This window comes from Paenibacillus sp. J14 (assembly GCF_000518465.1).
Lineage (GTDB): Bacteria > Bacillota > Bacilli > Paenibacillales > Paenibacillaceae > Fontibacillus > Fontibacillus barengoltzii.
Genome location: NZ_JADQ01000040.1, coordinates 1 through 44217 on the forward strand (window position 1 = coordinate 1; position 44217 = coordinate 44217).

Here is a 44217-nt window from a genome sequence, read left to right on the forward strand (position 1 = left end):
GGAATAACGCATTTGCAGGCGTATTTGAATGAGTACACCGTCCGCCGTTACCTGCGCATGACTTGTTCCGAGGAAGAGATGCGCCAAAACCTGCTGCAGATGTGCTCGTCCATTCCTGCGATCTCTTACGACCAGTTAGTTACACATCGACAAAAACACCCGTCCATTGCAACAGCGGCTTAATTCACTGCGCCTGCGCTCTCTTACCGTCAGTTAATCTCAAGTCGTGGGATCTCACCAGTTGCGGATGCGGCTTAATCGAGAGGGATTTCGAGCACTCCATATTTAGTGAGTTGTCCTTATGTATTTATTTAGACACCCGTATTTATCGAGTCAGCCATATTTTTGCAAAACCACTTAATTGCCTTTTTGAAACGTACTGATCAGCTCCTTGCAACTATTTTCATGACTTTATCGCTTTCTTAACTTCTGAGCATTTTCGATCCCCAGTTTTCACTTACTCCAACACCTGACGTAACGGGATAATGGTGTAAAAGGAGTGGGAGACTACAATAATTCTGCCCGTCACCACACCCTATCCCCTCACACCCCTACACAAGCGTAGACGTGAGTAACGTCAGGGAACGAAAGAGGGCGTATTCAAGTTGCAGAAAAATCAGTGAAATCGGATTTGACACAACAGGCTAAAATGTCAAAAGAAGCAGACCGGTTAACGGCTGCTTCTTTCCAGATCGTTCTTTGTTTTCGCTTTCATCTTCATTTTCGTTTTCAGCCTTGTTTTTGTCTGTCCTATTCCCGCAGCTCTTAGCGGCGCTTGCGACTGTTCTTCATCAGCGTCATTCGCCGGGAATGGCGAAGCCAGGAATAATAAGATTTTAGATCACGTAATTCAATGGTTTCCGACATCCGTCCAAGAAAGGTAACGATGATCATGCGGTGCATCGGGCGTCCGGCAAGGTCGAACTCGCCGGGAATTTCCGCAAATTCGGCCACCATCACAAGATCGTCATCAACTAAATAGACGTCCTCTTCTTTGCGATAATATGGCGTAATGCGTCCCTGCTTTAAACATTCCCAAGCCCATCCGGCAATCTGTTCAAACCCGACATTATCCCGATCAATTCTGTCCTGGTATCGGAGCTTGGCATGGTTCGTTACTACGATATCGGCAACTCTCTTGTCCCCTAGTTGAATATAGAAGGATTCATAGGTTCTCCAGCGTTCCGTTGCCTTGTCTCTCATGCCGCACCTCGCATTTTATAGGTCTTTATGGATAGAAAAGTAGGTCATTTGCCAATAATTAGGACTTTTTAACTATGCTCTTTTACCTATTATATTACAACAATCCCTAATTTTCTACAAGATTTAAGTATTTTTTGCCAAGAAAAAACGGGTCGATAGAACTATATTTAGCGCAAAAAAATCTGCAAGAGTTCAAACGCAAAAAAGCCGCGCAACGGTTGCTCGCTGCGCGGCTTTTTGCATTCGGAATCGCTTGATCTACTTCAATTAGAGTCCGTAGAAGCGGGTTTTGTCCGGGACGTCCTTGCTGTATTCGGTTTTGATTTCCCCACGGTAAGACCGCTCGATTTTGCGAACATAAGATAACTTACGGATATTGCGCATCGTCTCTTCCGCTCGATCTGCATTCACATACATCACCACGTAATGCATGCGGCGGGATAGATAATGCACGCTTCCGTATTTTTCTAAGTTCCTAGCCGCTTTCAAGTCACTCACCCATATGATATATCCTGTACGCTCCGGAAACATGACTTTCCCCTCCCGTGGCTTAACTACCTGGAAATTCCGGTAACAATGATCCGGAATGATCGGCTGCTTACTCGCTTAGCCGCAACCGCAGCTTCCACCAGCGCCGCATCCGCCTTTTGGATTCGGATCATTGCTCGGCACCTTGATCGTATCGGAAACGGCATGTGCTATCATTTCCGACATCTGGTGAAGGATATCGTCGAGCTCGTTCTCAGCAGCTTTAAACTTCCGAACTGCCTCGAAACGCTCTAACTCTCGCTCCACCTCGGCCACTTTCTCCTTGGCTTCGTGATAATTTGGATGGTAATGTCCGAAGCGTTCGGTTTCCCGGAACAGCTCCTTCTGAGCTTCCAGCTTCTTGACCCATGCCTGAATTTCGCTATCTTCTTCCACGCGCTTTTTCCAATACAAATATTCGGATACAGCGGCGGATTGGTTTATCATATCGCCCAATTCATAGGCGTTGATCAGCACTTCGGCCATGTCGACCGTATTCTTCGCGACTACGCTCATGAATTTTCATCTCGCTTTTGCGGTTAATGTTCCACCCAATAGGTAGACGTCACTATCATACCACAATCCTTTAGCGAGCAGAAGAGGTTCATCCTTCCTTGACTCTCATTTGCGTATGCCTGCTGGGAGAATTAGGCGAATCGCTTGCCAATCTCGGGGAGACAGCTGCACTTCCTTGTCTGAGGTGTCCTTCTCCTGAGCCGCTGATGACGGAACCTGCCGCACTCTGACAAGCCAATCCGATTCGCCCTCCACGATGGCCAGCGGCACGCAAACCACGGTATCTCCGCCGATCTGCAGCATGAGCTTGGCAGACCAGGCCAAAGCTCGTTCGACCAGTTCACGGGCGGTCGAAGCGTGATAACGCCGTAATTCCTTCCACCACATGACAGGGATCTCCGATAAACCCGGGAACAGCTCGTCTACATCTGGCGGGCGGGTTTCCTGCTCATAAAAGTGCAGATCTGCTCCTTTATAAATCCAACCTTGCCCCTTCTGCACGATCTGCTCCTTGTCATTTGACCGGGTGACCTCTATTTCCGTAAGCTTCGGAAGCACCGGATCATCAGGGACAGAAGTGCCCCGTTGAGCCGGGGCCAATCGCTCACTATCCAGAATCTTAATCACTTCTGCTTCGCTCTCCGACGTTACAAGAAAATGAAGGGGACCAATTCGCTCCAGCTTGCCGGCCAGCGATGCCAAGTCGGCAATACGATCCGCAGCTTCCGAATCTGCACAGCTGAGCAGCTTCACTTCGGTAAGCGTCGTGCGGCCGATTTCCCGCCCCCATTGGAGCAAGCTGTCTCGAACAGGCGCCGGCACTCCGGCGGAATGCTCCTCCAGCAACTGCAAGATCTCCTGCGGCGTACGCCCCAACCGACCGGCCTGCTCCAGACCTGCACGCGTCAGACGATATACGCTCATCATGCCGGACGAAGCCAGTTCCGCGCAAAACTCCAGCTCAAACCGGACCGTAAACGGCACGTCCGGCGGAACCAACAGCTCAAAATCCGGCTGCACGATAAGCTTCTCCTTCACCGAGGGGGAGGACTGAGGTGAAGGGAGAACCTCAGGCGAAGAAGTCTCCCGGTCAATCAGCCAACGGAACATCAGGCCATCCTCTGGATGGCGGCCAAGCTCCATCCAGCCGAAGCCGCATAAAGCTTCAAGCCAACCCTCGGTCCAAGCAGCGCGCTCCGGCGACAGGTCGCCTCCCCCAGCTCCCAGCAACCCCTGATCTTGGAGCGAACCAAGCAGTTCCTCCACCGAATACCAGACGCCGCGTTTCAAATCCGGTGCCGTGAGTCGTAATGCGACATGCTGCAGTCCGACGTCCGCCGGAACATAGCGCTGTAGTATCTCGCGCAATAGGACGAAGTTCATTGCGGGGACGTCCAAGGACAGCCAGGCAGCCATTCCCGGTACATCCGTCCGCCAAACGGCCCTCTCCTTGGCGATCAATCCTAGCGCCAGCAGCAGATCCATAACGACCGCTAACGCCGGAGAATAAACGTCGGGGTGTGGATAGTTAAGCTGCAGACCTGCGATATCTTCGGCTTTCAGTACAATTCGATCTTCCAGCTTACTGCGTTCCTTCTGATGGATAGTCCCTTTCGCCGTCATCCGCAATCCATTGCCCGCAATCCAAGTCAAAGCGCGGAATAAATCTAAAGCCAATCCAGATTTGGCCTCTCGTTCAAGTTCCACACGCGCCGGGTTCTGCTCCCGCAGTTCCGTATAACCCCATGTCTTCCACAGGTCTAGCTGACGGTCCAGCGGAATGTAATACAGCTTCTCTCCCCAAGCTTTGCGAACCGCCGCGATCTCCCCGGAGCGCAGGAGTACCGGCAATGCAGCACGAACGTCAGCCCCACTCATGCTGCCAGCCGCGGCGACGTTCGCCTGCTCCAGCCGAAACGGCTGTCCTGCGTAACGCCAAAACAGAAGTCGGAGCGCCTCGATCTCCACTTCGTTTAAATGACCTCGAACCGGCTCATCTACCAAAGAACCTTCGTACGCCGGCATTTCTGACCGACCGCTCATGCTTCGATCCCCTCCTGCTCACGCCGCACGGCATACTCATACCCTTGCTCCAACAAAAACAACTGCCTCCGGAGCGCAAATTCTTGTTCACGAGTATTCTCCGACACGAGAGTATAAAAGTAAGCTCTACCCCCGTCTCGCTTCGGCCGCAGAATTCGACCGAGGCGCTGCGCCTCCTCTTGACGCGAACCAAAGCTGCCGGAGATTTGAATCGCCACCGACGCATCCGGCAAATCCACCGCAAAATTAGCTACTTTAGATACGGCCAGGACCGGAATTTCCCCTTCGCGGAATGCCTGAAACAATCGGCTTCGTTCCGCCTGAGGCGTACTTCCGGTTATGAGCGGAACATGGAGTTCTGCGGCGATGCTTTGCAGCTGATCTAAATATTGACCGATAATAAGCACCTGACGATCTCGATGCCGGTCCAGCAAGCGCCGCACGATCTCGTTCTTATACGGGTTCTCCGCGGCGATTCGAAACTTCTCCCGCCCTTCTGCGCGGGCGTATTGATTCTGTTGCGGTTCGGGCATCGTTACCCGGATCTCTTGACAATCGACCTGGGCGATAAAACCGCTCTCTTCCAGCGCTCTCCACGGGACATCATACCGTTTGGGTCCGATCAAGGAGAAGACGTCCCGCTCGCAACCGTCCTCACGAACTAGGGTGGCGGTCAGCCCCAACCGACGGGTCGCCTGAATATCAGCGGTTGCACGGAAAATCGGTGCCGGAAGGAGATGAACTTCATCGTAAATAATCAGTCCCCAATCCCGTTCTTGGAACAAGGACATATGCTTGAAGTCGTCTTCTTTTCGAGCTCGATGAGTCAAGATTTGATAGGTTGAAACCGTCACCGGCTTGACTTGCTTTTTCTCTCCCGAATACTCTCCAACCGCTTCCGGCGGTAAAGTCGTTTTCGAAGTAATTTCGGCGATCCATTGACGTACCGAGGTTACATTGGAGGTTAAAATCAGTGTCTCACACTGGAACCGTTCCATGGCAGCTAGGCCTACTACGGTCTTCCCTGCCCCACAAGGAAGTACGACGACCCCGCTACCGCCTTCGCCTGCTTTACCGGCAAATGCAGCGACTGCTTCCTGTTGGTACGGTCTAAGTCGAAACGGCCTTCCTCCTTCCAGTTCCTCTCGAAGCGCAAACTTCAGATTGCGGCCTTGGTGATAGCCCGCTTCATCCACGACAGGATAACCCAGCCGGGCAAGCTCCCGTTTTAAACTGCCGCGCGAAGCCGCCGAAAGAAGCAGATGATGCTTGTCCACCAAATTCCAGGTCCCTGCAGGTAAATCCAGTTGTCGGGATAAACGCTCCAGAAACTCTTCTTCCGCTCCAACATACTCCAGTTCCAATCGCTCCGCTTCATCTGGAACCGGGCGCAGCTTCAACTGTCCGAACCTTCCCATCCAGTTACGAATGTCCCCGGCTGCGCCGCTCGGCAGTCCATATCGGGCCATGGCCCTAAGCTCTTGCAGCACTCGGTCTGCGTCGATCCCGCAGGAAGCCGCATGCCACAAAGTGAGCGGAGTGATTCGATATGTATGATAATAAGCCGGGCTCTTCACCAACTCGGCATAATGGGACAACTGTTCCCGCGCCGTTTCGAAGCCGGGATGCTCCTTCTCCAGCAGCACCGTCAAATCTCGCTGAACGATACATGCTCCCGTTTCTATCATCGGTTATGCCCTCCTTTAGATCAGCCTCTTGCAACCAGCAAAAAGAGAAGTCCGCCGCCAAGGCTGCGAACCTCTCCCGCTTGCTACCTCTTTCGTCATTAATGGACCTGCTCCGAGATTTCAGACAGAGCCTCCCCGGCGTTGTCGGCAAAAATATTACGCACCGCCAAATCGCCAAGCGATACGATCCCGATCAAACGGTCCCCTTCGCATACCGGGAGCCGGCGGATTTGCTGCTCGGCCATCAGTTCTGCGGCCTCGTCTACCGACATCTCTTGGGTAGCGGTCTTGATCCCTTTGGTCATCACTTCGGTAACCGCCGTCGAGCCGGGACGCTTCTCGGCGATTCCACGGATCACCAAATCCCGGTCTGTGATGACGCCAATCAGCTTATCTCCGCCTTCCACTACCGGAATGAAGCCCGTGTCGTTCTCTTTCATTTTCACCGCTACTTCATATACATTATCCTGCGGCGACACAGTAACGACGTTCTTCGTCATAATCTCGCTGACTTTTCTCAACATAAATCCCTCCTTTGGACATAGGGTTCCAAAGTGGGAAGCCGATTATGCGCGGTCGTTCTGATAGGATTCCGCCATCGCCGCCAGCAGCCCCGCCGCATGCAGCATCGCATCTTCGTCAATATCGAATTTGGGATGATGATGCGGATACATCGCGCCTTTGCCGGGATTGCCCGCCCCAACAAACATGAAGCAGCCTGGGACTTGCTGCAAATAATAGGCAAAATCCTCCGCCGGCATGATCTTCGGCGACAACTCAGCCCGCAGTCCGAACACCTCCGGAGCTACTTTCCGAAAACGTTCGTATTCCCCTTCATCGTTCACTAAACTTGGGTACCCCATCATATAGTTGATCTGCGCCTTTGCGCCGTAAGCTTCCGCCGTGTTCTGGGCTAACGCATGAATCCGTTCGCGGATGAGCTCCCGCGTCTCCTCACGGAAGCAGCGGACCGTGCCGGACAGTCTGCAGCGGTCGGCGATGATGTTCTGCGCCGTCCCGCCTTGGATCGAGCCGATCGTCACCACGGCCGGGTCCAGCGGATCCACCGAGCGGCTCACCACGCTTTGCAGCTGCAGCACAAGGGCCGAAGCGGCCACCACGCTGTCCACCGTTTTATGCGGCATGCCGCCATGCCCGCCGCGCCCCTGCACATCGATGAAGAACTCGTCGGTCGAAGCCATCAGCGGCCCCGGCGCACTCGCTACCGTGCCGACTGGAATCGGTGTCCACAGGTGTACCCCGTAAATGACGTCTACCCCGTCCAGCGCACCTTCCTCGATCATCGACTTGGCCCCTCCCGGGCATACCTCTTCGGCCGGCTGGAAGATTAGGCGGATCTCCCCGCGCAGCTTCGCTTTTGTGCAGCTGTAATATTCCGCGAGTGCCAGTAGTGTAGCGGTGTGGCCGTCATGACCGCAGGCGTGCATCACGCCGGGGTGCTGAGAAGCGTACTCGCATGTTTTTTCGTCCTGGATCGGCAGTGCGTCCATATCCGCCCGAAGCGCCACCGTTTTGCCAGGAAGCTCTCCCCGGATGCGGGCTACAAGGCCAAACCCGCCGACATTAGTGGTCGTTTCGATCCCCAGCTCCCGTAACTTATCGGCAATCAGCGCCGAGGTCTCCTTTTCCATGAAGGAAAGCTCTGGATAGCGGTGAAAATAACGCCGCCGCTCCACCATGGATGGAAACAAATCGCTTAACAGCTTCTCCTCCATCGTCCCACTCCTCTTTCCACGATCTCGTTTAGCTTATTGTAGCAGAAAATGGGTGACTCGTTCAGATTTACATTAAGGAAAGGCGCCGATTTGCGAGGTTTTCCCATGCTTGCACAACCGATGGAAACATAATATCATGGGGATAAGTGTGATAACTTTGATGAAAAAAGTTCACATTTAAATCGAACCGTGAACTTTGGATCAATATTTTGAAGGGGGCACTCTTTACAATGATCGTAGAAAATACCGGATTGGACGGACTGCAAAGCGATTTGGCATACTTAGACGAAGCTGCGGAGAAGGTAGGCTTCATCCGTTGGCAATGGGAATATTACCGCGCTACATACGATTATAAAATCGAATATAATAACAGCGACTATTACCTCCGCATCAATACGCGGGTAGTCGAAGGCAAACTGGAACGTCCAGACACGGTACTGGCCATCGAAGCGGTCTATATGGGGCGGGCCACTTTTCCGCACGGCTTGGAGTATGAATCGGAGATTCCTGCGATGGTCATGAAGACCGCCAATCATAAGTTGACGGAATTAAAGGAACTTCTTGAGGCCTAATCGGTAACGCGATGAAAGAAGGCACAGAGAAACCAAGACGCGGAGCCCCCGATTTCCAATTGCTCATCTTAACCTTGCTGATGGCCGGTTTCGGAATCGTCATGGTGTTCAGCTCCAGCTCCAGCATCACGCTGGTTGATGCCAAATTTGGTTATGACCCGATGTATTTTACGAAACGGCAGATTATATTCGCCATAATCGGGTTAGTCGGCATGTTCGTGACGATGAATATCCCCTACGAGAAATATAAGAAGCTGTTTATCCCTGTGTTCATCCTGGCCATCATTATGCTGCTGCTCGTCCCGTTTATCGGCGGACGCATCAATGGCGCGACGAGTTGGTTCACGATCGGCACGCTCGGGATTCAACCAACGGAGCTGGCTAAAATCACGACGATTTTGTACCTATCGGCCCTCATTTCCAAGAAAGGCGAGCGGTTCCGGGATCTAAGAACCGGGTATATCCCGGTCATGGTCATCGTTGGCTTTGTCGCCGGCTTGATCATGCTCCAGCCTGACCTTGGCTCTTGTCTCATTCTTGTGGCTACCGCCGGGCTGATTATTTTCGCCGGCGGCGCGAATTTGAAGCACATTCTCGGTTCCATCGGGTTGCTCATCTTAGGTGCCAGCATTGTGCTGGGTGTCGAAGCATTGTGGGACAAGATCAATCCACCCGATCCCACCGTTGCTGCAAGCAGCGATTACCGGATGGGCCGGATCGAAGCCTTCCTCGACCCATGGCATGATACGCAAGGAACCGGCTACAACCTGATACAATCGCTCACTGCGATTGGCCATGGAGGACTAACCGGTACGGGATTTGGACAAGGCATTCAGAAGCTGCATTATTTGCCGAATGCGTATAACGATTTTATTTTCTCCGTCATTGGCGAAGAATTTGGATTTATCGGTACGTTGATCTTTTTACTGTTTTATATTTATTTCATATGGCGAGGACTGCTCGTGTCGCTGCGCTGCCAAAGCACCTTTGGCACGTTAGTTGGGGTTGGGATCATGGGCTTGATCGCCATCCAGGCGTTCGTGAATATCGGCGGCGTCACCAATACGATTCCGGTGACTGGTGTTACCTTGCCCTTCATCAGCTACGGCGGCTCTTCGTTGCTTGTGATGATGGTCTCGATGGGCATCGTGCTTAGCATTTCGCGGGAATCTTCTCTGCCGATGAAGCAGGAGCGCACGAAATCGGTGATCATTCGCGAACCAACGCCGTTCGAACTGCGCAGAGAAGCCCGGCGCGGCTTATAATTTAAAGCTAATAAAAGAAGACTACGGAGGGATTCTCCGTAGTCTTCTTTATGCTTAAGCATATGCCAGCAATCCGGTCATTCGAGGCCGAAAGCGAAACTCAGGTATGCTGCAGAAGGTCAAGGAAGGGGCGATCAGATTTCATCGTCCTTAAACGCCACGCCCTCGACTTTTACATTCACTTCTACAATTTTAAGTCCTGTCATGCTCTCTACCGCTTCTCGAACATTTTGCTGAAGCATCCGGCAAACTTCGTGGATGGGGGTCTCATATAACACGATAATTCGCAGGTCGATTGCTGCCTCCAATTGACCTACTTCGACCGTGACGCCCTTTTGCACATTTTTGCCGCTTAACCGTTTAGCCCAACCTTCGGACAACCCACCGGACATCGCGGCGATCCCCGGTGTCTCTAGCGCAGCCATTCCGGCGATTTTGGCGACAACATCATCAGAAATCCGAATTAGCCCGTTATCCAACTGCAGTTGTTCGGTCATGGTCATTCCTCCTTCAACCTCATTAATTTCATTGTAAATCGGAAGTCGGATTAAAGCAAATGTAGACCTTTCGTCTAATTTTGAGTAAAATTGTTACGTTCAGTTTTTTGCCAAAAAATGACTAACTCGAGGTGTACCATGAAAAAGTTGATCTCACCTGCTTTGCTGCTGATTTTCTTTGCACTCAGCGCCATTGGTCATTACGCGCATTGGTCAGCAACGCTTGAATTTATCATCTCCGCGATCGCCGTCATCCTTGTGGCGGGCTTTCTCGGCCGGGCAACGGAGAGCGTCGCGCATTACGCGGGTCAACGGCTGGGCGGCTTCCTGAACGCTACCTTCGGGAATGCGGCCGAATTAATTATCGCCATCATGCTGGTCCGCGAAGGGTTGTTCGACATGGTGAAGGCCAGCATTACCGGGTCGATCATCGGCAACCTGCTGCTCGTGCTTGGACTTAGCTTGTTTGCCGGAGGTTTAAAGCACAAGGTGCAAAAATATAACGTCACGTTAGCCGGCATGAACGGCTCGCTGATGATTGTAGCGATCATCGCCTTGTTCGTCCCAGCGATCTTCCTGCAAACCCATGTGCTGCATGAGGAGGATCGTTCCACGCTCAGTTTGGTTGTCGCTGGCGTACTTATTGTCGCCTATATCCTCTGGCTGATCTTCTCCATGATTACGCACAAGAATCATCTGGCAGATATCAGCGAGAAGGACGCAGAAGAGCTTCCGCATGAACATGCCCCCACCTGGTCCAAAGGGAAGTCGATTATATACCTGGTGATTGCTACTGTGATGGTTGCGTTCGTCAGCGAATGGTTGGTACATACGCTGGACACCCTGACCGCCGATTTCGGTCTGAGCGAGTTGTTCGTCGGGGCCTTCGTCGTTGCGATTGTCGGGAATGCCGCCGAGCACAGCGCGGCCATCATGCTGGCGATGAAGAACAAAATCGGGGCAGCTGTAGAAATCGCCGTAGGTTCCAGCTTGCAGATCGCTTTGTTCGTGGCTCCGGTGCTGATCTTCGTCAGCCATCTGTTTGGCAACCCGATGGATATCGTATTTACCGTCATCGAGCTAGCCGCGATTGGCGTCTCGGTGTTTATCGCCAAGTCCATCACGCAGGACGGCCAAACCAACTGGTTTGAAGGGGTGCTGCTGCTGGCAGTGTATATCATTCTCGGCGTCTCGTTTTATCTTGTATAACCTCCAACAACAAAAACAAGCGTATGTCTTCGGCAACTTCCGAAGCATACGCTTGTATTATTTCGCAGCAACAGCAAACGCCTTACTGTTGTCTATTGTTCATGGCTTCATACAGCGAGGCCAAGTTACGTTCCAATCTGCTGAGGATTTGTTTCCCTACCGTTTCTTGAATAAGTCCGACGCGAATCGCGTAATCTACTTGTCTGGAGAATCCATACATCTGGGTATCCAGCACTTCCTCATAGAGAGGGCAATAACGTGTGGCCAAGTTCTCCATCTGTACTTCGATCAGCTTCTCAATTTTATCTGCATCTTCTTTCAGAAGATTAAGTGCCTTCAGGTTTAGTTGCTCCTGCAACTCAGATGAAGTCATGCTTCTTCCCCCCTATGTCCAAAATCGCCTACCATTCATCTCTATTCTTAATATTAGACGAAATCGAGGGTCAATACAAGAACCTGCTTAAATTAACCTATCTATGAAAAACCGCTGAACACCGCTGTTCGCAGGCATTAAAAAACACCCCCAACCTAAGTTGGGAGTGTTTCTCATTGACATTAATCAGCAACAACTTTGACGTCCAACCCGTGTTTGGCAAACACTTCGGTTACGGCTTTCTTCGCTTCTTCCGCATCCGGTCCGTGAACGTGGAGCTCATAGCTCTTCGTATTTACGAGTGTGGTGAAGAGGCCGAGGATACTTTTTACATCAATGTACTTATTGTCCGCTTGGAGCACAATGGAAGACGTGAACTTGCCTGCTGTTTGGGCAATTTCGACTACCGCTTCATTGTTCGTGGCCATAGGATCCCTCCGTCTTTAACATTGGAAATAACATACTTCAATCATACATTGAATCCGCTTTCCTAGCAAGGAGGATTTCGGATTACTTCAGGTTTTCCGGGTTTAACCCCTCCAGCTCAGGCAGCACAAAAATGCCGTCCTTGCGGATCAACACATCGTCAAAATAAATTTCTCCGCCGCCGTAGTCCGGACGCTGGATCAACACAAGATCCCAGTGAATCGAGGAACGGTTGCCGTTGTCGGCCTCCTCATAAGCTTGACCTGGGGTAAAGTGAAGGCTGCCCGCAATTTTCTCGTCGAACAAGATATCCTTCATCGGATGCAAAATATAAGGGTTAAATCCGATCGCAAACTCCCCGATATATCTTGCCCCTTCGTCCGAATCCAGAATCTCGTTCATCCGTTTCGTGTCGTTGCTTGTAGCTTCAACGATCTTACCGTTCTCGAACCGGAATTTAATATTCTCAAACGTAATTCCGTTATACAGCGTTGCTGTATTGTAGCTGATCGTGCCGTTTACGGAATCGCGAACCGGAGCTGTATATACTTCCCCGTCCGGAATATTTTTCTGACCGGAGCATTTAACCGACGGAATATCTTTAATCGAGAAGGTCAGATCGGTGCCTGGGGCAACAATCCGGACTTTGTCCGTTCGGTTCATCAGATCGGCCAAGGCGTCTTGCGCCCGATCCATTTTGGCATAATCCAGGTTACATACGTCAAAATAGAAATCCTCGAACGCTTCCGTGCTCGTATTGGCCAATTGAGCCATGCTGGCATTCGGATAACGGAGAACCACCCATTTCGTACGTTTTACCCGTTGTTCGCTATGTACTGGGTGGGAATAAAGCGAATTGTACAGCTTCATTTTATCTTCGGGTACGTCGGACAGATCGTTGACGTTAGAACCCGCACGAATGCCGATGTAACAGTCCATCATTTCCATCCGTTTCAAATCGTATTCTGCCCACGTTTTGATGCCGTCTTCCGTAGCGTATTTTAACTGTGCACGTTGCACAGCGCGGTCCGTAATCTCGACGAAAGCGTTCCCGCCCTTCTTACCAACCTCTTCCACGACCGCTTTCAGCAAATCGCGTTCATCGCCAATCATTTCAACCAGGACGTTCTCTCCCGGTTGTACATTAACGGAATAACCAACTAGGTTTTCCGCCAGCTTCTGAATTCTAGGATCTCGCATCTGGCTTCACACTCTCCTCAATATTCGTTGTGGGATTTGGCATTTACAACCCGTGCCGGCCGTCCAAACACCCCGTTGGTTTAACCATTGGTTAATTCTTCTGCTTTATTGTAGCACGATAGGGTCGGAAAGTCAGCCTGACCTAGGAAGTCATTCCCCCTACTGATAACCCCCAAACCGGTTATCGGTTCGCAGCACCTCCCGCTGCGGCACACCTTTTGGGGACAAGTAATTTAGTGTGGTCTCTGAGGTCAGCCTGGAAGGGAATCCCGATTTGCGATCAATCGTCAAATGGTAGACGACGGTCGCTTTCATCTGCTCAAGCATGACAGATAACTGCTTGCTGCCCGTCGTCCAGATCTGCGATAACTCATCCCGCAGCTGCTCTTGCTGTGAAGCCGACACCTGTTCTAACTTCGCCAATCCTGCTTCACGCGTAAGCTCCATTTCCGACAGCAAGCGATCCTTTAGCCGAATGGTGGCCTCGGCCGGATCCATCTCGATTCGAAGGACCTTGGTCCCTCGTGCTGCGCCGCTTTCGGAAGTGATCTTTTTCTTAGCGGCCATTCGGATTTCCTCTAGTTGTTCCAGCGGGTTTAGACGAACCACCCCTTGCAGCAGCGCATTGTGGTCATCGGATTGCACCTGCCAGTTCCCGTGCTCTAACCGGAGCTTGGCTTCCCAGCCGTTCGGCTGTGCGAGCCCCGCCGTTTGCAGATGACCTGCTAGGTGACCTCCCCGTTGACTCACAGGTTCGCCTCGGATACTTAATTCTTTATGCTCTTGAAGACGTCCCGTATAACTGAAGCTCTCCTCCAGCCCTTGCCCATTTCCACGCTGCAGGGCGGCTAAGCCGCGAAAGGTCAACGTATCACAGCCCGCCAGTCCGGACCAGGTGAAGTCAAACCACTGCTCCGGCGTTCTCGCTTCGTTGATCCCGCATGACGCCAGGATTACCGTAACTAGCAGGCCGCCGATGACCTTCCCTAACCGATATTTATACGTAGGCCATCTCCGTGATATCCCCTTCATACGCAAGCCCCCGCCTGAAAAAAATAAACCGGTTCTCCACCGGAGCATTCCTTATGCTAGTTCTAGCAGTATCCTGCCACGGGGACGGTCGCTCTATTCGCAGGTTCGTCCGATGATCCAAAAAAGAACGCTCCCGCCGTCCATAAATCCGGCGTAGAGCGTTCTCTACCAATTACACCATTTACAAGGAAGGGGCGTCTTCTCTGGAGCCGATTTGCGTCTGGTTCCGCCCATTGTTCTTCGCTTTATACAGTGCCATATCCGCCACATAGAACAGTGACTCCACACTAAGCTTCTCATCGTCTTTTCCCCACTCAGCGATCCCGCATGAGACGGTCACCGGCGGATCGGTATCCATCGCGACACGCAACCGGATCGTTTCTGCGATTTCGTAGCTGTTCTCTGCGCTCGCACCGGGCAGGTACACGGCCAACTCTTCGCCCCCCCAACGGGCGGCGATATCGGTCTTGCGGATCGAGTTCTTGACGATGGAGCACACCTGCTTCAGGATTTTGTCCCCAGTTTGGTGCCCAAACGTGTCATTGACCTGCTTAAACTGATCGATATCTACGATGATTAAGGAACCGTTCGCGTCTCTTTTCTGAAATTCCTTAATCGCATCATCAACATAATGGCGGGCATAAAGCCCCGTCAGCATATCCCGATTCGCCATCCGGCGTACCTCCGCATGCAACGACGCGTTGGCAATGGCCAGCCCGATATGGGAGGATAGGACCTGCAGCAGCTTATAATTATCATAGGAGAAGAAGCGTGGCTTGCGGTGAGCCAGCATAATGACCCCGATCACTTCACCCCGGACGAATAAAGGTGCAGTGATCAGCGAGCGGGAGTTCGTCTCCTCCATAAATCTTGAGGTTACCTTCCCGTAGGCTTGGAAGTCCGACAAGATGATCGGTTCCTGCGTGGAATAGACCAGCCCGCTGAATCCATAGGTCATCGAAAAATGCTCTTTCGACAGCCCCGGCACGTTGCAAGACATAATCTCAAACGTTTCTGTATGTTTGTTGACTTGAGAAATGCAGCAATATTCCGCTTGGAAGATCGATAGAAGCTCTTCGGTTGCAAATTGGAATACTTCCTTGAGCCGCAAACTTTGATTCAGTCGTTTCGTTAGTTCGTTAATCAACCTCAGCTCGTTAATTAGCAAGTTTGACTGTTCATACAGCTTCGCATTCTCAAATGCAGTGCCGGCCGTATCGGCCAACATGCTGATCAGCTGTAAATCCACATCATCGATCTCTTCCCGTTCGATTTGCAAATGGAAAACCCCGTACACCCCTTGTTTTCCGCTGAGAGGTACGGCGATTTCCAAACTGCTCTCGCCATCTCCCGTTGAGTCTATGATGTTCCTAGTTTGCATGCGCCCCTCCATGAATGCCCTCACGAGCAGTTCATCGCCTTGTCCAAGCAATTGAAATGATTTAACTCGCGGATCGAAGCTTACATGGTCCTGGGACATCAGCAACTCCAGACGGGCATTCGGATACATGTTGGACACCCGCTCGAACACCTCGGTCAGCACCGAATCTACGTCGATCTTATCATGAAGCTTCTGCACCATTTGAAACAGCTTGGAACGGCGCTGCTCCTCCCGTTTGGCTTGCTGTTGGATGCGCACCAAATCCGTAATGAACATGCCCTCAAAGCAACGATAAAAACAAGTTTGATACAGCCGAGCTGTCATCTTGGCAAACAAGAGCGCCTCTGATGTACAGCTCTCACGCATGAGACAGCCAATCATCGCAAACAACTCGCCATGAATGCGCGTATGCACCGGTACTGCCGCATAAACGCCGTCGGCTTTCTGGACTGCGATGGCTTTGCGTTCACACAGGCTCTCCTTGATGACCTCTTCCATTCCGCTAGGCCAGGAACGTTCCAGCAGCTGCCGCGGGTTTAGTGAATCGATTAGCAGCTTCTCGCCGCAGCTATCGGCAAGGAAGACATCGACCTCGCCGAGTTCCGGCATATCGGAAATCTGCTTGCGCCATTCTGCGAAGGCCTGTTTTAATATAGAATCAATATAAGGAAAATCGTGGACGGTAATATCGAGCTGCCGCAACCAATCTGTATGTTCGTTAAGATCATCAAGCCGCGGCAGGCCGGAAACGTTGTTCAGGTTCAGCATCGGCTGACCCAAGGATTGATCGGCCATAAAAATGCTCCTTTATATGTTACGTTGGAATTGTACCTCTCGACTGCAATAAATATTAAACGGACAAGCTCTTGCCCTCTGGAGTTCAAGCTTGTCCATCTCCGCCGTATCCGATCTGATATCTCTATTTTACTACCTTATTTAGGGTTTTGCATTATAAATCCTGCGGTTCAAGGCATTTTTTTGGGACTAAAGCCCTATCGACAAAAATCAGCCCATCTCAACAAACTCACTTATTGACTTTATAACCCCAATTCATATAATATATATTGTTGATGAAGACTGGATAGAGTCTTACTTAGGGCGTAACGCATGCGAGCACCCTCTCGGTTTTTGTTGCTGACGGGACAGCGGCTGAACTTTCCTGTCAGGGAGCGTATCATTATCTATCCTTCGCTCAACCAAACAAAACCCGCGCAAGTAGAACCCTAGACGAAATTTAACTAACAAAGGAGTCTACCTATACAATGGCACGTTACACTGGTCCTAAATTTAAACTCAGCCGCCGTCTTGGCATTTCCTTGAGCGGCACTGGCAAAGATTTGAAGCGTCCGTTCCCTCCGGGGCAACACGGTCCTAACCAACGCAGAAAAGTAAGTAACTACGGAGCACAATTGCTCGAGAAGCAAAAACTGCGCCACATGTACGGTTTGGGTGAGAAGCAATTCCGCACCCTGTTCGAGAAAGCGCAGCACATGCCTGGTATCGCGGGCGAAACGTTCATGATCTTGCTTGAAAGCCGTTTGGACAACCTGGTTTACCGTCTGGGCTTCGCGAACTCTCGTGCAGGTGCACGTCAGCTCGTATCCCACGGTCACGTAACGGTTAACGGCAAGAAAGTAGACATCGCTTCTTACCGCGTTAACGTTGGCGACGTTATCGGCCTGCGTGAAAGAAGCCGCGGTCTCTCTTCCGTGAAGGAAGCTCTGGAGAACCGCACACATCTTCCAGCTTACCTGGAATTCAACGACACGACGCTGGAAGGCAAATACATCCGTTTGCCAGAACGTTCCGAGCTGTCGCAAGACATCGACGAGAAGCAAATCGTCGAATTCTACAACCGTTAAGATTCGTATAAGCAAACCGACCCAAGTCGATAACGACTTGGGTCGGTTTTATTTATTTCTGTATGTTTCCAAGTTTGATAATCGAGCAAATCGCTTGCAAGGTTTCCCGATCCGCTCGTTCGGTATGTTCATTAAGAGCGATCACGATTCCATCATCTTCATACCGTGGAATGACGTGAAAATGAACATGTCGGATATCTTGGTCAGCTAGCGGACCATTACTTTGAACTATGTTGTAAGCCATACAAAAATGACTCTCCTCAAGCCACCTACATACCGTAACTAACATATCAAACAAATCGTTTTGAAGATTAACATCGTCGATCAGATGAAGCTGCTCAATATGTTGCTTTGGTAAAATCAACAAATGTCCCTTCGTGGCCGGATACAGATCGAATATGCATAGAGAATACTTGGACTCGTGTAAAACAACGGCATCCCGCGAATTTATAACTTCGCAAAGTATACAATCGGTCATAGCAGATCCTTTCCAAAGAGGAACAGGAAAAGTTCCGTTCCTCTTTTAACTGTGATTATTGATGTTTGTACGCAAATATCGGAGAAGGATCTTTATATAAAGTCAGATCCTCAATTCCATTCCGGCTTTGTGAATATCCGATTATATTATTTGAAGCTTCGCGAATTTACGCTTGCCAACCTGGATGATCTCGCCGCCCGTCAACTCGACTTCGGCATTCGGGTCGCTGATCTTCGCTTCGTTCAGCTTCACCGCGCCCTGCTGGATGCTGCGTCTTGCTTCCCCATTGGAGGCAGCGAATCCGATCAGTGTCAGCAGCTTGATCAAACGGATTTTACCATTGTCCAGTTCAGCAGCAGGAATTTCTTTCTCTTCAATATCTTCCGGCAGCGCCCGTTGCTGGAACACAGTGACGAAATGCTCTTGCGCCGCATCGGCGGCTTCCTGACCATGGTACATCCGAACAAGCGTATGAGCCAGTTTCATCTTGGCATCGCGTGGATGCACGGCCCCCGATTTAAGACCTTCCGTAAGCTCTGCCAGCTCTTCGAGAGACAGGTCAGTCACCAACTCAAAGTACTTCGTCATCAGCTCGTCCGGCACGGACATCGCTTTACCGTAGATTTCGTTTGGCGCTTCATCAATACCGATGTAGTTGCCAAGGCTCTTACTCATCTTCTGCACGCCGTCCAAGCCTTCGATGATTGGAGTCATGATGGCCACTTGCGTGTCTTTGCCATATTCCTTCTGCAGCGTCCGGCCCATGAGCAGGTTAAACTTCTGGTCCGTTCCCCCCAGCTCGATATCGCTCTCCAGCGCCACCGAATCCATGCCTTGCATCAGCGGGTAGAAAAACTCATGGATGCTGATCGGCTGACCGCTTGTATACCGTTTCGTAAAATCGTCGCGTTCCAGCATACGTGCCACGGTTACCTTTGCGGACAGCTTCACGACGTCGGCAAACGTCATCGGTGCAAGCCACTCCGAGTTAAAGTTGACTTGCGTTTTTTCCGGGTCCAGAATTTTAAAAATTTGCTTCCGGTACGTTTCCGCATTCCGTTGCACGTCTTCTTCGGATAATTGCTTGCGAGTTTCCGATTTACCGGTCGGGTCGCCGATCCGTCCCGTAAAATCGCCGATGATCAACTGCACCTGATGGCCCAGCTCCTGAAACTGCCGCAGCTTCTGCATCACCACCGTGTGACCGATATGAATATCCGGTGCGGACGGGTCCAACCCCAGCTTTACTTTGAGCGGCTTGCCGGTTACAACTGACTTGATGACTTTTTGCTTCAATTCATCCTCCGGCACGATCTCCACGACACCGCGGGAAATTACCTGAAGCTGGCGTTCCACCTCGGCCTGCTGGGCCGCGCTTAATTCTTCCCATTTCATTGCTCTTCTTACCTCCATATTCATTAGACCTGCTTAAGAAATCTAAACGCAAAAAAGCTCCTTCTCATCCCAAGGGACGAGAAGGAGCACTCGCGTTACCACCCTAATTAAAACCGCTTGCGGTTCCTGCAGCAAATTGCCAGACGTACCGATGACGGTTTTCACTTCATTCACATAACGGGATATCCCGGTACCGGACTACTAGCGCATCTTGACGCGCGTTCCCCCGGACGGCTCCAGACGGTAATTCAAAAGCGATCCGCTCATCGGTTCGCAGCAACCACCGATTCTCTGAGCAGCGGGAATCCGCCTTCTACTGAGTCTTTCTAAGCCTTTGTCGATTTGCAATTTAAAATATTATATAACATAGATGCATTCCCTAAGTCAAATCTACGAAAGCTAGGTCATAAGCAGGAAGTCGGCTTCGTCACACGCCAAAATACGCTGAAAAAACATCCAAATCCCCTTTTTTATGCTATAATGTTGCTGTTTATAAAGGAGGATCATGCATGGATCATGAGAACGACAAAAACTCCGGCAAGCTGCGGCGCAATAACCGGAGCGAAAAAACCGCAAAACCCGCCCGGAAGCGCAAAAAAGGCAGATTAGCCTGGGCGATTGTGGGTTGGCTCGTTCTGTTTGGATTTGCCGGCGCTCTGTTTGCCGGTGGAGCCGTATTCGGATACGTATCCTCCATCGTTAAGGACGATCCGGTGCGGTCGCGTGCCGACATTGAAGCAAAAATCAATCATAATGAAATGACCGGCTTCGCCTATTTCCGTGACGGCCAGCCGATCGGCCAGCTGCGATCGGAAGAGGATCGCCGTCCTGTCACCTATAAAGAAATCCCGCAAATCGTGATCGATGCTGTAATCGCTATCGAGGACAATCACTTTGAAGAACATATTGGGATCGACTTTAAGGGGACGTTGCGGGCGGTGAAGCAGCGGGTGCTCAAAGAGGACGTGCAGACCGGCGGCAGTACGCTGACTCAGCAGCTGGCGCGGCGCGTGTTCCTGAACCTGGATAAGACCGAAGACCGGAAGATTAAGGAAATGCTGCTCGCACTTCGGTTGGAGCGTTTTTTATCCAAGGAAGAAATCATTACAGCTTATTTGAATAAGGTTCCCTTCGGCAACGGTTCGAACGGGTATCAGGTTTACGGCATTAAAGCCGCGGCCAAAGGGCTCTTCAACGTCAGCAATCTGTCGGACTTGAATATCGCCCAAGCGGCCTATTTGGCGGGTCTGCCTCAGCTTCCCTCTACCTATTCCGCTTTTAACGGCAAAGGGGAGTTTAACGAGGAGGCGTTCGGGCGGGCGGTCAAACGCCAGCAGCTGGTGCTGCAACGTATGCTTGAGGAGAACAAAATCACGCAAGCGCAATACGATGAAGCGATGGCCTTCGATATCAAAGGATCGCTGGCCAAGCCAACGAAGAAGGCGTATGACACGTTCCCGTATCTGATGCTGGAGACGGAACGTCAAGGCGCCATTGTCCTGGCGATGCTCAACAATCCGGAGATGACCAAAGAAGAGATTGCCGCCAACTCCGCCATCCTCGAGGAAGCTCGGCAGGAGTTGCTGACCGGAGGCTACCGGGTGTACACGACCATCGACAAGAAGGTCTACAACGCTATGCACAAGGTATCGGAGAACGCGGACAATTTCTCTCCGTACAGTGAGAAGAAGGGGCTGGAGCAGGTCGCCTCGATGATGATCGATAACAAGACCGGCGCAATCCTTGGCATGATCGAAGGCCGCGACTTCTATACGGAGCAAATGAACTATGCAACGCAAATGAAACGGCAACCCGGCTCTACGATGAAGCCGATCGCCGCTTATTTACCGGCGCTTGAAGAAGGGTTAGTTCAGCCCGCATCGATCATTGATGATTCGCCGATTATTTTGAAGGACTACCAAAAAGGCTTCCACATCCCGGTGAACTCCAGCGGCGGCTATAAAGGGCTGGTGACCGCGCGGACCGCTTTGAATGAATCGCGGAATATCCCAGCGCTTAAAGTTTTCAACAATATCGTGGGCATCGACAAAGCTTGGGACTTTGCCAAGAAGCTGGGCATCACCACATTGGAAGAAGAGGATTACCATGCGCAAACCGGTGTACTTGGCGGCTTGAAGTATGGCGTCACCGTTGAAGAACTGACCAATGCGTACAGTTCTATCGCTAACGGGGGGCAGTTTACCGACGCATATATGATAGAGAAGATTACCGATGCGAAAGGCAACATCGTCTACAAACATGAGGTGAAGCCGGAGCGAGTCTTCTCCGAGCAAACGGCTTACCTGATGACCGATATGCTTCGCACCGTTATCACGGACGGCACCGGCAAATCGATCAAGAGTGACTTCAAGAAATATGGCAAAATCCCGGTTGTCGGCAAAACCGGAACCACACAAAACTATGCCGACGTCTGGTTCATGGGTTACTCGCCGGACGTCACGCTGGGCGTATGGATCGGGTATCGCGAACCGGTGAACACGCTGTCGGAGGCCGGCAAATCCCGGGCGCGCAAAATTTGGGCGCTCGTGATGAACGAGGTTACCGATAGCAGACCGGAATTGTTTACGACCGAAGCGTTCACGAAGCCGGACGGCATCGTGAAGAAGACAGTTTCCGGCTACAGCGGGAAGTTGCCTACCCAGTTGACCCAACAGGCCGGGAAGCTGGTTACGGATATTTTTAATGCGAAATATGTGCCAACCGAACCGGACGACGTATTGATTCGCGCCAAGTACGTGACATACGAAGGCATCAACTACGTGCCGCTCGAAACAACGCCTTCGGATATGCTTCGTGAGAAAGTTGTCGTGAAGCGCGAGACGCCGATCGAAGTGCTCAAGGAACAACTGGAGCAGGCGTTCGCCGGAATGTCCGGCAGTCACAAACCGCTGAGCTTCTACTTGCCGAAGGATGCCGGGGAGGATGCGCCTTACAAGCCAGATCCTCGTGTCGACGATGGTCAGGCACCAGCGCCTCCGGCGAATGTTGCCTTGTCTGCAGGCAGTGGAGCAGCGACGATCACGTTTAATGAAAATACGGAAAAAGACGTCGTCGGTTACCGTTTGTACCGCGCGGATGACGGCGTGACGTTCCAGTATACTGGGAAAGCCGCACTGGTTGGAGATCCGGCGGTAATTACCGACGATCGATTCGTTGGCTTCACCACCGCGTACTACGTCACGGCCGTTGATGTGGCCGGCAAGGAATCGGCGCCAAGCGCGATCGTTAACGTCTTTGGCGGCGGCGTATTCCCGGGCGACGGTTCGACGCCGGATACGCATGGTGAAATGCCAGGCGGCAGCGACGGCGGTATCATTGGCGACAATGGCAACAACGGTCCATTACCTTCATCGCCAGCTAACGTGAGCGTGAAGCAGGACGACCGCGGATTCACGGTGAGCTGGGATGCGAACGGTCCCCTTGACCTGGTGACGAGCTACAACGTCTACGTGTCTGATGCCCAAGGCGGCACCTACACGAAGGTCGGCTCCACCTCGGACCCGCACTTCTCGTTCAAGACCGACTCCAGCTCCGTCTGGATCCAAGTCACCGCCGTCAACGTGCTGGGTGAATCCCCGCCGTCGGCGCCGGTGCAGTATAGTAAGTAATGCAAAAGCAGCAGGTGTGGGCCTGCTGCTTTTTTGGTGCTGCTCTTTCTTGTGTGATCTTGTGCTCGTGGGTGCTCCTATTTCATCGAACCGTGAAACGATGTTTCCTTAAGGCTGTCCGTATAAATATATATGATTTTTCGAACATAATTCGCTGCAAACTACCCATTTGGCGGAAATATATTCGATTTTTCACATAAAATCTCAAAGTTCGGGCTTCAAGGGAGCGATTATATATGAAATTTCATATAGAATGGGCCAAATCCGCCATATTTGAGCGAATATATTCGATTTTTCATATATATTTCCGTTTCGGCGAAATACTCACACCCCCATTCCACACGACAAATTGGGATAATAACAATCCTTTATTATTTGTGGGAAACAAGGGAACACCTCCTAGACTTCTCGCTCTTCCCAACCTAATGGAGGAATAAAGTAAGCATCGTACTGCTCTTTCGCCAAGTCCGTTAACTTCTCCTTCCACTGCCAGTACTCATCCAGATAACTTTCCCCCTTCCCCATTCGCCAAAATAAGCTGGTTGGATCCTCTTCCGGAAAAGCCACCCAAGGAGGTAATATAAACAATGCTTCTTCTGAGCCGGATAATTTTTCGCGAGTTTCCATCAGGATTTTGCCGAGCCAATTTGCCCCAGACCCATCGCCGTTGTCACCCCAAAAGCGGTCATTCCTCGTATGTTCAATTAGCAAGCAATCTCCCGTAGATACTAGCAATCCCCTCAGTTCAGGATGCTGTTGGAATTTCGCCTCCACTGCTTGTCGCATGATTTTCAACTTCACTTGCTCCCAATCACTTAGAAGCGGCCGGGATCGATCTCTCCCCATCTGTGCAGCTTGAAAAGGGGTTTCCGCTTGTCTAATCGCTTCCTCATGTTCACTCCCCGCAAACTTCTGTGCCTGAAAAATAATGCTCCGACGTTGGCCAGACCTTATCATTTATCTCAATTGGATAAAGAGCAAAGTTGGTAAATTGTCCATAGGGACGATTTGTTTCGTAAAATCGGATCACTTTCTGATCCGCACGGACTTTCAACAACTCATTTCGGATGGACTCCGCCTTTTTTAACATTTCCTGTGCAATCCTTTGGATGTCATCCCTGTCTTCACCTCATCTCTCCGGCAAAGAATGTACTGGGGTGAATATCGATGGTTGTCAGCCTTCGTGCCCCTATTCTGATTCAATTTTCCAATTGAACATATCTTTAAAATCTTCGAAACAGCTTGGACAAACCCAATAGTATTTGTCTTCCGTTGCGTAACCTTTATCACATTCCTCAGGGAATTTTTTTCCAACAAAACTCACAATGGTCATGATCCCATGATTGATTCATAAGTAGGTAATTTTGAAATACCATCTTCTTACCCAATAAGTACTTTGCTTGGTTTCTTATGCGCCAATCGTTCTGATGGCTCACTATGATCATCACTTTCCTCATGTATAGGTGAATATTTGCATCACCCACTTTGGATAATTCTCCGTATCAAGGCTTACCATGAAAAAGTGTCTTAGCTATTTTATGAAATCTTTAATGATTACCCTCTACTATGCTCTTAAAAATTTTCGGCGGAATCGTATAATCCAGATTAATGGTATGAATGCTCTTTTGATAACGGGATATAAAGCCTTCAACATAACGGAATAATTCCTCAAAATAGCCCTCCACACTTGGATTGATACGGGTTTCATTCCAACTAAGGTGATACAAGCCCCAATCAAACAAACGTCTTACTTCTGTCTCAAGCTTAGTCGACACAACTTCCGTTCCTCTTCCACCTGGAACTTTTAGTTTTAGAATTATGCTATCCAATTTCATGAGCATTCTAATAAGCTCTAGTGCATCCTCGGCGTACACATATACATTTTGTATTAAGGCATCGGGCCATTTCGTCATCAGATCTGCTCTCACATTTGGAGGAAGGTTTAAATAATATTCCTGATTTTTATTCCAATACACCTTTCTAATAACAAGAGGTGACTCCTTCCCGCTCTCATCAAGAAAGTTACGGTATTCGGAAAAAAACGACCATGAAATGATACTGTCTGCGGTCCATACTCTGCATCTTAACACCTGTTCCAAGGTTTTCTCTTCAGATAATTCATTCTCTTTACAGTACATAAAGATAGGTTCTTCCGTTAAATAATGCACCATAGCTTCTTGTCTTAACAAAAATAGCGGAGTGATTTTGGAACACACTTCTTCACTATGAATGGAATTACAGCTTCCTTTCACACTTTGACTCAAATTATGACTTCCCCCTTGGAATTGATACACTTGCATTTTGTAGATGATATTATTTATGAAAAGAAAAATGAATACACTTTGCATAACACTGGTCTGTTTCTTCTCTTTTGTCTAATTACGGACAATAGTATACTTCTTCCATGTTTACTTCATCACCTCTTGTATAACTGTCATATCGTCATCGTACTGGATAAGTTCGCGATGTTGGCGCCATGAAGTTAGTAAGTAATGAAAAAGCAGCAGGTGTACTCCCGCTACTTTTTTGTGTGATCCTGAGCATTTCATAAGCCACTAAGTCCACATCATATCGATCCGCATCAACAAATTTAGTTAATAGCAAGCCTTATAGGCTTAGGTTGAACCAAGTCATTACACCACGAAAACGATGTTTCCATAAAGGCTGTCCGTGTTGATCCAAACACCAGATGTACGATTCTGGCTTTCTTTTCTTGACTTCAGTATACAGATATACCTGATTTCTTTGATCCAATATCGGATTAAATCAACAACTCATTTCGGATGGACTCCGCCTTTTTTAACATTTCCTGTGCAATTCTTTGGATGTCGTCCATGTCTTTACCTCATCACTCTGATTAGCAAAGTACTTAGGAAGTGCGTGATGACAGCTACAGTAGGTAATTAGTACAAGAGCAGCAGGTTATGTCCCTGCTGCTCTTTCCCAGGGTGCTTTGAGAATATCGATGGTTGTCCGTTGTCGTCCCCCTATTCTGATTTAACTTTCCAATTGAACATATCTTTAAAATCTTCGAAGCAGCTTGGACAAACCCAATAGTATTTTTCTTCCGTTGCGTAACCTCTATCACATTCCTCGGGGAATTTTTCCAACAGAACTCACAATGGTTATGATCCCATGATTGATTCATAAAAAGGTAATTTTGAAATAACATCTTCTTACCCAATAAGTACTTTGTTTGGTTTCTTAAGCGCCAATCGTTTGGTTCAATCATTGTGATCACGTTCCGTTTCATTTATTACCACAGATCCAACGGATTAAGTTCTCATCAGCCAATTCTGGATTGTTAAGGCCAACTGTGGTCATTTTGATTGTGCGAGTAATTCCTTGGCAATTTCGGGTATGTCGTATTCAATGAGATCTTTATTTTTTAGTTGAGCGAGCCTGTAAAGTTCCTCTTTTAAACTAGAGATAATCCCGGTGTCAAGTTTCCTAATTAAGTGCCACAAAATATTTTGTATCCAGTCGTAATCATTAGATTCTAATATGTCTTTTAATGATGGAATTAAGTCTTGGCCTAGTGGAATTAACAATTCATCAATAATTAAGGGGGCTACAGGCCAGTTTATATCCTTAGTCCATTCTAATATTTCCGGTAAAATCAACTTTAGTTCAGCCTTAGATAAAGTTTTTAGTAATTTAATCGAATCGTAATCACTTTTGTCTTTAGGTAAATAATTTGCAACATCCATTTATTAGTACATCCTCTTTCTTATAAATATTGTTTTTTTCACTACTTTAATCTTACTGAAATGCTCTGTAGTATTTTAGTTAAGTAGTAGGGTTCACTACCATTGTTTTTTACTGCGTCTCTTGAAGACATCCAAATTTGATGTTCAATTGGATCTTTAGCAAGAATCAGTATATGATTAGGGTTTTTGGGATCACTCTTTACAGTAAATACTCCTGTCTTTTTAACCAACTCTATAGAAGTAACAGTGAAACTTTTCCAATCTTTACTTGCTTGTTTAAAATAAGATAGCCCGTTTGCATCTATTACTGGCCTTGGTGTCAAGTTTACATCACCGCCATTTCCACTCCTAAAAATTAGAGAATGTTTATCATTATTAGTTTTAGTAGAAGAAGAGGTGGCTTCCAACCCTAATATAGTCGCTAATCCTGCTGCTTGGATAACCTTACTTAGTAAAGATGATGTATTACCGCTTATCGGCAATGCGACTTCATTTTTAATTATGGTAATAAAATTATTGGTTTCTTTAGAAATCGAGTTAGCATAGTTAACTGCAGCCTGCTTTTGATTGTTATAGATATTAATAATTTCCGAATACGACTTTCCTTTATTTGCATAATATAATGAATCCGGTACGTATTTGTTATTATTTGCTGGATTACTACATTGCCCTGCATGCGAATATGTTTTTCCATTCACTACTGATTCACACCAATAGCCGGTTGGATCAATATTATTCAACGGTTTATTCTCAACATACGTATACAAATTCAAGCTCAGCGGATTTGTTACGCTGCCTTCATACGTATCCTTACTTATAAACCGTCCTGTCGCAGGGTCATAGTACCTTGCCCGCAGGTAGTACAGTCCAGTTTCCTCATCCTGCATTTCTCCAGCGTACTTGAAGACGTTCTGGATTTGTTCTTCCTGATGGAGGATATTTCCCCACTCATCATATTGGTAACTGTTAACCGTGTTGCCTGCTTCGTCAACGATTTGCACCACGTCACCGTGGCCGTTGTAAACATAATAATACTTTTTGTTTGTTACAGCATCTCGTTTGGCCAACAGACGGTCCGGACCCCAAACATAGTTCGCCAAAGCCTGATTGTTACCATTTGCTTCTGTTATCACCTTACCACTGTTATTGTAAGCATACCGAACTTTTTCTGTCACAGGTGGAGGAGTTTGACCAGAAGCATCTGCAGGTTCTCTTGACGTCGTGGTCTTAGATAACCGCAGCCCTTGCATCTCATACTCAAATTCGGTTGTAACATTTTCTTTGGTTACACTTTTCAGCTGATCCCAGACATTAAAGGTGTAGGTCTGCTCATTAGTGTCTTCAATAAGACTGTCACCTTGCAAGGTTTTGCGGTTTCCGCGTGCATCGTACGCATATACGATCATTTGGCCAGACGGGCGTTTGACTTGGGTTAACCGATCCAACTTGTCGTACTGGTAAGTGGTTGTCCCGGTCGAATCCGTCACAGATATGATATTTCCATTTGCATCGTAAGCATACTGGAATTCAGACAACAAAGTGGCGCCTTTTTTGTTCGTTACTTTGAGCAGTCTACCAATTCCATCATAGGTGTAATCAGTGATTAAATAGCTACCATCCGAGAGTCTAGGATAAGTGACTCGCTTCAGTTTACCGTCCGGTTCATAGGTATACTGCGCATTGGCATTTTCCGCGGCTGTGACTTGATAAGAACCGTTAGTTTGAACACGATTGATCCTGGTCTTATCGTAGCTGTAATGCGTAAAGTAATCAAACGCGTCAGCGACGTTTTTTAGACGATTCGCATCGTCGTATTCGTGGCGAACGATGGTAACCACACCGTCATACACGTTGGCTTTGTAGGTCTGAGAACCATAGAAGTTGTAACTGTTGTATATGGTCATGAAATTCGATCCGCTGCGTTGTTCTTCCTGCCGTGAAGGTCCAAACAGCGTAAATTGATATATATTCTTGAGTGTGGTCGAACCCGCGACTTTCGCAATGTTTCGGCCGATATCGTCATAAAGGTAGTTGATCAAGTTGTTGTTCGCGTCCTTGCGGAGCGTAATCTGCCCCAGTTTATTACGGGAAAAGGCATCCTGATTGGCAGCCGGATCAGTACTCGTTTTCAGGAATCCCGTCTCGTCATAAGCTTTGGTCGTTGTCCAATTTCTCGTGCCGTCGGTCTGTGTGGTTGATTGCAATTGCCCCAGTTTGTTGTATGCATAGCTGGTGGTTTGATTTAATGCATCTTGCACCGCAGTCAACCGGCTAAGCTTGTCATATTGATAACGGGTCGTATTACGATTCGGATCTGTATATGCCATCACATTACCTAAGTAATCATAAGCAAAATCCTCTTGGACTACGTTTGTCGTACGATTTGGCCAGTTAGGAAATGCCTTTAATGTTATCTCTCGTCCCCATTGGTCGGTGTAAGACTCGAGCACATTCCGCTTCAAGGTATCCTGAGGGTTACTGCGGAAGGCAGCGATATCGCTGGCAGCAACCAGATAGGACGTCATTTTCCGGTCAATCAGGTCGTAATCGCTTCGATACAAGTTACCGAACGGGTCAATCGCTTCAAAGGCACGTCCCCATGGATCATAGTCTGCCGTCGATACATTGCCGACGGTGTCGATCACGTATTCTGGCCGGGCCATAATATCATAGTGGTATTGGGCCAGAACTAACTCGCGCATCGTATAGTTGTCAAGTTGACCGATTAATACGGCATTTCCGAACCCATCGTAAAATTCGTGTTTAATGTTTTCATAATTAACCGCGTTATCATTTAAGCGTGTCGACCTCGTATAAGAATCGATCCGAGTCGTGATCAGGTATTTATTTTCATCGTCAAAATATTCCGGGCTGTTATCTACAGTTTGATCATGGTATTCGATGACGTCTTCAATCTGATAACGCTCACCATTTTGATTGTTATTCACCGGATAAATCGTTTTGGTCAAACGCCCATACACATCATATTGATATTGCGTCGTTTTGTTATCTGCGTTTGTTTCTGAAGTCATGAGTCCAAGTAAAACGTTATATGTTCGTTGAACTGCTGTTTCGGTAATTTGCCCAGAATCATTGGTATAATAGGATTTTATTGAAGTCGGAAATAATTGATATGAACCGCTCTGACTGTAATAAGCGACAGTTCTTGCTGTTTTACCATTTTCCAATGGGATTAAAGTTTCCAAGGTTCTACCGTCAGCAGCCTGCGTGAAATTATAGGTTGTGACTTCGCCATTTGCATTTTGCTCCGTTTTTAGGCGGCCCTGAGCATCATACGTATAAAGTTCGGTTAATACCGTACCGGCATCTTTATAGTATTGGATCTTGGTTGGTAGTTTGAAATTGGCATCATACTCATAGGTCGTCGTGTGTTGTGTGACCATTGCAGCATCATTAAGCTGAGTCGCCGTTAACGGACGCGTTTCGCTCTGTAGGTCGCCCCAACTATAATATTTATAGGTTTGGTACAGCTTGTTCTCCCGGGTTCCACTGGTTGTTTTTGTTTCAACTTTCGTTGGCTTATACTTGAATGCTGTATCATAGGATTGAACAGTTTCGGTGATTTTCTCTCCGTTTGATGCTGTATGCTCGGTCATCAAGAGCTGTTTCTTCCCGTTAAACGTAGTTCTAATTTTCAAGCCATCCTGATTCAACGACTCTGAACCGAAACGATAGCTCTCCGGGATAACCTCTTCGACTTTATAAGTTGGGTAACCGGTGACATCACCGAAATACGTGTAATCCAATTTATTATACAACCCTTGAGCATAGATCCCTTTACTTGGGTCATCATAGTTATAACGGTTCAAGCCATCAAATCTAGATGTAACTTGAAATGCTTGATATGCCCCTTCCCCACCCCAGTTCCGGGTAATAACCTGATATTCATAGAAGGATGTAGAATGAGGGTACATCGCATACTGCAGCAAATAAACTGCAGTCCCCGCCTCTGAACCGCCTAATGATTTACTTATCGCACTGAATTTTTCAGAAGCCAAATAGTAGTTGTAGTAAGTGTTATAACCATTTAAGTCCGTAACTCGATATAAGTAAGGTTCATAACGTTTACCTATCAATGTCCCGTTTTCAAAAATGCTGACTTCTTCCCTCTTCTTGGCATAAGTGATTGTTTTCTTCTCCGTCGTGGAGGGATGGCTAACGGTTATCGTGATGTTCTCGGTCATATTCTGCTTGTCGAAATTAGGATCACTCAAGTTACTCTGATAAGCAAAATCAATATTGCGTCCAATCGAATCCACGATTTTCGATATTACTGGGTAATTTTTTCCGTTCATCAAGCGATTGACATGTGTGAATTTAATCTCGTTTCCAAAACGATCCTTAATTCCTAATAGTCTTCCATCAGAGCCAAAGTAGGTTTTCTTTTTGTTCTGATCCACAAGCACATAAGTTGAAGTCATTTGACCGTTCGTATAAGTTGAGTCTCTTAAAAGCTCAACATCAGTACGACCGTAGTCCTCCAGTTTGCCTTTATTACTGGCGTCAAACTTCACAACATAGGCTGCACCAGTACCATCATGGTAATGAATATATGACCCCTCGATTTGCAAAGAAGGGAATGCCATCGACCAACCTCCGCCTAAGTCGTAACGTTGTCGGCTATAGGAGTTTTCATCAGGATAAATTTTCGTTGTGGTCGTATACGAGTTCTGCACATACTGAACCGTTTTATACTCGATGTTATAGTCAATGTATCTTCTACCGCTGTCCGGTTGATTTTTCAAATAATGATCTGCAACGTTATACGCTGAGGTTTGATCGGCATAATAACCCGGAAAATACGTTGCGTATTTATTTGTCGCGATATCCCAATAGAGCAGCGTTACATAATAACCTGCTCCGGAACCGACGGTTTGGGACGAACCGGAAGTAACGGTTACTCGCTTTGTACCCACTTCGGCCTGACTGGAGTTGTACAATCGTCCCAAAGTTAAATCCAGGCCATCCTTCCCAGGAAGAGTTAAGTCAATCTCAGAGAGCGTAAGAGTTCCAGTCGCTGGATCAATGGTTTCGCTGACGCCGCTGCGGTCAGCTAGATTTGGTTTATTCGATTCATTGACTAGTTTTGGGGTTACAAGCCCGTTAAGCACCTTTTCCAGTTGCTTATTATCGATTTGGGCATGAACGCTGGGGGCACTCACTTGCGAGCCAATAATAAAAATCAAAATAGCCACTACAATATTTTTGAAGCATGATATGGCTTGTCTCATCAAAATACCCCTACTCCTTCCCTGCCAAAGCTTGTTTACTAGCCTCTTTCGCAGCTTGTAACTGACGGAGAAGCTCCGTTTCAGAAATGCCTGTTTCCTTGGATAATGAACGAATTCGCTCAAGGGTATCCGTATCTACAGAAGATGTTATTGTCTTAGCATTATTGGTTTGCATCAGTTGTTTTTCCGATTTCGATTGATAACTGGCGACAGCTTTTTCCCCTCCGGTTTTGTAGGCACCAAGCAACTCAGCCACTGTTCCTTTTCCGGTGTCGTATGCAATGAGCAAATTCAGGATATCCTCATCTTTTAATTGTTCCTTTTTGAATTGCGCATACGGTTGAGGATGAGCTTTTGCTAACTCGTTAAGTTGCTTCTGCTCCATCTCCTGTACCAAAATCACCTCTAACTCATCCCAATCTAGTCCGCTGTCTGCTTTGCGTTTCGCCAGTGCCATCGGATCTATGAGCTGCTTATTCGCTAACTCATCTAATCGATACAAATCTTCAATTGCGTATCCCTCCGAAAGGAGTTGTTCCATCTGATCTTGAGTTACTTGATAAAGATCTTTGGCATCAACATCCACCGCCAACGACTTCGTTATACTTGGGTTAACCTTGGGCTGAATTTCCACACTTTCATACACAACTTGTTCTTCACTTTGGAAATTCTCAAATGGGGATAGATCGTTATTAAGCTCCACTGTGATTGACGGTTCTTGATTCGGTACCTGAACGATGTGTTCAGTAGACGGTCCCCCGTGAAGAGCTTGATTCCATTGTTCTACGACCTCCTCGGCAAAGCCGATCGTTCCCGGGCCAATTAAGGAGGCCATTAACCCCGCGCAAAGCGGCAGTGCTAGCCATTTACGATTTGCTTTGTTCATCTTCATCCTTCTTTCACCCCTTTATGGATTTAACTGCGTTTTTACCGTCGTACGTTTGAGCAAATTCCCGTTTCGGTCGTAATCATATTGAGTTTGATAGCGATAGAGCCCTTGCTCATATTCCGTCCGGACTAGCCGGTTCGCATCGTCATAGGTGTATTGTTTAAGGGGGGAAATACTCCAACGCAATCGGTAAGGGTCAGAGCTAATCGGCATTCCATCCGCCACTGAAACCTTGAGATATATCACAGAATTCTGAACCAAATAAACCGAAAGATCGGTGTCTTGGCCATTAACAATCTGCTTAACGGCTAGTGGTTGCAAATTTGCATCGAACAGGTCCAGTCTGTACTTAGTTCCGTTAGGCGCTAACAATGTCAAGAAATAAGTATTGCTTTGTCCAACCGATAATTTATAAAAATCTCGATCAGTAGAGCTTGAGATATACGATTCATAGAGCTGGGAAACATTCATGACGGTTGCTGTTTCCGGTGCATCGTTTGGTTCATAGGTATCAAGTGCCGATACAGAAAGGTACATCGCGTCAAGACCCAAAGAATAACCAGCACTATTTGCATTTTTATCTGTCACTTCAAAACGTATCGTATGTTCCGCTTTATCATCTAATCTGATCGGTAAAGTTACTACCGAATCCGTACGTTCCTCAATTTCATATAAATCCAAAGTCTGCGTTACAGGCTCGCCATCAATCAGGATCTTGATGATTCCACCTTCCGAAGACTTCTCCATTCTTAGCTCTAGATCGTAAATTCCTTGTGTTGCAGTGAATGGAAACTCCACAAAGTCACCTAATTGATCGGCAGGATAGTTAGCAAGCAAACCCGCACTAAATTGGCTGTTTTCCAACAAATTTGGGGCTTCGCCAGTATTGGTTACAGCTGGCATATTTTCAAATTCGTACACCACTTTTCCTGAGAGTGTGCTTACAATGATACTTTCACTAAAATCAGATACAGCTGAGTCCTCAGCAACCGTCCTCATTTTGAGCGAATAGCTAGTACCAGGTGTTAACCCAGTCAAGGTATAAAAAGTCTCGTTTCCAGGAACAGAAGCAGCTAATACGTCATTCATGTAAATTTCATAGGTTACACTTGTGGTGGTAGGCACATCTGTCGAAACTTTCCAAGACAAATTGATCGTTGTATCCGATTGGACATCTGATCTAAGCTGAGTGGGTGGACTTAGTGGTATAGCTACAGGCTGAAGGGTTGAAGCTGATAAGGCCTCGCTATAATCTGATAAGGAATTGTCCTGCCCCTGCGCCCTAATCTTAAAGATGTAAGTTGTTGCTGGAGCCAACCCGGTGACTGTAAAGTTGTATTGATCACCGGTAGCTGTCCCTACTAACTGGTCGTTACAAAAAATCTCATAGAGTTTAATTGTTTCGGAGATTGAGACGATCTGCCATTCCAAATGAATCTCTGTATCCGAAATCGTTCGTGCGTGAAGTAGGGTAGGTGTTGGGATTGTTGTAGTTTCTGGGAGCGGATCTTGTGGATTTATGTCTGGTTGTGCTTCTTGAGGGTTTTGAGTCGGGTTTTGTTGAGGAAACTCGGGCGCGTTTTCGGTCTGAGGATTGGATTCGAGTCGCTCCTCACCTAATGGCAGCTCCTGCGTACCCGTCTCTTTCACTGAAATTGCTTTCTGGCTTTTTGCTGCTATAGTAGTAATTTGTCGTACTTTTGACTTGTCCGCAAATACGCTGGTGGACGATAGCGTCAATAGAACGATAACTAAAACAACAGCTATTCTCCTAGCAAATACTGACAAATAACATCACCCTTTCTGTAATATATTTCCTATAATATCAAATTATATTTTATTTAGAATACTATTCTTTCATTGGGTTATAGTGTATATTAAATAATTTGGGATAATTTCACTATTTAATAAATATTTTGTATTTTAATTGTTAAAATATTTGCATTTGTAGGAAACAAAACTCGTCAAAATATATATGATTTTTCGAACATAATTCGCTGCAAACTACCCATTTGGCGGAAATATATTCGATTTTTCACATAAAATCTCAAAGTTCGGGCTTCAAGGGAGCNATTATATATGAAATTTCATATAGAATGGGTCAAATCCGCCATATTTGAGCGAATATATTCGATTTTTCATATATAATTCCGTTTCGGCGGCAGAGCCGCGCCCCCAGCCCAGCCCAACCCAAAGGCGTATACCCCTCTCCTCAAATCATAACCACCCGTCCAACGGGTAATTTGCTCTTGGGGTATAACCCCTTGTTGCCAAACTGCGCCTAAAGGCGGCGCTAGCCTGCTCTTTTTTGTATTCCTGCGCTCTTCGACGTCCTATTTCATTTCATAGGCCACTAAGTCCACATTCAAATCGATCCGCATCGACGAATTTGGTGAAGCGCAAGCCTTCTAGGCTCAGGTTGAACCAAGTCATTGCACCGCGAAAACGATGTCTCCATACGCTTGGCGTCAGCAGGATCTGACTGATCCCGTCTAACAACAATTCAACATTAACAAAGCACTATTGACATGATCATAATATAAATGAAATATTGTATTGTAGCTAATTATTGTTTTACAGGAGGCACCCATTGTGAGCCAAAAAAATCCTCGAATGATTCAATCCGTCCAGCGCGCCCTGGATATCATCAACTGCTTTGATTCCCTGCACGTCCAACTGTCGCTAACGGAGATCAGTCAGAAGCTGAATCTGAACATCAGCACGGTACACGGCCTGATTAATACGTTAATCGCATACTCATATATCGATAAAAATCCGGACAATGGCAAATACAGACTGGGGCTGGAGTTTTTGCTCAAGGCGAATCTGGTATCACAGAGTCTGGATTTGAAGGAGATTGGACATCCTTATTTAACCGACCTGACAAAAAAATATCACGAAACCTCTCATTTATATATATACCAGCATGAGCAGATTTTTTGCGTGGATAAAGTCGAATCGCCCAACAATTACTTCATCATCAGTTCCAGAGCCGGCCATAAGCTGCCCCTCCATGCTTCTGCCTCAGGGAAAGTGTTCCTGGCCTACATGTCCGAGGCTGAACTTCAAAATTTCCTGAGCAATAACAAACTGACAGCGCTCACCGACCATACCATTACGGACAAAAAAAAGCTCCTCAGCAACCTGCAACAAATTCGGGAGCAAGGCTTCGGAATTGAGAATGAAGAGATTGAAACAGGCGCTTACAGTATCGCCGCTCCGATCCGGGATGCCTCACACCGCATCGTCGGCACGATCAGTGTAGTGGGCTCGATCACACGAATCAAGGGGCAGGAGAGCGAGATTCGAGCCGACCTGCTAGAAGCCGCAGCTGCGATCTCCGGCCAATTCGGGTACCGTGTTCATTCTTTTACAGAATAAATAGCATACACGCGCAGAAGCAGTCCTTGCGATTTCTCGCATTCCGGATACATCAGCCAGAGACTCGGCGTCCGGATTATAATTGGTGTTTGTGTTTATGTCATACGTATCGGTTTTGCCTACCGCGTCGGTAATACATTCAATTCCGGCGAAGCTGATCCCGTTCTGCTCCAGGAGCGCTTCATACTTGGCAATCAGCGGGCTGGATCCCTCGATTACCTCGAACTTCGTTCTTTCAGTCGCGCAAGCAGTGCGTCATCTATGGCATGGGCATTGTGCTGATTCCTAAAATCGCCGTCAAGGATCAGCTTATTCAGCATGCACTATCCAGCTTCTCCGTTGCTCGGGGAGAGCTGCAGCCATTTTATTCACAGATTGTATTATCCAAGAACAAACATATCACCGCACCGATCAACGATCTCACCTCGCTGCTGACGGTACATGAGTTTGCGGCCGGCTAAAGGCGGTTAACATTGAAAAAGACCTTCCGGCCAGACTGGTCAAAAGGTCTTGATGGTACGGCAGAATAGAGAATCTACTTCGCGAGAAGCAGCAAAGCATGATACAGCACCTCGGCTCCCAGCCCGCAATCCTCCTTGGAGCTCCACTCCTGCGGATGATGACTGATTCCATTCCGGGAACGCACAAAGATCATACCAAGCGGCCATAGGCCGCTAAACTGCATCCCGTCATGGCCGGCGCCGCTGACCAGCTCCGGCAGAGGGTCCGGCAGCCCGGCAAGCTTCCCGGCAGCAGCGATCGCTTCCTTTACCTCCGGAGAGCTCGGAGCCGGCGCGACTCTTTGCAGCAACTCAAGGGTGAGCTCCGTGCCATGCTTTCGGCACACTTCGCCCGCGTAATCCCGGATGCGGCCTTCCAGCATATCCCGCTCGGCCTCTTCCACGTCCCGCAAATCCAGCGAGAACTGTACTTGCCCCGGTATAACATTGACGCCTCCGGGCAGGGTCTGAATTTTGCCAATCGTGGCCACGGCATTCGGAAATTTCCGGGTCTCTGTATAGATGTAGCTCATGAGCTCTGTTGCCGACTGCAGCGGATCTCTGCGCAGGTTCATCGGCGTCGCGCCCGCGTGACCGGCCTGGCCTTTGATCGTGAACTGCTGCCACAACGGTCCGGCAATTCCGGTTACGAGGCCGACAGGCTGACCGATACTCTCCAGCACGACCCCCTGTTCAATATGAAGCTCGACGTATGCCTTGACCTGATCCGGCTCTCTGGCCGCCTCCTGCACCCGCTCAGGCGCCAGGCCGGCCGACCTCATCGCCTCGGCAATCGTAATGCCGTCCGCATCCGCATGTCTCAAATTTTCGGGACGCAGGGTGCCGGCGACAGCGCGGCTGCCGATCATGCCGAACCCGAATCGGGAGCCTTCCTCATCGGTGAAGGCGATCACCTCAATCGGATGTGCGGTAGCGATGCCCTGCTCCTGCATCGTCTGAAGCGCCTCTATGGCGGCCAGCACGCCCAAAGGACCGTCAAACTTGCCCCCGGACGGCACCGTATCGATATGTGATCCTGTCAGCACAACAGGCGCTGCCGGGTCGCTTCCTTCCCGCCGTCCGATCAGATTGCCTGCCGCATCCTCGCGCACGGCAAGGCCCGCTTCCTTCATATAGCGTGCAACCTGTTCCTTGGCCTCACGCTCCTCGGCGGTAAACGAAAAGCGGGTGACTCCCCCGCTCTCCTGCGCGCCGATCTCGCCAAGCTCCATCAGCCGCTTCCACAGGCGTCCGGCATTAATGATCATCGCCCTCGCCTCCGGCCTTTTCCTTCTTATCGGCGTCTGTATTGTTCTCGTTGTCTGCTTCATTCATTTTAAATCTGAAATGGCAGTTCCCGTCCTTGAGCAAATATTTATCATGCTCCACTTCAAAGTTCGGATTGTACCCTCTCGCAATGGCCGGATCGATCATTTGACAGTACAGAATGCCGTACTCCTCCATGCCGTCCTTCTTCCACTGGTCGCCAAACGCGCAGCGGGTAAAGTTCTGCTCGATCTCTAGCGGATGATACTCTGTGACATATTCAAACAGATCGCTGCGCCCCATATCGTAGTTCGGCAGGTAACTGTGAATGTCGTTGGGCTGTCCAGCCGCAGCTGCACGCCGGGCGATATCTCTGCCCCGCTCCTCACCGAATGTGCGAACCCCTTCGCGAATGGCGTCTTTGCCCTCTTCGCCGAAGCGGTCAACAACCGCCTTCGAGAGATGAGCAAACAGTTTCGCCATAATAGTATACGGATCTACCGGCTCCAGACTTTCATCATGATCAATTGTCGTATTGGATTGCTTGTCTGTCGATTGTTGTCCCATTATGAATACCTCCCAGGTTCAAAAGTGTGTCGGTGTCTCTACCTTCTACCTTAGCCTTAGCACCATTATCCCTTATGATCAGGTTGCAGGCCAAGCTCTGTCTTTTCACTTCTCCTGGCGCCCCTGTCTTTGATACTCGTGTCTCATCTTTGATTCTCGTGTCTCATTCCCGGCGCGCCATTGATCTCGCATCTTGGAGAGCTGCTTCCATATGCAAAGAAATGTCCTTCTTCCGAGTTTGTCGGTCTCCTTGTTGCCTGATCAAACGGGATATTGTGCAAAGCATACAGCAATAGCGAGTATTTATGTCCTACAAAGGCTCAAGCTGACTTAGGTGCTGATAAAAGTTAAGTTATATAGTTGCAAGCTTAATGTTTTGTCGTCCCCAAGTACACAGATTTGACAACGTTGTTGTTTCTCAAGTCCGCCGCTGCGCCATGCACGACGATCCGGCCCGTCTCCATCACATAGCCCCGATGAGCCGTTGCCAGCGCCATGCGGGCATTCTGCTCTACCAACAGGACGGACACGCCCTCTTCGTTAATTTGCCGGATGGCGGCAAAAATCTCCTTCACGATCAGGGGAGCCAGTCCCATGGACGGCTCATCCAGCAGCAGCAGCTTCGGTCTGGCCATCAATGCGCGGGCAATCGCCAGCATCTGCTGCTCGCCGCCGCTCATCGTTCCGGCCAGCTGCTTCTGCCGTTCCTCCAGCCGCGGAAACAGCCCGTACATTTTTTGAATATCGGCGGCAATCTCGGCCTTGTCGCGCCGAACATAAGCGCCAAGCCGCAAATTCTCCAGCACGGTCAGATCGGGAAACACGCCGCGCCCCTCGGGAACCTGGGAAATGCCCAGCTCCACAATGCGATGGGGCTCCAGCTTGGTGATGTCCCGTCCTTCAAACCGGATGCTTCCCTCCGCACGTTTGATCAAGCCGGAAATGCTGCGCAGCGTCGTTGTTTTGCCGGAACCGTTCGTTCCAATCAGCGCCACAATTTCTCCGCTGAATATATCCAGATTCAGCTGCTTCACCGCCTGAATGACGCCATAATTCACCTGCAATCCCTGGATTTCCAGCATCTTTAGTCCCTTCTGGCCGGCATGTTGTCTCTCCGTCATCGTTCCTCGACCTCCCCGCCCAGATATGCCTCGATAACATTCGGGTCGTTCTGAATCTGCGACGGACTTCCCTCCGCAATCTTCACCCCATAATTCAGGACAACGATGCGATCGGAAATGTCCATCACCAGGCCCATGTCATGCTCAATCAGTATAATCTCGATGCTGTACTGGCTGGACAGACGCTTGATTTTCTGAATCAGCTCGGCCTTCTCGACAGCGTTCATTCCGGCCGCCGGCTCATCCAGCAGCAGCACCTCGCAGCCAGTCGCGAGCGCGCGGGCGATTTCAAGCAGTCGCTGCTCACCGTATGGCAGACCGCCTGCGAGTATATCCAGCTTGTGCTCCAGACCGACGATGGCCAGCTTCTCCACACAGTCCTGCACAATCGCCTCACGTCTGCGCTGGAGTGCCGCCCGGGATTTGAAAATGGCCGAGAACATCCCTTCTTTATTACACTCGGCATGGGCAACCAGCACGTTCTCCAGCACCGTCATGTTCTTGATCAGTCTCGTATTCTGAAAAGTTCTTGCCAGACCGAGCTCTACTCTCCGGTAGGGCTTGAGCTTGTTAATCACGGCATCCTTGTAGCGAATCGTGCCAGAGGTCGGGCGATAGATGCCCGTAAGCAGATTGAACAGGGTCGTTTTTCCCGCCCCGTTCGGGCCGATAATCGATAAAATCTCGCCGCGGCGTACCTCCAGGTTAATGTCGCTCAAAGCCGTCAGGCCTCCGAAATTCACCGACACGTTGTTCAGTTCGAGTACCTTCTCCATCATTTGTTCCCAACCTTCTTCACGTTTCCGTAAAAGTTACGTTTCCGGTATTGCTCGCCCCAGAATCCCGAAGGCTTGAATATCATCATTAGCACGATGGCCAGGCCAAGCAGAATCATTCGATAATCGCTCACATATCTCAAGATTTCGGGTGCCGCCACCAGAATGACCGCACCAAGCACAGAGCCCGGCAGACTTGCAGCTCCCCCTAATATGACCATCGCAAGGATATTCACAGAATCCAAATACCGGAATGCATCTGGACTGACATACGAAATATAGGTCGCCCAAAATGCACCGGCGGCACCGGCGAAAAATCCCCCGACGGTAAAGGCCAGCAGCTTGTAATAATTCGGACGGATGCCGACCGATTGAGCCAGCGTTTCATCTTCGCGTACCGTCAGCAGGCTGAGGCCGACGCCCGAATGCACCAGTCTATGGATGACAACATAAGTGATCAGCACCAGCAGCAGAATCAAGTAGTAAAACTCCAGCTTGTCCCTGAACACAAAGCCGAAGAGCGAAGGCGCCGGAATGCCCGGCAGGCCCATCGGGCCACGGGTCAGATCGACCCAGCCGACAAAAATAAGCCGGACAATTTCTCCGAAGCCGAGGGTCACGATCCCTAAATAGTCCCCCCGCAGCCGGATGACAGGACTGCCAAGCAAGAAGCCGAACAGCCCGGCAATGGCAGCCGAGGCGGGAAGCGCGATCCAGAAGGACAGATGGAAATGCAGCATCAGCAGCGCAGCGGCATACGCGCCGATCCCGTAGAAGGCCGCATGCCCAAGCGCAAACTGCCCCGCATACCCGATAATGACGTTAAGGCTCAAGGACAGCATGGAAAAAATACCGATCATAATGACAACATGCAGCAAATAATCATTGACCAGCTGAAGCACAATCGGAAGGACAATGGCCAGCACAGCCGCGGCGGCCATGGCCGCTTTCTTGTTCATACCTATCACCTATACCTTGTTGATCTCTTTGCTGCCAAGGATGCCCGAAGGTCTGATCAGCAGTACAATGATCAAAATTGAAAATGAGATAACGCTCTTGTATTGGGTCGAAATATAAGCGCCGCCGAGCGTTTCGACGAGACCAAGCAGCACGCCGCCCAGCATCGCGCCCGGGATGTTTCCGATTCCTCCGAGTACCGCAGCCGTAAATGCGTTAATTCCTGCCATATACCCCATCGTCGGATAAACCGCGTTGTAATAAATGCCGACCATAATGCCGGCGCATGCTGCCAGCGAAGAGCCGATGGCGAAGGCAAGGCTGATCATCCGGTTCGTATTGATCCCCATCAGTGCGGCGTTGGTCAAGCTCATCGAGGTCGCCCGCATCGCCGTCCCTGTTTTGGTCCGGGTTACGAACAGTTGCAGACCCAGCATCAGCAAGATGGACAGCAGCAATATCAAAATTTGGATTTCAGAAAATGTGATGCTTCCGAATGTGTAAGTCCGGCTGCCAAAAGCGGTCGGGAAAGGATGCATCTCCGTCCCCCACAATTTCTGCGCCAGGCTGACCAGGAGCGTGGACACACCGAGAGCGCTGATCAGCGGCACGATCCGGTCCGCCAGACGCAGCGGCCGGTAGGCGAGCCGCTCGATAAGCATGCCAATTCCCGCCGTAACGGCAGCGGATAATAAGAAAGCGAGATATAAAGGAAGCTGAAATTCCTGCATAAAAAAGAGTCCCAGAAAACTGCCGATCATAAAGATGTCGCCATGCGCAAAGTTAACGATTTTCAGTATGCCGTACACCATCGTATATCCGAGTGCGATCAAGGCATAAATGACACCGATGGTCAGCCCGTTGGTCAATTGCTGGAGGAACATGCGTAACACCCCTTCAAAGCCGAGGAACAGGAAAACGAGCTTTCCTGTTCCAGGTTCACGTAATGACTATTATTTATAAAGTTCAAATTTGCCGTCCTTAATCGTCAGCCGGGACGGCTCTGTAATAACGTCCCCATTCTCATCAAAACTGATAACGCCCGTGGCGCTGTTGTAATCTTTCAGTGTTTCCAGGTAAGACTTGATTGCTTCACGATCTGCGCCCTGCTCCTGGATCGCCTTGATAATGACCGAGGTTGCCACGTACGAGTAAGCAGCATACGTATCCGGCTTGCTGTTGTACTTGGCCTGGTACTCCTCATTAAATCGGGTCGCTTCGGCATTGTCGCCGCCCGGATAGAAGAATCCGATCAGCTTGAAGCCTTCCACAGATTCCTTGCCCAGATCAAGCAGCGCTTCAGAATACAGGCTGTCGACACCGATGAAATCAACGTCCAGGTTCAGCTTCTTCGCCTGCTGGGCGATCAGCGCCGCTTCATTATAGAAACCGCCGATAAAGATGGCGTCCGGCTGCTTCTCCTTGATCTTGGTTAGCACGGTGCTGAAGTCCTTATCGCCCGGATTGAAAGCCTCAGCAGCCACAACCTCGATGCCGTTCTCCGGCGCCGATTGCTGGTAAACATCAAGCAGCCCGAGTCCGAAGTCAGATTGTTCATAGATGAGAGCTACCTTGCCGTAGCCCAGTTCCTTCGACCAGCCGGCTAGGTAGTCGGCCTGGAACGCATCGGTCGTAATAACGCGGAAGGTATATTCCCCGGCATTCGTCACAGCAGGAGCGCTGGAAGAAGGCGATACTTGAACAATTTTGTTCTTGTTGTATATCGGTGCCGTTGCCAGCGTCGCCGAGCTGTTGAAATGGCCGACCACGCCTAGAATGCTCTTGTCGGTTACGAATTTATTGGCGACGTTCACCGCTTCGTTCGAATCTCCCTTGTCATCCTGAATTACAATTTCGATTTGCTTGCCGTCAATGCCGCCAGCCTCATTGATCTGTGCAGCCGCCAGCTCGGCGCCGTTCTTGAATGCTGTTCCATATTGGGCCTGCGTGCCTGAGATCGGTGCTGCTAGACCGATCCGGATCGTATCCCTGTTAGCTTGGGAATCGTCGCTTGCTCCACATCCGCTCAGCAGCCCTGCTGCCAAGCCGGTGATCGCAAGTGCGGATAAAAATCGTTTCATTGTAATCCCCCTTAAAGATGAATTAATCCTATGAGTTAAGTATGGCTTTATTATAATGAATCGTTTTGAAATTGCAACACAAATTTTTGTATAGTCATATAAGTTTCGATAATGTCAAATAATACAGCAGGCTGCAAATGCCCTTAGTGCCATATTGAATGATCTGGATGATTGTAGTCTCGGGCTGCTGCTCAGCCTTCTTTCCAGCCAGCTCGACAATGCTTCGCTGATCGTAACAGGAGAAATTTACTATTGAATAAATATTTTGCAATTCAATTATTAAACACCAGCATTTGTAGGAAACAAAACTCGTCAAAATATATATGATTTTTCGAACATAATTCACTGCAAACCACTCGATTGGCGGAAATATATTCGATTTTTCATATAAAATCTCAAGTTTTGGGCTTCAAGGGCACTAGCCTTGCACCAAACCTGACATGAGAAATTACAGAAAAATTGTTTGTAAAATATCCTAAATATGGTTGNTATTACTGGTATTCTTCTGGTTGCTCATAAAAAAATCTCCTATTGTTAAGGTGTAGGCATGTTACCCACTCCATAACAGAAGGAGACCATAGCATGGGTAACAATAACTCAAAATCAGTCATTTGTAAATGCCTAAATTTGCTGAATGTCGGAGAATACCGCGGCCTGCTTGCCGACCATCGCACTCGCAAACTT

35 protein-coding genes, 1 pseudogene and 1 other annotated feature are annotated in these 44217 nt (G+C 48.9%); of the genes and pseudogenes, 8 read left to right on the plus strand and 28 right to left on the minus strand.

Annotated features, from left to right (window positions below; all coding sequences use genetic code 11):
- Nucleotides 1–183 (plus strand): annotated as a pseudogene (locus tag M891_RS25575) (hypothetical protein); the annotation flags it as partial.
- A 582-nt stretch (nucleotides 184–765) separates the two neighbouring features.
- On the opposite strand, the gene M891_RS0115075 reads toward M891_RS25575, so the two are convergent.
- From M891_RS0115075 to M891_RS0115105, 7 genes are all read right to left on the minus strand, one after another.
- Nucleotides 766–1203 (minus strand): hypothetical protein, encoded by a 438-nt coding sequence (locus M891_RS0115075; protein WP_016311605.1) that lies wholly within the window; start codon nucleotides 1201–1203, stop codon nucleotides 766–768.
- A 267-nt stretch (nucleotides 1204–1470) separates the two neighbouring features.
- Nucleotides 1471–1734: a YlbG family protein gene (locus M891_RS0115080; protein ID WP_009225236.1), complete on the minus strand. Its 264-nt coding sequence runs from the start codon at nucleotides 1732–1734 to the stop codon at nucleotides 1471–1473.
- Between the two features lie 75 nt (nucleotides 1735–1809).
- Entirely contained in the window at nucleotides 1810–2247 is a 438-nt protein-coding gene (locus M891_RS0115085; RefSeq protein ID WP_016311604.1) for a YlbF family regulator, read from the minus strand.
- Nucleotides 2248–2352: 105 nt separating this feature from the next.
- Nucleotides 2353–4290: a helicase-associated domain-containing protein gene (locus M891_RS0115090; protein WP_028539427.1), complete on the minus strand. Its 1938-nt coding sequence runs from the start codon at nucleotides 4288–4290 to the stop codon at nucleotides 2353–2355.
- Complete coding sequence (locus tag M891_RS0115095; RefSeq protein ID WP_028539428.1) at nucleotides 4287–5978, minus strand: DNA repair helicase XPB; 1692 nt, start codon at nucleotides 5976–5978, stop codon at nucleotides 4287–4289. Before M891_RS0115095 ends, M891_RS0115090 begins: the two co-directional genes overlap by 4 nt.
- Nucleotides 5979–6076: 98 nt before the next feature.
- Entirely contained in the window at nucleotides 6077–6499 is a 423-nt protein-coding gene (locus M891_RS0115100) for a CBS domain-containing protein (RefSeq protein WP_028539429.1), read from the minus strand.
- 45 nt (nucleotides 6500–6544) lie between these two features.
- The gene (locus M891_RS0115105; protein ID WP_028539430.1) at nucleotides 6545–7714 is read right to left on the minus strand and encodes a M20 family metallopeptidase; all 1170 of its coding nucleotides are present in this window, start codon (nucleotides 7712–7714) and stop codon (nucleotides 6545–6547) included.
- 230 nt (nucleotides 7715–7944) lie between these two features.
- Here M891_RS0115105 and M891_RS0115110 point away from each other — a divergent pair, with 230 nt between their 5' ends.
- Both M891_RS0115110 and ftsW read left to right on the plus strand, forming a co-directional pair.
- Entirely contained in the window at nucleotides 7945–8286 is a 342-nt protein-coding gene (locus M891_RS0115110) for a YugN family protein (RefSeq protein ID WP_009225230.1), read from the plus strand.
- A gap of 11 nt (nucleotides 8287–8297) precedes the next feature.
- Nucleotides 8298–9551, plus strand: a complete 1254-nt coding sequence (ftsW, locus tag M891_RS0115115) for a putative lipid II flippase FtsW (protein ID WP_016311599.1) — start codon at nucleotides 8298–8300, stop codon at nucleotides 9549–9551.
- A gap of 134 nt (nucleotides 9552–9685) precedes the next feature.
- On the opposite strand, the gene M891_RS0115120 is transcribed toward ftsW, so the two are convergent.
- Nucleotides 9686–10048: an Asp23/Gls24 family envelope stress response protein gene (locus M891_RS0115120; RefSeq protein ID WP_016311598.1), complete on the minus strand. Its 363-nt coding sequence runs from the start codon at nucleotides 10046–10048 to the stop codon at nucleotides 9686–9688.
- 138 nt (nucleotides 10049–10186) lie between these two features.
- Between M891_RS0115120 and cax the strand changes: the two genes are divergently transcribed.
- Nucleotides 10187–11257 (plus strand): calcium/proton exchanger, encoded by a 1071-nt coding sequence (gene cax / locus M891_RS0115125; protein ID WP_028539431.1) that lies wholly within the window; start codon nucleotides 10187–10189, stop codon nucleotides 11255–11257.
- Nucleotides 11258–11339: 82 nt separating this feature from the next.
- Here cax and M891_RS0115130 read toward each other — a convergent pair whose 3' ends face one another.
- The 5 genes from M891_RS0115130 to M891_RS0115150 form a co-directional block, all read right to left on the minus strand.
- Nucleotides 11340–11630, minus strand: coding sequence for a YlaN family protein (locus M891_RS0115130; protein WP_009225226.1), 291 nt, complete (start codon nucleotides 11628–11630; stop codon nucleotides 11340–11342).
- A 182-nt stretch (nucleotides 11631–11812) separates the two neighbouring features.
- A complete protein-coding gene (locus M891_RS0115135; protein WP_009225225.1) occupies nucleotides 11813–12058 on the minus strand; it encodes an HPr family phosphocarrier protein in 246 nt (81 codons plus the stop codon).
- Nucleotides 12059–12140: 82 nt separating this feature from the next.
- A complete protein-coding gene (locus M891_RS0115140; RefSeq protein WP_016311595.1) occupies nucleotides 12141–13256 on the minus strand; it encodes an aminopeptidase in 1116 nt (371 codons plus the stop codon).
- A gap of 159 nt (nucleotides 13257–13415) precedes the next feature.
- Nucleotides 13416–14288, minus strand: a complete 873-nt coding sequence (locus M891_RS0115145; protein ID WP_028539432.1) for a hypothetical protein — start codon at nucleotides 14286–14288, stop codon at nucleotides 13416–13418.
- 181 nt (nucleotides 14289–14469) lie between these two features.
- A complete protein-coding gene (locus M891_RS0115150; protein WP_028539433.1) occupies nucleotides 14470–16464 on the minus strand; it encodes a diguanylate cyclase in 1995 nt (664 codons plus the stop codon).
- Nucleotides 16465–16931: 467 nt separating this feature from the next.
- Here M891_RS0115150 and rpsD point away from each other — a divergent pair, with 467 nt between their 5' ends.
- Nucleotides 16932–17531 carry a 30S ribosomal protein S4 gene (gene rpsD / locus M891_RS0115155; RefSeq protein ID WP_016311592.1) on the plus strand — a complete coding sequence of 200 codons (600 nt, stop codon included), beginning with the start codon at nucleotides 16932–16934 and terminating at the stop codon, nucleotides 17529–17531.
- 52 nt (nucleotides 17532–17583) lie between these two features.
- Here rpsD and M891_RS24005 read toward each other — a convergent pair whose 3' ends face one another.
- Together M891_RS24005 and tyrS are read right to left on the minus strand one after the other, a co-directional pair.
- On the minus strand, nucleotides 17584–18009 hold the full coding sequence (locus M891_RS24005; protein WP_016311591.1) for an HIT family protein: 426 nt from the start codon (nucleotides 18007–18009) through the stop codon (nucleotides 17584–17586).
- 141 nt (nucleotides 18010–18150) lie between these two features.
- Nucleotides 18151–19404, minus strand: a complete 1254-nt coding sequence (gene tyrS / locus M891_RS0115165) for a tyrosine--tRNA ligase (protein ID WP_016311590.1) — start codon at nucleotides 19402–19404, stop codon at nucleotides 18151–18153.
- 69 nt (nucleotides 19405–19473) lie between these two features.
- Nucleotides 19474–19742: a binding site (T-box leader), on the minus strand.
- A gap of 171 nt (nucleotides 19743–19913) precedes the next feature.
- On the opposite strand from tyrS, the gene M891_RS0115170 reads away from it, so the two are divergent.
- Nucleotides 19914–23033, plus strand: coding sequence for a transglycosylase domain-containing protein (locus tag M891_RS0115170; RefSeq protein ID WP_028539434.1), 3120 nt, complete (start codon nucleotides 19914–19916; stop codon nucleotides 23031–23033).
- A 399-nt stretch (nucleotides 23034–23432) separates the two neighbouring features.
- Here the strand turns inward: M891_RS0115170 and M891_RS24010 are convergent, their stop codons facing one another.
- From M891_RS24010 to M891_RS0115205, 6 genes are all read right to left on the minus strand, one after another.
- Nucleotides 23433–23990 (minus strand): NADAR family protein, encoded by a 558-nt coding sequence (locus tag M891_RS24010; protein ID WP_232228354.1) that lies wholly within the window; start codon nucleotides 23988–23990, stop codon nucleotides 23433–23435.
- A 590-nt stretch (nucleotides 23991–24580) separates the two neighbouring features.
- Nucleotides 24581–25297, minus strand: a complete 717-nt coding sequence (locus M891_RS0115185; protein ID WP_127576415.1) for a hypothetical protein — start codon at nucleotides 25295–25297, stop codon at nucleotides 24581–24583.
- Between the two features lie 1056 nt (nucleotides 25298–26353).
- A complete protein-coding gene (locus M891_RS0115190) occupies nucleotides 26354–26743 on the minus strand; it encodes a DUF5071 domain-containing protein (protein WP_028539437.1) in 390 nt (129 codons plus the stop codon).
- 41 nt (nucleotides 26744–26784) lie between these two features.
- Nucleotides 26785–31995 (minus strand): RHS repeat-associated core domain-containing protein, encoded by a 5211-nt coding sequence (locus tag M891_RS0115195; protein WP_028539438.1) that lies wholly within the window; start codon nucleotides 31993–31995, stop codon nucleotides 26785–26787.
- Nucleotides 31996–32005: 10 nt separating this feature from the next.
- On the minus strand, nucleotides 32006–32887 hold the full coding sequence (locus tag M891_RS0115200) for a hypothetical protein (protein WP_028539439.1): 882 nt from the start codon (nucleotides 32885–32887) through the stop codon (nucleotides 32006–32008).
- A 15-nt stretch (nucleotides 32888–32902) separates the two neighbouring features.
- Nucleotides 32903–34672 (minus strand): fibronectin type III domain-containing protein, encoded by a 1770-nt coding sequence (locus M891_RS0115205; protein WP_036700642.1) that lies wholly within the window; start codon nucleotides 34670–34672, stop codon nucleotides 32903–32905.
- A gap of 804 nt (nucleotides 34673–35476) precedes the next feature.
- Here M891_RS0115205 and M891_RS0115210 point away from each other — a divergent pair.
- Together M891_RS0115210 and M891_RS0115215 are read left to right on the plus strand one after the other, a co-directional pair.
- Nucleotides 35477–36265: an IclR family transcriptional regulator gene (locus tag M891_RS0115210; protein WP_009225218.1), complete on the plus strand. Its 789-nt coding sequence runs from the start codon at nucleotides 35477–35479 to the stop codon at nucleotides 36263–36265.
- A gap of 266 nt (nucleotides 36266–36531) precedes the next feature.
- Nucleotides 36532–36726 (plus strand): hypothetical protein, encoded by a 195-nt coding sequence (locus M891_RS0115215; RefSeq protein WP_028539441.1) that lies wholly within the window; start codon nucleotides 36532–36534, stop codon nucleotides 36724–36726.
- A 74-nt stretch (nucleotides 36727–36800) separates the two neighbouring features.
- Here M891_RS0115215 and M891_RS0115220 read toward each other — a convergent pair whose 3' ends face one another.
- From M891_RS0115220 to M891_RS0115250, 7 genes are all read right to left on the minus strand, one after another.
- Nucleotides 36801–38033 carry a Zn-dependent hydrolase gene (locus M891_RS0115220; RefSeq protein ID WP_174844496.1) on the minus strand — a complete coding sequence of 411 codons (1233 nt, stop codon included), beginning with the start codon at nucleotides 38031–38033 and terminating at the stop codon, nucleotides 36801–36803.
- Complete coding sequence (locus M891_RS24015) at nucleotides 38023–38598, minus strand: L-2-amino-thiazoline-4-carboxylic acid hydrolase (RefSeq protein ID WP_028539443.1); 576 nt, start codon at nucleotides 38596–38598, stop codon at nucleotides 38023–38025. Before M891_RS24015 ends, M891_RS0115220 begins: the two co-directional genes overlap by 11 nt.
- 368 nt (nucleotides 38599–38966) lie before the next feature.
- On the minus strand, nucleotides 38967–39680 hold the full coding sequence (locus M891_RS0115230) for an ABC transporter ATP-binding protein (RefSeq protein ID WP_028539444.1): 714 nt from the start codon (nucleotides 39678–39680) through the stop codon (nucleotides 38967–38969).
- A 35-nt stretch (nucleotides 39681–39715) separates the two neighbouring features.
- A complete protein-coding gene (locus tag M891_RS0115235) occupies nucleotides 39716–40495 on the minus strand; it encodes an ABC transporter ATP-binding protein (protein WP_028539445.1) in 780 nt (259 codons plus the stop codon).
- Nucleotides 40495–41454, minus strand: coding sequence for a branched-chain amino acid ABC transporter permease (locus M891_RS0115240; RefSeq protein ID WP_028539446.1), 960 nt, complete (start codon nucleotides 41452–41454; stop codon nucleotides 40495–40497). Before M891_RS0115240 ends, M891_RS0115235 begins: the two co-directional genes overlap by 1 nt.
- A gap of 9 nt (nucleotides 41455–41463) precedes the next feature.
- Entirely contained in the window at nucleotides 41464–42336 is an 873-nt protein-coding gene (locus M891_RS0115245) for a branched-chain amino acid ABC transporter permease (protein WP_028539447.1), read from the minus strand.
- Between the two features lie 69 nt (nucleotides 42337–42405).
- A complete protein-coding gene (locus M891_RS0115250) occupies nucleotides 42406–43533 on the minus strand; it encodes an ABC transporter substrate-binding protein (RefSeq protein ID WP_028539448.1) in 1128 nt (375 codons plus the stop codon).
- Nucleotides 43534–44217 lie beyond the last annotated feature (684 nt).

What these genes read in the sequence shown, in the direction of transcription:
- M891_RS0115075 (WP_016311605.1), bottom strand. Translation starts at nt 1,203, where the DNA reads ATGAGAGACAAGGCAACGGAACGCTGGAGAACCTATGAATCCTTCTAT.
- M891_RS0115080 (WP_009225236.1), bottom strand. Translation starts at nt 1,734, where the DNA reads ATGTTTCCGGAGCGTACAGGATATATCATATGGGTGAGTGACTTGAAA.
- M891_RS0115085 (WP_016311604.1), bottom strand. Translation starts at nt 2,247, where the DNA reads ATGAGCGTAGTCGCGAAGAATACGGTCGACATGGCCGAAGTGCTGATC.
- M891_RS0115090 (WP_028539427.1), bottom strand. Translation starts at nt 4,290, where the DNA reads ATGAGCGGTCGGTCAGAAATGCCGGCGTACGAAGGTTCTTTGGTAGAT.
- M891_RS0115095 (WP_028539428.1), bottom strand. Translation starts at nt 5,978, where the DNA reads ATGATAGAAACGGGAGCATGTATCGTTCAGCGAGATTTGACGGTGCTG.
- M891_RS0115105 (WP_028539430.1), bottom strand. Translation starts at nt 7,714, where the DNA reads ATGGAGGAGAAGCTGTTAAGCGATTTGTTTCCATCCATGGTGGAGCGG.
- M891_RS0115110 (WP_009225230.1), top strand. Translation starts at nt 7,945, where the DNA reads ATGATCGTAGAAAATACCGGATTGGACGGACTGCAAAGCGATTTGGCA.
- ftsW (WP_016311599.1), top strand. Translation starts at nt 8,298, where the DNA reads ATGAAAGAAGGCACAGAGAAACCAAGACGCGGAGCCCCCGATTTCCAA.
- M891_RS0115120 (WP_016311598.1), bottom strand. Translation starts at nt 10,048, where the DNA reads ATGACCGAACAACTGCAGTTGGATAACGGGCTAATTCGGATTTCTGAT.
- cax (WP_028539431.1), top strand. Translation starts at nt 10,187, where the DNA reads ATGAAAAAGTTGATCTCACCTGCTTTGCTGCTGATTTTCTTTGCACTC.
- M891_RS0115130 (WP_009225226.1), bottom strand. Translation starts at nt 11,630, where the DNA reads ATGACTTCATCTGAGTTGCAGGAGCAACTAAACCTGAAGGCACTTAAT.
- M891_RS0115135 (WP_009225225.1), bottom strand. Translation starts at nt 12,058, where the DNA reads ATGGCCACGAACAATGAAGCGGTAGTCGAAATTGCCCAAACAGCAGGC.
- M891_RS0115140 (WP_016311595.1), bottom strand. Translation starts at nt 13,256, where the DNA reads ATGCGAGATCCTAGAATTCAGAAGCTGGCGGAAAACCTAGTTGGTTAT.
- M891_RS0115145 (WP_028539432.1), bottom strand. Translation starts at nt 14,288, where the DNA reads ATGAAGGGGATATCACGGAGATGGCCTACGTATAAATATCGGTTAGGG.
- M891_RS0115150 (WP_028539433.1), bottom strand. Translation starts at nt 16,464, where the DNA reads ATGGCCGATCAATCCTTGGGTCAGCCGATGCTGAACCTGAACAACGTT.
- rpsD (WP_016311592.1), top strand. Translation starts at nt 16,932, where the DNA reads ATGGCACGTTACACTGGTCCTAAATTTAAACTCAGCCGCCGTCTTGGC.
- M891_RS24005 (WP_016311591.1), bottom strand. Translation starts at nt 18,009, where the DNA reads ATGACCGATTGTATACTTTGCGAAGTTATAAATTCGCGGGATGCCGTT.
- tyrS (WP_016311590.1), bottom strand. Translation starts at nt 19,404, where the DNA reads ATGAAATGGGAAGAATTAAGCGCGGCCCAGCAGGCCGAGGTGGAACGC.
- M891_RS0115170 (WP_028539434.1), top strand. Translation starts at nt 19,914, where the DNA reads ATGGATCATGAGAACGACAAAAACTCCGGCAAGCTGCGGCGCAATAAC.
- M891_RS24010 (WP_232228354.1), bottom strand. Translation starts at nt 23,990, where the DNA reads ATGATAAGGTCTGGCCAACGTCGGAGCATTATTTTTCAGGCACAGAAG.
- M891_RS0115190 (WP_028539437.1), bottom strand. Translation starts at nt 26,743, where the DNA reads ATGGATGTTGCAAATTATTTACCTAAAGACAAAAGTGATTACGATTCG.
- M891_RS0115195 (WP_028539438.1), bottom strand. Translation starts at nt 31,995, where the DNA reads ATGAGACAAGCCATATCATGCTTCAAAAATATTGTAGTGGCTATTTTG.
- M891_RS0115200 (WP_028539439.1), bottom strand. Translation starts at nt 32,887, where the DNA reads ATGAAGATGAACAAAGCAAATCGTAAATGGCTAGCACTGCCGCTTTGC.
- M891_RS0115215 (WP_028539441.1), top strand. Translation starts at nt 36,532, where the DNA reads ATGGGCATTGTGCTGATTCCTAAAATCGCCGTCAAGGATCAGCTTATT.
- M891_RS0115220 (WP_174844496.1), bottom strand. Translation starts at nt 38,033, where the DNA reads ATGATCATTAATGCCGGACGCCTGTGGAAGCGGCTGATGGAGCTTGGC.
- M891_RS24015 (WP_028539443.1), bottom strand. Translation starts at nt 38,598, where the DNA reads ATGGGACAACAATCGACAGACAAGCAATCCAATACGACAATTGATCAT.
- M891_RS0115230 (WP_028539444.1), bottom strand. Translation starts at nt 39,680, where the DNA reads ATGCTGGAAATCCAGGGATTGCAGGTGAATTATGGCGTCATTCAGGCG.
- M891_RS0115235 (WP_028539445.1), bottom strand. Translation starts at nt 40,495, where the DNA reads ATGGAGAAGGTACTCGAACTGAACAACGTGTCGGTGAATTTCGGAGGC.
- M891_RS0115240 (WP_028539446.1), bottom strand. Translation starts at nt 41,454, where the DNA reads ATGAACAAGAAAGCGGCCATGGCCGCCGCGGCTGTGCTGGCCATTGTC.
- M891_RS0115245 (WP_028539447.1), bottom strand. Translation starts at nt 42,336, where the DNA reads ATGTTCCTCCAGCAATTGACCAACGGGCTGACCATCGGTGTCATTTAT.
- M891_RS0115250 (WP_028539448.1), bottom strand. Translation starts at nt 43,533, where the DNA reads ATGAAACGATTTTTATCCGCACTTGCGATCACCGGCTTGGCAGCAGGG.